This window comes from Helicobacter sp. 219-2 (genome assembly GCF_030053225.1).
GTDB classification, from domain to species: Bacteria; Campylobacterota; Campylobacteria; order Campylobacterales; family Helicobacteraceae; genus Helicobacter; species Helicobacter pylori_C.
In genome coordinates this window covers 805080-862750 of sequence record NZ_JASGBS010000001.1, presented here as the reverse complement: position 1 = coordinate 862750, position 57671 = coordinate 805080, and the positions used below count along the sequence as shown (strand labels likewise).

The window sequence follows — 57671 nt, the reverse complement described above, 5'->3', positions numbered from 1 at the left end:
TGAGAAATTACTCACCCCTGAAGCGAGAAAACTCTTAGAGCAAGAAGTTAAGAAGAGTGTTAAGGCCTATTTGGACTGCGTATCAAAAGCTAGGAATGAAAAAGAGAAACAAGAATGCGAGAAATTACTCACCCCTGAAGCGAGAAAATTTTTAGCGAAAGAACTCCAACAAAAAGATAAAGCGATCAAAGATTGCTTGAAAAACGCCGATCCTAACGACAGAGCGGCTATTATGAAGTGTTTGGATGGTTTGAGCGATGAAGAGAAGCTCAAATACCTGCAAGAAGCTAGAGAAAAGGCTGTCTTGGATTGTTTGAAAACGGCCAGGACCGATGAAGAAAAAAGGAAATGCCAAAACCTTTATAGCGATTTGATCCAAGAAATCCAAAATAAAAGGACACAAAGCAAACAAAATCAATTGAGTAAAACAGAAAGATTGCATCAAGCAAGCGAGTGCTTGGATAACTTAGATGACCCTACTGATCAAGAAGCCATAGAGCAATGTTTAGAAGGCTTGAGCGATAGTGAAAGGGCGCTAATTCTAGGAATTAAACGACAAGCTGATGAAGTGGATCTGATTTATAGCGATCTAAGAAACCGCAAAACCTTTGATAACATGGCGGCTAAAGGTTATCCATTGTTGCCAATGGATTTCAAAAATGGCGGCGATATTGCCACTATTAACGCCACTAATGTTGATGCGGATAAAATAGCTAGCGATAATCCTATTTATGCTTCCATAGAGCCTGACATTACCAAGCAATACGAAACAGAAAAAACCATTAAGGATAAGAATTTAGAAGCTAAATTAGCTAAGGCTTTAGGTGGCAATAAAAAAGATGACGATAAAGAAAAAAGTAAAAAATCCACAGCAGAAGCTAGAGTAGAAAGCAATAAGATAGACAAAGATGTCGCAGAAACTGCCAAAAATATCAGTGAAATCGCTCTTAAGAACAAAAAAGAAAAGAGTGGGGAATTTGTAGATGAAAATGGTAATCCCATTGATGACAAAAAGAAAACAGAAAAACAAGATGAAACAAGCCCTGTCAAACAGGCCTTTATAGGCAAGAGTGATCCCACATTTGTTTTAGCGCAATACACCCCTATTGAAATCACTCTGACTTCTAAAGTAGATGCCACTCTCACAGGTATAGTGAGTGGGGTTGTAGCCAAAGATGTATGGAACATGAACGGCACTATGATCTTACTAGACAAAGGCACTAAGGTGTATGGGAATTATCAAAGCGTGAAAGGTGGCACACCCATTATGACACGCTTAATGATAGTCTTTACTAAAGCCATTACGCCTGATGGTGTGATAATACCTCTAGCAAACGCTCAAGCAGCAGGCATGCTGGGTGAAGCAGGGGTAGATGGCTATGTGAATAACCACTTCATGAAGCGCATAGGCTTTGCTGTGATAGCAAGCGTGGTTAATAGCTTCTTGCAAACTGCGCCTATCATAGCTCTAGATAAACTCATAGGCCTTGGCAAAGGTAGAAGTGAAAGGATACCTGAATTTAATTACGCTTTGGGTCAAGCGATCAATGGTAGTATGCAAAGTTCAGCTCAGATGTCTAATCAAATTCTAGGGCAACTGATGAATATCCCCCCAAGTTTTTACAAAAACGAGGGTGATAGTATTAAGATTCTCACAATGGACGATATTGATTTTAGTGGCGTGTATGATGTTAAAATTACCAACAAATCTGTGGTAGATGAAATTATCAAACAAAGCACCAAAACTTTGTCTAGAGAACATGAAGAGATCACCACAAGCCCCAAAGGTGGCAATTAATTCAAGAGAAAGGATAAAATATATTTATGTTACCAAACTCGGTTCTTTACAAAATAAAAGACAAAACCAACAATTAGGCTCTTCTAGAGAATATAGTGGCGGAAAAAACCAAGCAAAAACAATGAAAGGAAACAGCAATGGAACTCGGTTTCAATGAAGCAGAAAGACAAAAGATCTTAGACAGCAACAAATCTCTTATGGGAAATGCAAATGAAGTAAGGGATAAGTTTATTCAAAATTACGCCTCTTCTTTAAAAGATAGCAACGATCCGCAAGATTTTTTGAGAAGAGTTCAAGAGTTAAGAATCAATATGCAAAAGAATTTTATTAGTTTTGATGCTTATTACAACTATTTGAACAACCTTGTGTTAGCCAGTTACAATCGTTGCAAACAAGAAAAGACTTTTGCAGAAAGCACGATCAAAAATGAACTAACGCTTGGGGAGTTTGTTGCAGAAATTTCTGACAACTTCAATAATTTCATGTGTGATGAAGTGGCAAGAATTTCAGACCTAGTGGCTTCTTATCTGCCAAGAGAGTATTTACCGCCATTCATAGATGGCAATATGATGGGCGTGGCGTTTCAGATTCTAGGGATAGATGATTTTGGGAGGAAGCTCAATGAGATTGTCCAAGATATAGGGACTAAATATATTATTTTGAGCAAAAATAAGACTTATCTCACTTCTTTAGAAAGAGCTAAATTGATAACCCAATTAAAATTAAATTTGGAATAAGAACATGACTGAAGACAGATTGAGCGCAGAAGATAAAAAATTTCTAGAAGTGGAAAGAGCTTTAAAAGAAGCGGCATTAAATCCTCTAAGGCATGCTACTGAAGAACTTTTTGGTGATTTTTTGAAAATGGAAAATATCACTGAGATTTGTTACAATGGGAACAAGGTTGTGTGGGTTTTAAAAAATAATGGCGAATGGCAACCATTTGATGTGAGAGACAGGAAAGCCTTTAGCCTGTCTCGTTTAATGCATTTTGCTCGGTGTTGTGCAAGTTTTAAGAAAAAAACAATAGACAACTATGAAAATCCTATTTTGAGCAGCAATTTAGCGAATGGTGAAAGGGTGCAGATTGTCCTTTCCCCTGTTACAGTTAATGATGAAACCATTTCCATATCCATAAGGATACCTAGCAAAACAACCTATTCTCATAGTTTCTTTGAAGAGCAGGGTTTTTATAATCTGCTAGATAACAAAGAACAAGCGATCAGCGCGATTAAAGATGGTATTGCTATTGGTAAGAATGTGATTGTTTGTGGTGGCACAGGAAGCGGTAAAACGACTTATATCAAAAGCATCATGGAGTTTATCCCCAAAGAAGAAAGGATCATATCCATTGAAGACACCGAAGAGATTGTATTCAAACACCACAAGAATTACACACAGCTTTTTTTTGGTGGGAATATCACCTCTGCTGATTGCTTAAAGTCATGTTTGAGAATGCGGCCTGATAGAATCATTTTAGGAGAACTCAGAAGCAGTGAGGCATACGATTTTTATAATGTGCTTTGTAGCGGTCATAAAGGCACACTAACCACTCTGCATGCAGGGAGCAGTGAAGAGGCGTTTATCCGTTTAGCCAACATGAGTTCATCTAATAGTGCAGCAAGGAATATCAAGTTTGAAAGCCTCATTGAGGGCTTTAAAGATTTAATTGATATGATTGTCCATATCAACCACCACAAACAGTGTGATGAATTTTATATCAAACATAGGTAGTAGGTACAATGGAAGACTTGTTGTATAACACCTTATATTTCATAGAGAATTATAAGTTGGTTGTTATTTTTAGTTTCATAGGGGTAATAGCGTTATTTTTTCTCTACAAATTCATAAAAGCTCAAAAAAAAGCTTTTAAAGATAAAGCTAACCAACCTCAAAAGAAAAAAAACTTTAAAGAAATCATTATAGAGGGGCTGAAAGAAAGAGTTAAAACCTTTGGCTTTTGGTTACAAGCGACACTATTACTATCCTATTCTTTTATCACATCAGGGTTATTTTTCTTGATTCTATTAGGTAATTTTTATGATGATAATAAATTGCCTGAGAGTGATGATGATCTTTTTGACATATGGATCTATGCGATACAAGATTTTCCTGCATACTATTTTAAGGCGCTTTGTTTTAGTTCACTCAAGATTTATGGGTTCAATATATCCTTAGTCGTATATAGTTCTATTTTATGCTCTTATATATTCATTACCTTTTTTGTGTGGTTCTTAAAATACTTAACTCGGACTAGAGACATAGGAGCGAATAAAAAAGTTGATGATCTCTTTGGTAGCGCGAGTTGGGAGAGCGAAGAAAAAATGATCAAAGCTAAACTTATCACACCCAACAATAAAAAACGCACCTTTGACAAACGAGAGGTTATTGTGGGCAGGCGTGGTTTGGGGGATTTTATCGCTTACGCAGGACAGGCGTTCATTGGCTTGATTGCTCCCACTAGAAGCGGTAAGGGAGTGGGTTTCATCATGCCCAATATGATCAATTATCCTCAAAATATCGTTGTGTTTGACCCTAAGGCTGACACTATGGAAACTTGCGGAAAAATCAGAGAAAAACGCTTCAACCAAAAAGTGTTCATCTATGAACCTTTCTCCTTAAAAACACACCGATTTAATCCTTTCGCTTATGTGGATTTTGGTAATGATGTGGTTTTGACTGAAGACATACTCTCTCAAATTGACACACGCCTAAAAGGGCATGGCATGGTGGCTAGTGGGGGGGATTTTTCCACTCAAATCTTTGGATTGGCAAAGCTCGTGTTCCCTGAAAGACCTAATGAAAAAGATCCTTTTTTTAGCAATCAAGCGCGAAACCTTTTTGTCATCAATTGCAATATTTATAGGGATCTCATGTGGACTAAAAAGGGGCTTGAGTTTGTCAAAAGAAAAAAAATCATCATGCCTGAAACTCCCACGATGTTTTTCATAGGTTCTATGGCAAGCGGTATCAACTTGATTGATGAAGACACAAACATGGAAAAAGTCGTGTCTCTGATGGAATTTTTTGGAGGTGAAGAAGATAAGAGTGGCGATAATATAAGAGTGCTTAGTCCTGCCACTAGAAACATGTGGAATAATTTCAAGACAATGGGCGGCGCTAAAGAAACTTACAGCTCTGTTCAAGGGGTCTATACTTCAGCGTTTGCGCCTTACAATAACGCCATGATCAGAAATTTCACGAGCGCTAATGATTTTGATTTCAGGCGTTTAAGGATTGATGAAGTGAGTATTGGTGTGATCGCTAATCCTAAAGAAAGCACTATTGTTGGACCGATATTAGAGCTGTTTTTCAATGTGATGATTTATAGCAACCTTATTCTGCCAATCCATGATCCACAATGCAAAAGAAGTTGTTTAATGCTCATGGACGAATTTACGCTTTGTGGCTATTTAGAGACCTTTGTTAAAGCGGTAGGGATCATGGCAGAATACAACATGCGCCCTGCGTTTGTGTTTCAAAGTAAGGCGCAACTAGAGAATGACCCCCCACTTGGTTATGGTAGAAATGGTGCTAAGACTATTTTAGACAACCTTTCTTTGAATATGTATTATGGGATTAACAACGATAACTACTATGAACATTTTGAGAAACTTTCTAAGGTGTTAGGGAAATACACAAGGCAAGATGTGAGCCGGAGCATTGATGATAATACCGGTAAGACCAATACTTCTATCAGCAACAAGGAGCGGTTTTTGATGACCCCTGATGAATTGATGACTATGGGCGATGAGCTTATCATTCTAGAAAACACGCTCAAACCCATCAAGTGCCACAAGGCGCTTTACTATGATGATCCATTCTTCACTGATGAGCTTATTAAGGTAAGTCCAAGCTTGAGCAAGAAATACAAATTGGGGAAAGTGCCTAATCAAGCAACATTCTATGATGATTTGCAAGCCGCTAAAACTAGAGGCGAATTGAGCTATGATAAATCTTTAGTGCCTGTGGGTTCAAGCGAACTGTGATTTGTGTATTCTTTGATTTGCCAACCATCGCTCTAGTGGATTGTTTGCATGCGCTAGGTTAAAATTCATCAATCCATTTTTACAGCACCTATGTCAAAATCGTATGAATTGGAAAAATTCTTACGCTATATGTCCTTATAAGGAAGGCAAAAAGCCTATTCCAAAAAATAAAAAGACAAAATATCTTGACAAAAAGAAGCAAAATATATTTTAGAAAAATTAAAAGATAATAAAGATAATGATGTAAATGATATTATTATAAATTCATAAGATCGTAGAAGTGTATCACCAAGATTGTTTGTAAAATTAGTATGCCCTACTCGTTGTAGTGCACCTGAGAATAGACACAGCGGAACTTTTTCACATAAGCGCCATTAGGGTTGTGTTTCATTCCCCCATTGTAAGCACCTACTGCCATTTCTACTAATTGATACACGCTTTTATTAGGGTGTTTTTGTTTGTAATAATCAAAATTTTCTTTCAAAATTCTTTTAGCCAATGAAATCGCAAAATCCACATCATTGAGCAATTTGTATTTGAGAAGCGTTTTAGAATAGGTGGGGTAGAATTTTTTAGCGGTGTTTAAGGTGATGTGAAACATGGAATAGGAAGTGTCTTTTAGGGAAATTTCGCGCTTGTTGTTCAACCCTAAAGAACTTTCCAATAAAGCGATAGAGATGAGCGTTCTGCACACCACTTCATTGTCGCAACCTTTTTGGTGAATATGGATAAGATTCTCATACTGCTTGAAGCTGATCGTTACTTTTTGGCATGGATAGGCTAAGGAATTAAGAAGTAAAAAGAGACCAATCCATTTTTCAAACAAAACTTTAACTTACTTTGAATCTTTCAGTAATGCTTTTTGTAACTTTTGCTTGTCGTACTTGAGCTTGTCCTTTAGAGGTGAGAGCAGATTTTGAATACTCTCATAGCCACACAGCATTCCCTCTTTATAGGGGTCGTTTTTGATTTTGACATAGAGACTAATGCCATTAGCATAACACAAGCCATTAGACTTAATATAGTAGCTCTTAATTTCTTCTTCTAAGCTTCTCAAGTCATTAGGGTTGAGAGGTGTTTTTTTGCTGTAAGAATTTTCACTAATCAAAGTCCCTTGATAGCTTCGTGTGATCGTGGTTTCTTTATCCACTAACAATCCATTATAATTTTCTTTTTCCTTGACAACTCTCATTGTTTCATCAGGATTACTTGTTCTAGGAGAAATAGGCACTTCCACTACTCTAGGTTTCTTAGCATTTTTCTTTTTCAACTCTGCTTCTAAAGCTTTTAGTTTCTTTTGATTTTCTAAGTCTTTGAGCTTGTATTTAGCCAATTCAGCCTCTTGTTTTTCTTTTTCTGCTAAGAGTTTCTTTTCCCTCTCTTCTTCATTGGCTATGAGTTGGGAGTTAGCGATTAGCTCTTCTATGAGCTTCTCTTTGCTGTTTTCAGGAGCGGTTTGAGTGGCATAAGGTGATGGCTGAGCCTCATTGGCGTTATTTGTCTCTTTTAGTCTATACAAGCTATAAGGAGCAATGATATTAGGTTTTTGAGTAGTGCTATCGCTAGTGGGCATAGCTACCATTTCATCTCTTAGAGGCGAACACACTTCATCATTGGGTCTGCAGATCACATCGTTGGCGTAGTTGAAATACGCGCGTTTTTGTTGTTCAAAAAGCTTATTCTCATCAATTGACGCTCCCTTATCAAGCGTATGGGCATTGGGATCGCTTCTTTTTGGCACTCTTAAAAAAGTCGCTTGGGCGTAAGGCAGGTTTTCATTGATTTTTAAGACAAACTTAGCGTTTCGTTTGTTGAGCGCTTTTAGAATGTTGTAATACCCATTGACTTGTTCTAGTGAGCCTGTGATGATGATGAGATCCGCATAGGTTCCCATCGCTCTTGTTTTGATAATGGGGTTTTCTATGGATAGATAGTTGTTGTAATCCAACAGATCCATAGCGTAGAGATAGGTTTTGTCTTTCAAAGCGCTATTACCAAACCAATCCCCAAAGCTTTTGTCATTCACATTCAAGGTGTCGTAAATATCAAAAAGCGCTTGAGTTTTTGTGTCATCAACAGAAACATATTGAGGTTTCTTATGATCAGGGATCTGTTGGCGCTGTCTGGCTTCTTTTTTGAGTCGTTTAGCTTCTTTCTTGGTTTCTTTAGTTTCTTTAGTGGCCTTAATGACCTTATCAGCTTCACTTATTTCTTTAGCATAAAGAGTGTTAGAGGTTAGTAAGCCTATGAGCGATACAGCGGTTGCTAGTTTTCTAAACATTAGTTTCCTTTTTTTCAGTTGGTTTCCATTTTTAAAGCCTTGCCAATGGATTTAATCAACCCCACCAACTCGTAGCTAGACTCATATTGCAAATAATTATCCTTAAATCTAAAAAAAGAATTTATAGACCGCTTGTGTGAGTCATGCAGTGAGTAATAAACCACTAGAACACCTAAACTTTTGAAATTTTCTCTTATTCTTTCTTTAGTCAAAATCGTTGTTTTGCCTCAATCTTTCGTCTCTTTAGCTTCAGTTGGTTCATTGGTAACGCTTGTTGCTTGAGATCTTTGGGTTTCGTTATTGACAGTTGTTGCCACTTTAGATTGCTTTTTGGACAATTTTTCAACTAATTTCACTAGATTGATATTAGAAAAAGACAAAAAGATTCCTATTGCGACAAAGATTATCCCAACAATCCCCATAGCACCGCTCAAGACACAACATAAAACCCCTGCTCCAATAAGACCTAATGAATCATAACGCTTATCAGCCAAATTGTTTTTGAAAAAATTTACAAAAGCGTTTGGCTTTTTTGTTTCATGGGTTGCTTCAGTTGTATTGATTGTGTCAGCCATAGTGTTACCTCCATAGATGGTATATTCTCAATTTGTTACTATGAAACAAATTCATTTTATTATAGCAAAAAATATAAAACCATATCCATGTTACTATTATGCTATAAAGAATGGCTCAAATTGTAAAAGGATCTGACATGTTTAAAGATTTTTATCGCACCACTTTTTCTCTTTTAAAGCCTTTATTGCTTTTATTAGGTTTATTATTGCCGTTTTCACTTTGTATAGCTGGTGAATATATTAGCATAAGTGATGATTGGGATGAAAGGGCGCGAAATCAGTGGGATGAAATTGCACGAAATCATAAGACATATTATTTTGAAAATGGTTTGGATAATTTTAATAAAGGCCAATACCAGCAAGCCTTTAAAAATTTTAGAAAGGTGCAAGAATACGGCATTGGGCTTGGCAGTGTTTATTTAGCCAAAATGTATTTGGAGGGAAAGGGCGTGAAAGTGGATTACAAAAAAGCGCAACTCTATGCACAAAACGCTATCAAAGGGTATGGGAGCGGGTTGTTAGGGGGCGCTTTAATTTTAGGATACATGCAAGCAGAAGGCTTAGGGACAAAAAAGGATTTGAAACAAGCGCTCAAGACTTACAGGTATGTGGTTCGCATATTTTCTAATAAAAGCACAAATTTTGTTAACAAATTTGGATCAAACCTTGCGGAATTTACTAGTATGCTTATTGGATCGCGATTTATTGATCTTTCAGGTTTGAGCGCGAATCCTATAAAATTTGGAAAGAAGTTTGGAATACTTGTTAAGAAATCCCTTCAAATCAAAGATAAGACACTTCTTTGGGAAGATATTGCTGAAATTTCAAGCAATATTATTTTACTCAAACAACAAATGGGGGAAATCCTTTACAGAATTGGGATCGCTTATAAAGAAGGGCTTGGCACCAGAAAACAAAAAAGTAGGGCTAAAAAATTCTTGCAAAAATCTGCAGAATTTGGCTATGAAAAAGCAAGCTCTGTAAGTTTTTAATCAAACTTGTATCAAGCTTGACTGAATGGGTTAAAAAATCCGCTTAAATCGCTCTCATTAAAACAAAGCCCTATTTTTCCATTATAATAGACACTTGATTGTTTTCAATCTCCACATAGAGTTCTTTTTGAGAATGAGAGCTATAAGAGAGCTTGTTTTGCTGGTAGGCTTTGTAATCTTGGTCAAACACCACATAAAACAAGCGTTTGTTCTGGGAATTGGGGTAAGGGATCACGCTGATAGAAGAAAAAGCGATATTCTTTTTTTCGTTTTTCGCAAACACCCTTTTTTTATACTCTTTAAAAGCGTTGAATTTCATGCCGTCATAGCGAGTGAAGTTGGGGTTATAAAAACGCATGTAGCGTTCAAAATCGCCCCTAGCCCAAGCTTCTTTCCATTGAAAAAGGGAGCTTAAAACCATGCTCAATTCTTCTTTAGTGCTAGGGAAAAACTTGTCTTCATAGGTGATGAGGAACGCTTTTTCGCCTTTTAACACTTTATCATAAGAGCTTAAAAGCGGGTTCTCAATCGCAATGCAGCCCTTGGTGTTCAATTCATTCCGATCGCCATTTAAAGGCATTCCATGCACCCAAATGCCATGCCCGGTGCGTTTTTTCAAGGTGTCATACAAATTAGGGTAATTCGTTACAAAAGCCAAAACGCCATAATATTGATCCAAGCGTTCTAATTTCTGCGTGATACGATACACTCCAATAGGCGTGGCCAAATCGCCCTCTAAAGTTTTATCGCCCTTTTTAGAGCCTACAAGGGCTTTAGAGCTGTTGATTTTTTTAAGCATGTTGTTGTCTATTTCATAAAACTCTAAACTAGGCTTGGATTTATCCGCCACAAATAAAAACTGCTTGTTTTGATAATAGCCAAAATCCGTGTCCTTATTTTGAAGCTCTTCTGCCCAAAAAGATTTATCCGCTAAATAAGAATCCAGCTTTTGACCCACCACTTCCAAGCCTTGTTTTTGATAAAGGCGCATAATTTCTAACAGACGCTCATCAGCATTCAAGCCCACAAACCCCATTAACAGAGCCGGTAATATTTTTTTCAATCCCTATTCCTTTGATAGATATAACCCAGTTTTTGCAAGCTCTTTTCTTCCTTGCTCCATGATTTTTGAGCGATCACTTGCAAGTTTAAAAAAACCTTTTTTTCGCCCACTTCTTGCATTTTCAATCGCGCGCTAGTCCCGATGCGTTTGATATTTACCCCGTTTTTGCCTATCACGATTTTTTTTTGGCTTTCTTTTTCTACGATAATATGCGCATACACCTTGTCTATGCGTTCTTCTTCTATAAATTTATCAATTACCACATCGCTTTCATAAGGGATCTCATCGCTCAAAAAATCAAACAAACTCTCCCTAATGATTTCCTTATAAATATCGCGCATTTTTTCATCGCTCATCAAATCCTTTTCAAAAAGCCATGTGCTAGGGCTTAAATGCTTGCTGATGCATTCTAAAAGCGCGTTTAAATTTTGAGATTTTTTCGCGCTCAAAGGCACTAGAGCTAAAAATTGCGAAGCGTATTGTTGATACTCTTGCAATTTTTGCAAAACCTGCTTATGCGTGGCGGTGTCAATCTTACTCACAGCCAAGATATGGGGTTTTTGGCACAAACTCAAAAACTCTTCATAGCCTTTTAAATCATCATGCACAGAAGCCAAAAAAACGCACAACTCAGCATCGCCCATCGCTTTTAAAGCCTGTGAGAGCATGCATTGGTTGAGTAATTTTTCTTGATAATGAAGCCCTGGTGTGTCTAAAAAAATGATTTGGCTCTCATAGCCTTCTTTATCTTTAAAAGGCACAATGCATTTCATTAATTTTCTTGTCGCATTAGCCTTATGCGAAACGAGGACTAAATGAGCGTTTAATAAAGTGTTTAAAAGAGTGCTTTTTCCAGCGTTTGGTTTGCCTATAAGAGCTACAAAGCCCGCCTTAGTTTTCATTATAAAATATACTTCACTAAATTTTCATCAGCCACTAAATCCTCTAGTTTTGATTGAACCAACTCTTTAGTGATAGTAACATTTTGCCCAGAATAATCCTCCGCTTCAAAACTAATGTCTTCTAGCACTTTTTCAATGGTGGTGTGCAACCTTCTAGCGCCTATATCTTCGCTTTTTTGATTGGCGTTATAAGAGAGTTTGGCTAACTCTTTGATCGCGTTATCTTCAAACGCAATTTCTACGCCTTCCACTTTTAAAAGGGCTTGGTATTGCTTGATGATAGAGGTTTTAGTTTGGGTTAAAATCATATACATGATTTCTTCGGTTAAACTCTCTAACTCCACCCTTAAAGGGAAACGGCCTTGCAATTCAGGGATGAGATCGCTTGGCTTAGAAAGATGAAAAGCCCCTGCTGCAATGAATAAAATATGCTCTGTTTTAATAGAACCATACTTCGTATTCACCACACTCCCCTCTACAATCGGCAACAAATCCCTTTGAACCCCCTCTTTACTAGGATCTTGACGGCCTCCTTCTTTAGAGCTTACAGCGATCTTATCAATTTCATCAATAAAAATCACCCCTGAACTTTCCGCACGCTTCAAGCCTTCCATTTTAATGGATTCGCTGTCTAAAAGCGTGTCGCTAATTTCTGCCTTTAGGGCTTCTTTAGCCTCTTTAACGCTTAGAGTTTTTTTGACTTTGTCATGTTCTTTATGGAAAACCTTAATCAAGTTTTCTTGAACCCTTAAAATTTCAGGCGGCACATTAGAATCAATCTCTATGCTTTTTTTACGCACTTCAATTTCAATTTCTCGGCTATCCAACTCGCCTTGCACGATTCTTTGTTGCATTTTTAAAAGGCTGTTGGCGTATTCTTGTTTTTTTTCTTCGCTCACCCCATTAGGCAAGGGGGGTAGGAGTTTTTTAGCGATTTTTTCTATAACCGCTTCTTCAATCTTGTCTTTTAACTTTTCTTTATGCTCATTTTCCACTAAAAGCACGCTGTTATTGACCAAATCCCTTACCATAGACTCCACATCGCGCCCCACAAAACCCACTTCTGTGTATTTGCTCGCTTCCACTTTCACAAAGGGGAGTTTCATGATTTTTGCTATTCTTCTGGCGATTTCAGTTTTACCCACGCCAGTAGATCCAATCATTAAAATGTTTTTAGGCGTGATTTCTTCTTGTAAGGATTTTTCCAGTTGCAAACGCCTGTAACGATTCCTAAAAGCGATAGCGATAGACTTTTTAGCTTCCTTTTGCCCAATGATGTATTCATCTAAATAAGCGACAATTTCTCTTGGGGTCATATTCAATTCAGACATTAAAGCTCCAAAATTTTAATATTCGTGTTGGTGTAAATGCAAAGATCCCCTGCGATTTTTAAGGACTCTTCTACAAGTTTTCTAGGCTCTAAATGAGCGAAATTATCTAAAGCCCTAGCCGCGCTCAAAGCAAAATTCCCCCCACTCCCAATAGCAGCGATCTTATTGTCTTCGGCTTCTAAAACATCGCCCGTTCCGCTCAAAATGAAAATGTGATCCAAATTTAAAACAATCATCATCGCTTCCAGTCGGCGTAAATACTTGTCTTTGCGCCATTCTTTGCTGAAATCCACCACGCTTTTAAACAAATCCCCTTTTTTGCTCTCTAAAATGCGTTCAAACATATCAAACAAGCTAAAAGCGTCCGCAGTGCTCCCGGCAAACCCGCTTAAAACCTGGTTGTGATACAAGCTTCTGATTTTTGTCGCATTGGCTTTGACTACGCAATTGCCCAAAGTTACCTGCCCATCGCCTCCAATGAGTGCGAACTTCTTACCCCCCATTTCCCCTCTATAGCCTAGAATCGTCGTCGCTTCAAACATTTTCTACTCAGCCACCACATCAATTTTAAACGCACCCACAACCCCAAATCCAAGCTTGACTTCAATCTCATAAATCCCTGTGCTTTTAATCGGGTGTTTGAGTTCAATGTCTTTTTTATCCAAATCCAAACTCGCATGCTGTTCTTTCAAACGCTCCGTGATCTCTTCTTTAGTGATCGCTCCAAATAAAGAGCCATTCGCGCCGACTTTTTTATGGATGGTCAGCGTGATGGTTTGTAAGGTTTCTACCATTTGCAATTTTTGCACCTTTTCTAGGGCTTCTTTTTCAGCTTTCTTTTTAACTTCGGCTTTGTATTTGTTGATCACTTCGTTAGTGGCGAGTTTAGCTTTTTTGTTAGCGATTAAAAAGTTATTCCCATAGCCATCTTTAACCTCACACACTTCACCCGCTTTGCCTAAATTTTTCACATCTTCTAGTAATAGAACCTTCATTATATCCCCTTTAAGTTTTAAGTAGTTTGTAATTATACTCTTTATTTTAATAAGTTGGGTTTTTATTGCCTGTTCCTACCACCCATCTGTTTTTCTAAAGCCTGTTTGATCAACCCCAAACAATAAGGGATATTCTCTTTTGTTTCTAGCTTGACTTCTATGTCCCCATTCCCCAAATGACCTTTATTAGTCATATCCCTTGCCAGATTTTTTTCATCTTGCAATTCATTGAATTTCATATTTAAATACAATTTTAAGTCTTTTGTTTGCACAACAATATCCACAAAATTTTTGCTAAACTTATAAGAGATATAATCTTGATTAAAATTTTCGGTTATCCTTTCATCAAGAGCTTTAATCTCTTTGCTTAAAATATCAAATAATTCCCTTGAATGAGAGCCAAACTTATAAGAGTTTAAATCATAAACCTCTTTTTCTTTCTTGTCTTTCTTGGGTTTATATTTCTCTAGCGTTTCTGCATCGAGATTTGGATAAGTCCAAATCTTTAAAGCCAAATCCGCTAAATCATTAGCTCTTTTTTTAATCTCTTCTTCGCCAAAAAATTTTAAATCCCTCAAACCTTGATTAAGTCTCAATGGGCTATCTTTGAAGCCTTTTTCCATGTCTCGTTTTTCTTGAAAAGATCTGTTGCTGTATGTAGAGTTATAGCCTGTCAGAGTGAGATTGCCTATTGTGTGGAGGTATTTATTGTGTATCTCTTGAAAATTTTCACCCAAATCCCTTTCCCATTCTTCCGTGAGTTTTTGAGGCATGATGTGCTCATTGGTTAGTCCTTTGGTATTGACCGGCTCTTTTGTGTCAAAATTTTCTAGCCTTTCAAAAAAGTATTCCTTTTTTTGAAAACTACAAAAATCTATCGTAATAAAACAATCTTTAAACTCGTCATTGTTTGGAAATCTTTGTTTTTCTGTCAGAGAGCCAAAATGTGCCTTTAGGCTTTTAAAATATTCATCTTTTTGGATGTGCTTTGTAAAAGAGGGAAAGACTTTATTGAGACTATTTGTGCCAAGCCCGCACACCGCCCTTCTGCAAATATAGCTCTCTATCAAAGCGATAATAGGGATAAAATCAGCCTTGGATAAAACCCCATCGTTATAATCGCTATAAAGTTCTAGTAATAGCGGATAAATCACATCCATCTCTAAATCCACCAAAAAACCTAAAGCCTTGTTTAAATCCTTATCGGCTTCTTTTTTGAATACGATTTGGCAAAAATACCCGCAATATTTTTGTAAATCTTTCAATAAATCCTCTATTCCTATCCCCTCTTTTTGCCGGTAATCCTTGAGAGCTGCATAAACTTTATTGGTATTAGGAGGGTCTTTTCTTGTTTTGATCGTGAGGTAATGCCGGACAAACCGATCAAACAATTTTTTATTTTGTTTAAATTTCTCCTCCATAGCTCTCCAATATTTATTATAAAAGCCTTCCTGTTTTTCAATCTCTGTTTCCATTACGATATAGTTTCTGATCAAATCCGTTTGCGTGAGTTCGATACCTTTTGAGTTCATGCTCTCAAAGATAAGTTGAGGATCATCTTTTCCTTTTTTTAAAGCAATATAAACTATCATAAGCTTTTCTAATCCTTTAAAAATCGTTTCTAGTTTGTCGGTGTTTTTACTAATCCATTCTCCAAATAATTTAAAATTTTCCACTATTTTTAATGAAGGCTCGCTCGGTTTTCTTTTGTCTTTATCAATCAAATAGAGCAAGGTATCTTTATCAGAGTCTGAGAGGATGAGCCTGAATTTCTTATCGCCGTCCTTATCGCTGTTGATAAGATAGTGGTTCTCTATTTCTTTACGCTTATCGCTCCAATGATCTCTCAAAGCGGTGAGTAAAAGCGTGATAGTGGTGAGCCTTTGTTGGCCGTCAATAATGAGTAATGCATTGTCAGAGTGCGTAATGCCATCTAGCACATACAAAATAGAACCGATAAAATGCCCATCCATCTTATCATCTCCACCAACTTTTATAATATCATCCCATAATTCTTTGCATTGTTCCTTTTCCCAACTATACACCCTCTGATAGATGGGAATGACCAATTGATTCTTTTGATTGTCTTTAATAAATTCTAATAGTTTGATTGCCTTTGCTTCCATTGGCTCTGCTTTCATAAATAACACTCCTTGATTTAGCGGATTTTACCGCATGCATCTTAATAAAACTTGATGCAGATTTTACTTTTTTTACCCCATAAATGCTATAATCACCCCTATCAATCAAACTCAATTCATAACAATTAAAGGTGGTTAATGGTAGTAAGAACTCAAAATGGTGAAAGCAAGATCAAAGAATTTTTTGAATTTTGCAAAGAAAATGAAGTGGAATTTGTGGATTTTAGATTCAGCGATATTAAAGGCACTTGGAATCACATCGCTTATTCTTTTGGGGCTTTAACGCATGAAATGTTTAAAGAGGGGATTCCTTTTGATGCGAGTTGTTTTAAAGGCTGGCAAGGCATTGAACACTCCGATATGATTTTAACCCCCGATTTGGTGCGTTATTTCATAGACCCTTTTAGTGCGGATGTGAGCGTGGTCGTGTTTTGCGATGTGTATGATGTGTATAAAAACCAGCCTTATGAGAAATGCCCCAGAAGTATCGCTAAAAAAGCCTTACAACATTTAAAAGATTCAGGTTTGGGCGATGTGGCTTATTTTGGCGCGGAGAGCGAATTTTTCATCTTTGATTCCATTAAAATTAAAGACGCTTCCAATTCCCAATACTACGAAGTGGATAGCGAAGAGGGCGAATGGAATAGGGATAGAAGTTTTGAAAATGGCGTGAATTTTGGGCATAGACCGGGCAAGCAAGGGGGTTATATGCCTGTGCCACCAACGGATACGATGATGGATATTCGCACAGAAATTGTGAAAGTCTTAAACCAAGTGGGGTTAGAAACTTTTGTCGTCCATCATGAAGTCGCGCAAGCGCAAGGCGAAGTGGGCGTGAAATTTGGGGATTTAGTGGAAGCCGCTGACAATGTCCAAAAACTCAAATATGTGGTTAAAATGGTCGCTCATTTAAACGGCAAAACCGCCACTTTTATGCCAAAACCTTTATACGGGGATAACGGGAGTGGGATGCACACCCATGTGAGTGTTTGGAAAAACAACGAAAACCTTTTTAGCGGTGAAACTTACAAGGGCTTGAGCGAGTTGGCGTTGCATTTTTTAGGGGGCGTGTTGCACCACGCTAGAGGGTTAGCCGCTTTCACTAACGCTTCCACTAATTCTTACAAACGCCTAATTCCTGGCTATGAAGCCCCATCTATTTTAACCTATTCGGCTAATAACAGGAGCGCGAGCGTGCGTATCCCTTATGGGATTTCTAAAAACAGCGCAAGGTTTGAATTCAGGTTTCCTGATAGCTCATCAAACCCCTACTTGGCTTTTGCAGCGATTTTAATGGCGGGTATGGATGGCGTAAAAAATAAGATTGATCCCGGCGAAGCGATGGATATTAACCTTTTCAAATTGACTTTAGATGAAATCAGAGAAAAGGGTATCAAGCAAATGCCCCACACTTTAAGGAGATCGTTAGAAGAAATGCTAGCCGATAAGCAGTATTTAAAAGAGGGTCATGTCTTTAGCGAAGAATTTATTCAAGCCTATCAGTCTCTTAAATTCAACGCTGAAGTGTTCCCATGGGAGAGCAAACCCCATCCTTTTGAATTTATCACCACTTATTCATGCTAAAACAATGAGCGGGTTAATAAATCCCATTTTAAAAATTTAGAATAAGGCAAAAATGCCTTGTTCTTAAAAATGGGGTTTTTAACTTTATTTTTATGTAAAAATCATTTTTTTAAGGGGATAGAGAGCGTTTGGAATAACACCCCCTAAAAGTCGGTTTAGTCAGTGCGATAAGGGCTATCAAAGTCTTTGGGAGTGTAGCGCACTTCTTTCTCTATAAACAAGCGTCTTTAACGCTAGCAACACGCAAAGCGTCAAAATAAGTCTCAACGCTAGCGCAACCGCCGAGTAAAGACACTCCAATGAACACGCTATTTCTAATGGTTTTCATTTTATATCCTTTTATTTTAGAATTTTTTAATAACTCAAATACTTTAATCATGCGTTTATGATAGTTAAGATTTATTATTAAATAAAAAGTAAATGGAACTCAAAACAATCAAAATAACGCTCCAAATCCAAACCAGAAACGCTACCCTTTGTAATCCTTGATAATTTTTGCTATAATAAAGCCCTAACTGAAATTTATCATTTCAGTTAGGCTCCTTGAATTGAATTATAGTAGGTTTTACCACACTAGCCTTGTGTTGCTAATCACACAAGGCAAGATTAATCCTTGCAAAATAAACCCTTCCAATACAAAAAAGAATTAAAACATTCAGCCAAACATCTCGTTGATTTCATATTTTTTAGCGGCTTTATCTTTAAGCCATAGAGCCACTTCTAAAGCCCCTTTAGCAAAAATAGATCGGTTAGTCGCTGTATGGCTAAGCTCTATGTATTCGCCCTCTAAATAAAACCCTATCGTGTGCTTCCCGGCAACATCGCCACCCCTTAAAGCGGCTATGCCAATGCTTTCTTTAGAGCGCAAACCTTCTCTGTGAGTGGTAAGAGCGTTTTTTTCATCATACCCCCTAGCCTTAGCGCAAGTTTCATACAAACTCAACGCAGTGCCGCTCGGGGCGTCTTTTTTGAGATTGTGGTGCGTTTCTACAATTTCAATATCCGCATCTTTTAATTTCAAAGAAGCCAAAAAAGCTAATTGATTGAGCATCATAATCCCTAAAGACATGTTGTGCGCATGCAAAAGCGGCGCTTTTAAGGCTAATTGTTGCATTTTTTCTAGCATTTCTTTTTCTAAACCGGTCGTGCCAGAAACTAAAATTTTAGGGCATTCTAAAAGAGCCTCTAGCAAATTATCCACGCCTTTAGGCAAAGAAAAATCAATCACGCATTCGCAAGCTCTCACAAACGCTTTTAAATCATTGGTTACTAAAGGGGCGTGCGAAAAAGAGCTGAAATCTGTTTCGCATTTTTGCCTGACAAACACGCTAGATAGCTCTAATCCCTTATACCCCCCTTTTAATTCTTCTAAAAGCAGTTTCCCTATACGACCGCTCGCTCCATAAACACCGATTTTCATGCACTTTCCTTGCTTTTCAATCTTACAACCCCATTTTAAAAGGGTTTAAAATATTATTGGGATCAAGGGCTTTTTTAATATTCCTAAAAAGCTCCATTTCACTATGATTAAACGCTAAAGGCATGAATTTGGCTTTAGACAAGCCTATGCCATGCTCCCCGCTTAAAGTCCCCTCCAAACTGATAGCGGCCTGAAAAATCTCTTCCATAGCCTTATGGCCTTTTTCTAAATCCCTATTAGGATCTTCTAGCATGATATTCACATGCACATTGCCATCGCCCGTATGCCCAAAGCAAGGGATTTTAAAGCCGTATTTTTGGCTTATTTTAGCGACTTCTTGCAACAAACTCGGCAAACTCGCCCTAGGAACGGTTACATCTTCATTCAATTTCTTTTTACCATAAACGCTAATACTTTGAGAAGCGTTGCGCCTTGAAAACCATAAATCCTGCTCTTCTTGTTCGTTTTGAGCGATCTTAAAACCCACGCACCCATTGGCTTTAAAATGCTTTTCTATCTCATTGAGTTGCCATGCGATCTGCTCTTTTACCACGCCATCCACTTGAGTGATAAGTATCGCTCCAGCGTCTTTGGGTAAGCCTTTAGAAAATCGTTCTTCAACCGCTTTGACACTCAAATTATCCAAAAATTCCATCGCCACAGGCGTAACGCCGCTGCTCATTGTCTTATAAACGGCGTTCATGGCGTCTTCAATATGGTTAAAAACCCCCATCGCGCTTTGTTTTAGAGGCGGTTTGGCTAAAAGCTTTAAAGTGATTTCAGAAATCACGCCCAAGCACCCCTCACTAGCGATCATCAGCCCTACAACATTAAAACCGGCGACATCTTTGATCGTTTTTTTACCTGCCCTTATGATTTCACCATTCGCTAAAACCACTCTCATCGCCATGACATAATCTTTAGTGATGCCGTATTTAGCCGCGCGCATGCCACCAGCGTTTTCAGCGACATTCCCCCCTAAAGTGCTTTGATTTTCACTCGCTGGATCTGGGGGGTAGAATAGATTCAATTTTTCCACTTCGTTTTGGAAATGCTTGTTGATCACGCCCGGCTCGACTCTAGCGATTAAATTTTTAGTGTCAATCTCTAAAATCTTATCCAAATGCTTTTCCACGCTTAAAACTAACCCTCCGCTCACGCTCAACGCCCCCCCGGTAAAACCGCTCCCAGCCCCCCTAGGCACAACGATGATGCGATGCTCGTTGCAATATTTTAAAATCTGGCTGATTTCTTGCTCGTTTTTAGGGAAAATCACACCGCTAGGCAAATGCCTTTCTTTGGTAGCGTCATAGCAATAAGCGTTCAAATGCGCTAAATCAGTGAAAAAATCCTCTCCCCCCACTAGGTTTTTAAAATATTGGATATGTTGTTTCTCTAACATGTTATTTTTTACCCGCTTCTAGCGCCTTTCTTCGCTCTTCAAGCTCTTTTTCATCTCTTTCTTGATGCTCTTTCGCTCTTTGTTCAAATTCTCTCGCTCTTTGTTCGGCTTTGGCTTTTTTCTTTTCTTCTTTCAAGCGGCGTTTTTCTTCTTTAGAATTTGGTTTGTTTTCGCCTTGTTGGGTAGCGTTATTTTCATTACCTGGCTCTTTAATGGCTTCTTGCTTGATTTCTTGTTCATTTTCTTTAGCATTGACTTTTTCATTGCCTTGATCCATGCCTAGAGCCTTCCTTCTCTCTTCAGTTTCTCTCTCATCTCTTTCATCATGTGCTTTTTCTTTTTCTTCAAATTCCATAGCCTTTTTGGTGGCATTGGCTTTTTTCTTTTCATCTCTTAAACGACGCCTTTCTTCTTTAACATCAAGTTTTCGCTCTGCTTTTTGGTAGTTTTTCTCTTCTAAAGTAGGAGCGTTTTCTGTGCCTTGATTGGCTTTTTTAGGCTCTTTAATGGCCTCTTGCTTGATTTCTCGTTTAATTTCTCCAGCATCAATCTTTTCTTCTTGCTTTTTAATCCTTACTTCTTTGCGTTTTTCTTTTTTCACTAAAGCGTCATAGTAAGCAAAGTAATTTTTAGATTGACTGCCTGAAAAAAGTTTCCCTAGCGTGCCTGCATCAATGCCCTCAACCCTAGAAAAAAACGGCGTAGAAGTTTTAGTAACACCGCTTGTATCCAGCTCTCTTTTTTCTAAAATTTCAAAACTCTCACAGCTTAAAATATTGAGCGTGTTCGTGGTTACAATATAAATCACCCCCACGCTATAAACGTTGCACGCTTTTCTTAAATTAGCGATTTTTGGGTCAAACCCGTTCAAAAAAGTCACCAGCAAATCAGAACTAATAAAATTAATATCGGTGTTAGTCGCTCTGATTTGCTCATAGATTTCATCATTAGGAGCGATTAAAAACGCTTGGTTATTGAATTGCCTAAAATAAACCAAATCACCCTTTCTGGCAACCATTCTTGGAGTGGGTAAATGGCTTTGTTTCATGGACTCAAACGCTCTGAATTTAGCCGTTGCAACACCATTTTCAACGGCAATAATGACCACTTCAGAATTAACGATTTCATAATCTGAAAGTTTAGTAACGACAAAACCAAACTCCCCCACTTGCAAATCATGAGCAGGAAAACGAATGATTTTTTTAGGCAAATCCACAAATTCTATACTCACTCTTAAGGGTTCTTGCCAAGAGGCTGATTGCAAGCTTATAAAACTCATTAAAAGAAGTCCTATCAAAAGCCTTAACATACAATTCCTTTTAAACATTTTTAAACTTTTTTAAATGCCATAAAATGGCTAAAGACAATCCGGTGGTTTTAGGGTATTGAAAATCCGTTATAAAATCAAGAGCTTTTGATCGCTTCAAAAACAGCACTTCAATCTTTTCTGTATCAATCCCCCCACCCTTTGAAACTTTCAAATGTGCGCACACTTCGGCGTAATAGAGCGTTTGCAAACTCCCACTCAACCCAGTCGCGCTATAAAATTGGCCTATTGTTTCTAAATTTTTAGGGCTGATCTGATAACCGCATTCTTCTAGCGCTTCTTCGCAAGCGATTTCTTCTAAACTCTTATTAGCTTTATCCACAAGCCCCGCGCACAATTCATAAGTGTATCCGTCAATATTTTGATCTTGATCGCGCTTAAAATGAAAATGGCGCGCATAAATGGCTGGGCGGAATTGTTTCACAATCACAAAACAATCGGATTCTTTTTCATAGAGTAAAACCGCCACGCTGTCTAAAGACTTAATAATATCCCATGTTTTCTTATTATTCTCTTCATTATAATGCATGCGTTTTAATTCTATGAAATTAGAGCTAGAACAAGGCTCTAAATACACACTAGAATCGTCTATTAAAGATTTTTGATTGAAAGCATTCTTAAAATAAGACATTAAAAACCCTCTAAAAGATAAAATGAATTTTTTTCAAAAGAATGGGTTTTAAGAAGTTCTTCTAATTTTTGCTTAGAATGCTGAGCTTTTTCTAAAAAAACCTCTCTTTGCTTGCCGTGTAATTTGCTTTTAGCGGTGCGGATATAGCCTAAAGGATTAATGGGGCGGGAGTTTTTATACACGCCAAAATGCAAATGCGGCCCGGTGCTTAAACCGGTGCTTCCCACTCTTCCTATGATTTGCCCTTTTTTAACGAATGATCCTTTTTTTAACCCCTTAGCAAACGCGCTCATGTGAGCATACACCAAGCGCAATTCGTTCAAATGGATTTCAACCACATTCCCATACCCCACCTTAACCCCCATAAAACCCACACGCCCGTCTGAAGCAGAATGAATCAAACTGCCATGTTTAGCCGCATAATCCACGCCGTAATGAGGCCGTCTGACTTTTAAGACAGGATGGAACCTCCCATACGAAAAAGGCGAAGAAATGCGGGTGTATTTCACTGGGGTTTCTAGTAAAAACCCTGCCACTTCTTGCGCCTTTGAGTCATAATAACGCCCGTTTGAATGGGAAAAAAGATAGTATTGGTTAGAGCGAGAGCTAATCATGGCTATTTTAATAGTCGGCTGGCCAAACGCTTGCCCCACACGATAATCCCTTGTATAAACGATAGCGATTCTATCGTTTTTTGCTAGGCGTTTAAAAGGCACGCTTTTTTTATACGCGTTCATCAATTGGTTGGCTAAAAGAGGGTCATTGGTGGCTTTAACAATATCTTGATAGGGCGAAGTTTGCAAAGAAAGAAGGAGGGTTTTTTCTTTACGAGTGAAGATAATGGGGATAAAGTCTAAAAAATAATCCTCTCCTTTTTTATAAATATGGATTTGCAAATCCTGACTTATAGGGATAAGGGCTTGAATGAGCGTGTTGTTGGTATCTCTTAAGGTGTAGTAGGTAACATTGCTTTGAATTTCAGCGCTCAATTCTTTATCTTGAGAGCTTAGGTTGTAGTAGAGTTTTTGAGGGATATGGTTTTTTTCTAAAAACCCTAACAGCGTGAGCTTATCCCACACAAGCCTTTCACCCACTAAAAGAGTTTGCTTTTTCACCTCATCGGCTTTTAAAAACACCCCATGGGATAAAAAAGCAACCATTAAAAAATAGATAAAATTTAAAATAATTTTCTTATGAAAAAATACCATGCAGTTGTTTAATGCCTTCAATTGAATCTGTATTTTATTAGTATAACATAAGCCGTTAAAGAAAAACGATACAAGTTTGAAGCCTGGCCTTGTTTTTATAGCTTTATGAAGTGCGTTTTATTGATGCATGGTTATTTCTCATAAATGGTTTTATTTCGTCTTATAGCGTTGGGTATTTTCTTTTTAATCAATCCGTATCATTATTAATTTTGAAGTATTTTTTCTAAAATCTTTAACACATCGTCATGGTGCACTTGGCTTAAAAGTCCAAAAATTTTAAGCATTTTTAAAGGTTAAAAAATGCTTTTTACAATCCAATAACCAAAGAGCTTGTGTGGGCAAGCGATAATTTTATTCAATCAAAAAGCCTTTTTTGATCAAACCCCTTGACTTCTCTCTCTCGCTCTCGTATAGTGTAACAGATACTAAAAGGAGGCATGATGGCTACGACTATCAACTTGAAAAAAGATAATCTCATTAAAAAGGGGTTTGTTGGGTTTTCTTGGACAACTTTATTTTTTAACTTTTGGGTGCCCGTTATTAGAGGCGATGCAAGATGGGCGATAGTCATTGTTCATCTTCCTTTTCTGTTATTCTTTTGTGGTGGTTGCCACCATTGGTGGAATGTTTGCAGATACAGATATTGATAAAATTCCAGATGATGAACTTATAGGGATATTTTTAATAGTTTCTTTAGGTAGTATAATTATTAATACAATATTTGCATTTACCTACAACAAACAATACACGACCGGACTTTTAGAAAGCGGCTATGAACCCACTGATGAATACTCTAGGGGTATCTTGCGATCAAAAGGTATAATCGCCTAGTGCTTTCCCCACGCTCAATAACAGGGCGTGTAATAAGCCCCTAAATTCACGCTCTCTCGCTTATTTAAATATTTAGGGGTTCTAATCAAAATCTCTTACACATCTAGCTGCTTCACATCTTTAGCATGCGCTTGGATAAAGGCTCTTCTAGGCTCTACCTCATCGCCCATGCAAAGCGAAAAGACTGCATCGGTTTTTTCTAAATCTTCAATCTTGAGTTTGATTAAACTGCGGTTTTCTTTATGCATGGTCGTTTCCCACAAATCATTGGGGTTCATCTCGCCTAGCCCCTTATAACGCTGGATATTCGCTCCCTTTTTAGCGTGATTTTCCACTTCTTCTAAAAACGCCAAAATATCCTTATTTTCTAAGAAGTCTAAATTATACTCCATAAGCTTTTGGTAAGTGTAATTCGCTTCTTCAAACAACACTTCTTTAAAGAGGTTGTCATCTAGGTTAAATTCCACCAAGCCTTTAGGGGTTTGCGCATGCAAATGCAAGCTTTCTTCAGTAGCAAAAGAGCGTAAGATCTGGTAATTCAAGCCCTCTAATTTTTCCAAAATGCTTTTTTCTAAAATTTTCATATCAAAGCTTAAGGCGTCCTTAGTTTCAATCAAAAAGCGTAAAATTTCTAGAAAATTGTAGCGTTTTTCTAATTCCAAAAGCGCGTAGCGGTAATGGCGCGCCACTTTTAACAAATTCATCAAATCGTTCTTGCCAATCCCTTCAATATCCACCGAATTGATGCCATGCTCAATTAAGAAATGATCCAAAGCGACGCTGTCTTTAAGATAGATTTCTGTCTTGCCTTTCTTGTATTTGTAAAGAGGGGCTTGAGCGATATAAACATGCCCTTGTTCAATCAGCGGGCGTAAATAACGATAGAAAAAAGTCATCAGCAAGGTTTGGATATGGCTCCCATCCACATCAGCATCGGTCATGATAATGATTTTATGATAGCGCAATCTTTCTATATCAAAACTCTCTTGAATGCCGCACCCAAAAGCCGTGATCATGTTTTTAATCTCTTCTGATTTTAGGATTTTTGACAAATGGCTTTTTTCCACATTTAAAATCTTACCTTTTAAGGGCAAAATCGCTTGGAAAACTCTATCGCGCCCTTGTTTAGCGCTCCCGCCCGCGCTATCGCCCTCCACTAAAAAGATTTCGCTCTCTAAGGGGTCTTTACTCTGGCAATCGGCTAATTTTCCAGGCAAAGTGCCGACACTCAAATTATCTTTTTTCCTTGTAAGCTCTCTGGCTTTTTTACTGGCTTCTCTGGCTTTTGCGGCTAAAAGGGCTTTATTGGCAATGATTTTGGCTTCGTTAGGGTTTTCTTCTAAAAATTGATGGATTTTATCATAGACTAATTTTGAAACCAACGTGCGCGCATACGAACTGCCGAGTTTGGATTTAGTCTGCCCTTCAAATAAAGGATCGCTCATTTTCAAGCTCACAACAGCGATCAACCCCTCTTTAATGTCTTCAGAGATGGGGCGCGATTCTCTTGTCTTAATGTTTTCATCAATATATTGTAAAATCGCCTTAGACAAGCCCATTTTAAAGCCCGCTTCATGCGTGCCGCCCTCAGAAGTTTTAATGTTATTCACAAAGCTTAAAGTGTTTTCATTGTAATCATCAGCATACGCTAGAGCGACTTCTATAGAAGTGCGCGTTTCTTCATCCATGCTTTTAAACGAAATAATGGGGGTGAGTAATTCTTTTTTAGCGCTGTCTTTAACGAATTGTTTCAAGCCGTCTTCATAGAAATAAGTCTCTTGCAGTTGGGTTTTTTCTTCTTTGAAAGAAATTTTTAAGCCGTCATTAAGATACGCCATTTCTTTGAAGCGCTTTTGCAAAATACCCGCTTGAAATTCAACGACTTCCATCACGCTTTCATCAGGGAAAAATTCAATAGTTGTGCCACTTTCTTTAGCGCTTTTGGTTTTGCCAATGATTTCAAGCTCGCTAATGGGGATACCCTTTTCAAACTCCTGGCGATAGATTTGACCCTCTTTTTTAATGGTCATAATCAAGCGTTTGCTTAAAGCGTTCACAACCGAAACGCCCACGCCATGCAAACCGCCTGAAACTTTATAAGTATCGTTATCAAACTTGCCCCCCGCATGCAAAATCGTTAAAACCACGGTGCAAGCGGGGATTTTTTCCGTGGGGTGAATATCTATAGGAATGCCTCGCCCGTTATCTTCTACAATGCATGAACCCTCATCAGTCAAAGTGATATTAATCGTATCGCAAAAACCCGCCATGCTCTCATCTACAGCGTTATCCACGACTTCATACACCATGTGGTGCAACCCACCCACATTGGTATCGCCAATATACATTCCAGGGCGTTTCCTAACCCCCTCTAAGCCTTTTAAAACCTTGATACTATGGCTCTGGTAATTTTGCATTCAATCAGCCTTTATAATGTGATTGGCATCATCAAAGTGGAAATTTTAGCGCTCAAGTGGTTTTGCTTTTCATCAAGAGGCTCTTGGATCAAAAAAGGCGAAGAAGGCTCATTGCACTTTAAAACAAATTGCGTTGTCCCTAAAGCGTTTAAGGCTTCAAGGAAAAATTTCGCGTTCACGCCCAAATAAAAGGCTTTTTCAATATCCAAACCTTTTTCAATCTCAACAGAGGTTTTAGCCGTTTCGCTATGCTCAGAATCCAAAGATTCAAACAAAGCGTTGTTTTTTTCCAAAGTGAGTTTAATAGTGGAGCTTAAAGAACTGCACAATTTAATGCTCTCTTTAAATTCTTCCTTGCCTAAAGTGAAAGAAGAAAGATATTCTTTAGGGAGGATTTTTTGATAATCAGGGTAATTCCCATCAATGAGCTTGGTGAAAAAAGTGTGCGTTTCGTTTTCAACCACCGCTAACATGCCATCGCTTTTAAAACTGAAATTTTCATAAAAAAGCTTAAGGATTTCCAATAAAGCTCTTTTAGGTAAAATACAAGAGATGTCTTCTTCAGTGGAATGGATAGAGACTTTTTCTAACTGCGTGTAAGAGAGCCGTTTGGTATCCGTGCCTACTACTGAAAGGGTTTGATATTTTTGATCAAATTGCATTAAAATACCGGCTAATTCCCTTTTATGGCTGGTTTGCTCAATCACAGGAGCGATCTTTTTAAACGCATCTGTTAAAAAGGGGGCATTGACTTCTAAACTCACTTTTGGCTCAATAACAGGGAATTCAGGGAACTCATCAGCGTCAAACATGGGGAGTTTGAAAGAGCTTTTATTTTGTTTGATCACCAAGCTGTCATCTTTAGTCTCTAAAATAATATTAGAGTCTTTTAAGCATGAGATAATATCCAAAAACTTTTTCCCATTGATCGTGCCAACGCCCTCTTTATCGCTAGATTGCGTAAAAATATAGCTTTTTAGCCCAATATCTGAATCGCTAGCTTTCAAAAAAAGCTTATCTTTAATGACTTCTAAATGGATGTGTGAAGCGATAGAAGAAGCGTCCTTTTTATCCAAAAAAGCTTGCAAGTAGCGCAAAGCATTTTCTAAATCGTTTTTACTAACACTGATTTTCATAGCTGAATAATCCCCTTGAATTTTTGGTCTTAATTATAGCATAAAAGAACGCTTTTTAAGGGTTTAAGCGTATTCCTACCCTTATACGATTGGAAAAAACATCGTATTCATACAAGCCATCGCCATAGCCGTTAAACCACTGCGCATAAATCCCCACAAAAGGGTTAATGCGGTAGGTATAGCCTAAGCGGAAAGCTCCATGCCAGCGATCATAACGCCAGTATTGCGTGAAAATATCATAAAGTTGCAATTCAAAATGGTGGCGCCCTCTCCTGTAATCAACTTTAGCGTTACCATACCCCATGTAATCAATCAAATTAGGGTTGGATTGATCATAAGGGATATAGGGCCAATAAGCGACCATGATTTTCAAGCCTCCCTTTTCCCACACCAAACGAAACACAGGGCGTTGCCCCGCGCTCACCGAACGGCACCCCCCCCAGCGCACATTTTTTTGCCCGTTATAATCTTTAACGATTACAGGTTGTCCTGGAAACTGGTTTTCGGGATTGCCTTCTTTATTAAAAGGCTGATAACATTGCGCGCCCCCCACGCCATTAGAAATGTGTTGCCAACCTATCCAAATCTCAGAAAATTTCCCTATTTTACCCCCAAAAGGTTCAAAATTGATAGGATAAACATAAATGAGTTCAGGCATGAAATTGATCATTCGCATGGGAGCGGATTGGGGGTTATTGTAAATTTGAAACCAGTTAGTTTGAGTATAAGCCAGATAAAGCGTGCCTTTAGTCCAAAGAATATGCCTAAATACAGGCACTCTAAAACTAATTTGGAACTTAAACTCATTGCGTTGGTACGGGTTGATATTGGGGTGGTACCATTGAAAAATGGGGGTAAAACTATGATAAAAAGGCAAAAAATAAGTGCCTAGATAATCCATCATGTTTAAATATTTTTTAGCAAAATCCACCCAAGAATGTTCTTTGGGGGCTTTTTGTGGAGGGAGATACCAGGCATTGGACAAATCGTTTTGCGTTTTAATGATGTGCAAATCCTGTTTGCGCAAATAGTAGTTATAATCCACCTTAAAATTATCTTGTGAAAATTTTTTGCCTTCTAACTGACAAACTACAAAAATCATAAAGAGCAAAATGCTTTTCATCAAGCATCCTTATTTCACTTAAATTGCAAGATGAAAATCGCTAAAATCACTACAGGCGCGATAAAACGAACGCTAAAATGCCACGCTTTAAAAGCGTTTGCGTTAAAGAAATGCTTCGTGGCTAAAAAAGAGCGCTTTTTATTTAAAATCCATCCTATAAACAAGACTGAAAACAAGCCTCCCAAAGGCATTAAAAATGAAGAAGTGATGAAATCCAACCATCCAAACACGCTCTTATGAGCAAAACTCAAAAACTTAGCGTATCGTTCATTCATAGAAAGAATGACTAAAACGCCTAAAACATACACAACAATCCCTATCCATAGCGACGCTTGAATGCGCGAAAAGTTAAAACGATTGATGAGATAAAGTGCTAAAGGCTCTATCAAAGAAACCGTGGAAGTGATCCCGGCAAAAACAAGCGCCATAAAGAAAAAAAGCGAGACAATCTGCCCGCTCATGCCCATTTTAGCGAAAGTCAAAGGCAAGGAAATAAAAACAAGCCCTGGCCCTTGAGACACATCTGCATGGTATTCAAACACAAAGGTAAAAATCATCACCCCGGCAATCAAAGAGATTAAAATACCGGGCAAGACAATAAATAAAGAGCTTTTGAATAGATTTTCTTTTTTGGGCGTGAAAGCTGAATAAGTAATAATCGTGCCTACCCCCAAACTCAAAGAAAAGAACATCTGCCCTAAAGCGTCCATAACAACCTTAAAATCAATCTTTTGAATCTCAAAATTAAATAAAAAGTGCAAAGCTTTAGGCATGCTTTCTAAAGTCATCGCATAGATTAAAAGCCCTATGAAAATCACAAACAATAACGGCATAAGCACTACATTTAATTTTTCAATCCCCTCTTCAATCCCCCTAGAAACAAACCATATTGTCGGCAATAAGCATGCGCTAAAGCCAATAACAGGCCAGATTAAACTGCCATTTTGGAGCATGCTAAATTGCATTTTAGCTTGCTCTAAATCTTTAGGCAAATCAAAAGTTACCACAAAAAGATAGTAAAGCACCCAGCCTAACACCACCGCATAAAAGGATAAAATGAGAGGGCCGCCTAAAATAAAAAAAGAAGTGAAAGGGTAATATTTTTCCCTTTTAGGATCTAGTATTTGATAATTAGAAACAACATCTTTTTTACCCATATTTCCAATCAGCATTTCCACTAAAAGCATAGCAATGCCTAAACTCAAGGTTAGCGCTAGATATAAAAGCACAAACGCACTCCCCCCATTATGACCTACCATATAAGGAAAGCGCCAGATATGCCCTAAACCGATAGAGCTACCTAAAGTGGCTAAAATAAAGCCTAATTTAGAAAATTTTCCCATGCCAAATATTTTTTAATAAATCTTGCTCAACCAGATGGAAAACACAATTAAAGGGGTGATATATTTAAGCAAGAAATACCAAGTTGCAAACAATTTAGGGCCTAAAAAGTGTGCGCTCAAAAGACGCAATTTTTCTTTTTTCAAAACCCAGCCCATAAAAATAAAGGTTGCCATCCCGCCTAAAGGCATGATGATGGTGCTTGAGGCAAAATCCAACCAATCAAAAAGACTTTTTTCAAAAAAAGTGAGTGAGTCTTTATAATCGTTATGAAGCGAAAAAATCAACACCACGCCTACGATAAAAATTAGCGCTACAAGACCCCAAGTAACCTTAAAACGAGAGTATTGATACCTTTCGGTAAGATACATCACGCTTGGCTCTAATAAAGCCACCGTAGAAGTGATGCCAGCAAAAGCGAGCGCGAGCAAGAAAAGAACTGAAACAAGAATACCTATCGCTCCCATTTGGCCAAAAAAACCACCGGTAAAGAAGTGAAGATTAACCCTGTGCCTTGTGAGACATTCGCCCCATATTCAAACACAAAAGTGAAAATCATAAGCCCTGCCACAAGAGAAATCAAAATCCCTGATAAAACCACCCAAATAGTGCTTTTAAGCAAATTCTGCGTTTTATCAGTAACCGCAGCATAAGTAACATTGATCCCTAAACCTATGCTTAAAGAAAAGAAAACCTGCCCCAAGGAATAAGTGAACACTTGAGAAGTCAAATCTTTTGGTTTGAAATCAAACATGAAATGAAAAGCTTTAGAAAAAGAATCCATGCTCATCGCATAGAAAAGCAAACCAAAAAAAGTAGCAAAGAGTAAGGGCATTAAAACCAAATTGAGTTTTTCAATGCCTTCTTTAATCCCCCTAGAAACGATCCATCCGGTTATTAATAAAACACTAAGAAGTCCAATGGATTGTAATCTAATGGATTGTAAGGTATCATTAAAGATTTGTTCAGATGCTTGGATGCTGTTAGGCAAATTAAAACTAATATCCACTAAATAATAAAGCACCCAACCTAAAATCGTGCCATAAAAAGTCAGTATTAAAGGCCCAGAAATAAGCAAAAGCCCTGCGTATTTCCAGTGTTTTTTAGGGTTAGTGTCAAGCTCTTTAAAAGCTTCTGTTACATTTTTTTGCGTGCTTTGTCCTAATAGCATTTCAGCGATAAACATCGCCGCACCAACGCTTAAAGATAAAAATAAAAACAATAAAACAAAAGCACCCCCACCGCTCACCCCAGTCATATAGGGGAAACGCCAAATATGCCCTAAACCAATCGCACTCCCTAAGGCCGCTAAAACAAATCCTAATTTGGAAAAATGATTACCCATTTTTAAACTATCAACCTCCTTGTAAATGATTAAAATTAAAGAGCAATGTCTTTAATCGTCCAACTATTGCTGTATTAGTTTTCTAAAATCTTTAAAGATCTTAAGATTTAAGAAAAAACCACTTTAAAAATACCTAAAAAAAATATAAAGCAATGCCCCTGGATTATACTATTATACTATAGTTAAGTTACATATTGTATAATTTTAAGAAAATTTCATTATTTAAGTAAGGGGAATCAATGCGCTGTAGGGTATATTACGAAGATACCGACTCTGAAGGCGTGGTCTATCATGCGAATTATTTGAAATATTGCGAAAGGGCTAGGAGCGAGTTTTTTTTTAAACAAAATGTCTTGCCAGAAAATGAAGAAGGCGTGTTTGTTATCCGCTCTATCAAAGCGGATTTTTTCACCCCCGCAAGCCTTGGGCAGGTCTTAGAAATAAGAACGCAAATTAAAGAATTAAGAAAGGTTTTTGTGGTGCTTTTTCAAGAAATTTATTGTATCCAAAACGCTTCTTTAGAGCCTATGAAGCCTTTTAAAGTCTTTGCTTCAGAAATCAAGTTTGGCTTTGTCAATCGCTCTACATACAGCCCTATTGCCATTCCTAAATTGTTTAAGGAGCTGTTCAATGCCATCTGATTCAGGAAAACCCACCATTATTTACCCTTGTCTTTGGGATTATAGGGTGATTATGACTACTAAAGATGAAAGCGTGTTAAAAGAGCTTTTAGAAACCTACCAACGCCCCTTTAAATTGGAATTAAAAAACACTTCTAAAAACGCTAAATTTTATAGTTTTAATGTTTCTATGGAAGTTTTAAATGAAGCAGAACGGAACGAAATTTTTCAAAAAATTTCACAATTAGACAAAGTGGTTCAAACGCTTTAATCTTTTAAAACAAACGCTTTAAATTTTTCACCCCTTTCTTTATACGAAGAAAATTGATCCAAACTGGCCGCACTGGGGGAAAGCAAAGCGATTTCATTTTGCGATAAAACGCTTTTAATTTCTTGAACCGCTTTTTCTAACTCCAAACAAACCCGACAAGAAACATTAAATTCTAACGCTAAGGCTTGAATGATAAAAGCGCTTGATCCTATCGCATAAAGGCTTACTTCATGATTTTTAAATTCTTCAAAAAGGGGGGTTAAATTGACCCCTTTAATATCGCCCCCTAAAATCAAATGGATTTTTTGGTTTTTAAAGGTTTTTAGAGCTTGTAAGGTGGCATCAATGTTTGTGGCTTTGCTGTCATCTACCCACAAACGCCCTTGTTTATCCCTAAATTCTTCCATTTTATGCGAGCCGATTTTAAAAGCGTTCAGTCTTTTAAGGGCGTTTTCTCTATAATCTTGCCATTTTAAATTCTTTATTTTTAAAAATTGCTCATAAACTAAAAGGGCTAATACAGCGTCTAATAAAAACGCTCCCTTAAAAAAAAGGGCGTTAGAAGGGATTTTTAAACACTCTAAAACCTCTTCGCTTTTGTCAAAAAAGATTTTTTGTGCTTGCGAGTTTTGAACGCTTGAATGTTCTTTGAATTTTAAAGGGAGGATAGCGAGTGAAGTTTTAGGCATCAATGTTAAAACCTTGAGTTTAGCGTTCAAATAATTTTCAAAATTGCAATGCCAGGTCAAATGATCAGCTTCCACATTGATGAGCAAGTAGATTAAAGGGTAAGCCTTATTAGTGTAATGCAAAGAAAAGGAGCTTGTTTCTAACACCCACAAGGGCGATTGTTTTTCAAACAATTCAATCAAGGGCGTGCCGATATTCCCCCCACTCACAGCCTTAAAATCTTCTAAAAGCATGGTGAGCATTTCTGTCGTGGTGGTTTTACCATTAGTGCCGCTAACACTTATTATAGTAGGCGTGAAAACCAAATCAAACAAGCTATCAATATAATCGTATTCGCTCACTAAATGCTTGGCTTTTATGACTAAAGGGTGCGTGAAGCTAATGCCAGGGCTGACTATCTCTAGTTGGGAATCATTAGGGTTGAAATCCTTACTGGGATAGCAAACAAAACCCTCGCTATCTTTAAAAGATGCAGTGAATTGGTCATCAAAAAATTTGACTTCGTTATGGTTTTTTCTAAAAAAACGCCCTAGGGCTAGAGTGGTTTTGCCATGCCCCAATAAAGAGATTTTCATTTTAACGCACCTTCAAGCTTAAAAGAGCGACTAAATTACTCAGCATGGAAATGATCCAAAAACGCACGATCACCTTATTTTCTGCCCAACCCTTTTGCTCAAAATGATGGTGGATAGGCGCCATTAAAAAAAGGCGTTTTTTACGGGTTTTATAACTCCCTACTTGCAAGATCACAGACAAAGTTTCTACCACAAAAATCGATCCCATTAAAACCAATAAAATTTCATTATGCGAAACAATAGCGTTATAAGCGATAAACCCTCCTAAGGCCAAACTCCCGCTATCGCCCATAAACACGCTTGCCGGGTTGCAGTTATACCACAAAAAGCCAAAGAGCGATCCCACTAACGCCAGCGATACAACAAACAATTCCCCCACATCTATGACTTTAGGATAGAGCAAATATTTAGAAAATTCCGCATTCCCTGCCACATACACAAAGATAGAAAGGCTTAAGAGGGTGAAAATGCTAGGCACGCTCGCTAAGCCGTCTAACCCATCGGTTAAATTCACCGCATTGCTCGTGGATAAAAAAACCAACACCCAAAAACCAACTGCTAAAATCGTGGGCATTTCAAACAAGGGGTTTTTCAAAAAAGGCGCGTATAAAAAAGTGTCCAATCCCTTAAGGCTCAACAAAACAGACACCACAAGCGAAAGGACAAAAAGCATGCCAAATTTCATTTTTGCGCTCATTCCAGCGTTATTTTGTTGGTTGATTTTAGTGTAATCGTCTCTAAAACCCACAAAACTAAAGCCCACTAACACGATTAGCCCTAACAACACATAAAGATTACTCAAAGACGCGCACAACACGCTCGCAACAATGGTTGCAAAAACAAAAACAATCCCCCCCATCGTAGGGGTATCCTTTTTATTCTGGTGGCTTGGCACGAAGCTAGAAATGGGCTGGTTAGCCTTTTTAGCCTTGGCCCATAAAATGAATTTAGGCATTAAAAAAAGCGTGAGGAAAAAAGCTATGAAAAACCCTAACCCTGCTCTAAAGGTCAAATACTGGAAAAGATTGATATTAAAATAGCCATATAATAAAGAATAGAGCATAAAATCCCCTAAAATCGCCATGCTTGAAATTTAGAAAAAAGAAAATTGTAGCGCAAATTGACTCGCTTAAAATCAGCATGAGTTAAAGTATAATCACGCTATAACTTAATTTTTGGGAGTGTTTCATGAATTGTTTCTTTTTTAAGCGTTTATTTTTTTCTCAAAGACTTTGTTTTAAAACGCTAATTTCTTTGGGGCTTTCAAGCGTGTTGATTGGCTGCGCGATTAAACCAGTTGCTGAAGTAAAACCCCAAAACCAACAAGAAAAACCCATTCAAATTAATGAAAAAATCCAAACCACTCAAAAAGTAACGCCATTCAATTTTAACTACTCTTTGCATGTCGCCCAAGCCCCACAAAATTATCGTTTGATCGGTATTTTAGCGCCGCGCATTCAAGTGAGCGATAATCTAAAACCCTATATTGATAAGTTTCAAGACGCTTTAATCAATCAAATCCAAACTATTTTTGAAAAAAGAGGCTATCAAACGCTCTTTTTTAAAGATGAAAGCACTTTAACTTTACAGGATAAAAGAAAGCTTTTTGCTGTTTTAGATGTGAAAGGGTGGGTGGGCGTTTTAGAAGATTTGAAAATGAATTTAAAATATCCCAATAATCCTAATTTAGGCACACTAGTGGATCAAAGCTCAGGCTCTGTGTGGTTTAGTTTTTATGAGCCAGAAAGCAATCGTGTAGTCCATGATTTTGCTGTGGAAGTGGGAACTTTTCAGGCAATAACCTATACTTACAAACAGAGTAATTCTGGAGGGTTTAATTCTTCAAACAGCATTATCCATGAAGATTTAGAAAAGAATAAAGAAGATGCGATCCATCAGATTTTAAACAAAATATACGCTTTAATCATGAAAAAAGCCGTAACGGAATTGACAGAAAAAAATATTTCTCAATACAAAGAGGCGATTGATAGAATGAAAGGCTTTAAAAGTTCTATGCCTCAAAAAAAGTAGTTCTTAAACGAACCATTTAAAAATTAGCCTTAAAATCAGTCTTTTTAAAGGCTATTTTAAGTATAATGCAAAGTTTATTTCAATATTTAAGGATACACAATGGCAAAAAGATGTGCTTTAACTTTTAAAGGGCCTATGGTAGGCAATCATGTCAGTCATGCGAACAACAAAAACAAACGCCGCTTACTCCCTAACTTGCGATCCATTAAGATCCAATTGGACGACGGCACGACTAAACGCATTAAGGTGGCTGCTTCCACTTTAAGAACCATGCGTAAAGGGGCTTAGCCGTTTAGGGTTTTTATAACATCTTTAAAAACCCTTAAAACTAAACTTCTTTATTAAGCATCAATTCTAGTGCGATTGGGCTTGATATTTTAAGGGAGTTTAAAAATGAAACGCTTTCAAAAGAATTTATTTTGATCTAGGAATTGGTTTTGTTTGAAAAGTTGAAATTTTTTAAAATCAAAAAAGACGATGAAAATCAGCCAGAAGTCAATTTAAATTCTGAAATCTATGAGCAATTTAAGGTCTTTAGACTCCCGCTTATTTTAATCCAATTACTCGTGCTTTTAGGCACTCTAGGATATTTCGCCCTAGAAAATTATAGCCTTATGCAAGCTTTCTTTCAAACGACTTACACCATGACAGCTACAGGGTTTGGTGCTTTAAATGAAAGCCAGTTTGGGCCTATAAGTATTTTTTTAACTTCCATTTTAATGTTTTTTGGGGCAGGAATTATTGCCTTTAGCGTGGCTATTTTAGTTAGCGTGGTCAATAAAGGCACGCTTACCAGATTGATTAAGGAGAAAGGTATGATTTATAAAATCGCGCGCCTTAAGGATCATTATGTGATTTGTTACCACAACGAATACACCATTGAATTGAGCAAGCAATTCCGCTCCGCTCAGATCCCTTTTGTGGTCGTGGATAATGACCCTAGTTTTGAAGAAGAAGCCATTAAGCACAAATACCCCTACTATATCATAGGAGATCCGCACACCAATTTAGCCATGCTCAAAACCCACTTAAGCAGCGCTAGGGGCGTTGTGGCTTTGTCTAAGATTTTACCGGTGAATGTGGCGTTGATGGTGAGCGTGCGCTTGTTTGAAAAGGAATTAAAGCGCAAACCTTACTACATCATTGCGAGTGCGCATAGCGATGAAGGCTTAGAAAAATTAAAAAAATTAGGGGCTGATATGGTGGTTTCCCCTACAAAACTCATGGCTCAGAGAGTGAGTGCGATGGCGGTGCGTCCGGATATGGAAAATATCTTAGAGCGTTTTATCAATAAAAAAGACACGCTTTTAGACTTAGAAGAAGTGATTGTCCCTAAAACCAGCTGGCTTGTGTTAAGGAAATTAAAAGAAGCCCATTTTAGAGAGATCGCTAAAGCGTTTGTGATTGGTATCACTCAAAAAGATGGCAAATACATCCCCATGCCTGATGGAGAAACGATCATCGCAAGCGAATCCAAGCTATTAATGGTTGGCACTTCAGAAGGTGTTGCGACTTGTAAGCAACTCATTGCTAACCATCAAAGACCCAAAGAAGTGGATTACATTTCCTTGTGATTGATACAGCCTTTTTTAAATAAAAATGTTTTTATGCGTTAGCGTTTAAGGTGTTGGTTACTTCTTGCTCGTTAGCACGCATGCTCGTATTGAAATCGCTAAAAAAGCTTTCGTATTCTTTCATTTTAATTTTCAAGCTTTCGCCGGCGTTACTAAGCCATTCAATGGAGTTTCTCAAACTGCTATCAATCTCGTTGGCGTTTTTGAAAAAATCCAAACTTAAAAGCACTTCTAAAATCCTAACAATGCCTTTAAGGCTTAGTTCCACTTGTTCGCTAAAATGAGTATTAGAATTTAAAGCGTTTTGCAATTGCTTTAAAAGCTCGTTAGTGGTTTCTTTAACCTGTGGTTGTTCGCTTATCTCTAAAGCGCTATTAGGTAGATTAGGGTAGTTCATGTTATTCCTTATACTTAATTTTTTGTGGTATGATTAGGTTCTACAGAGTTTAAAGAATTAAATGCCTTTTCTTTAGTGATTGCTTGCGGAGTAGACCGTAACGCTTGCTTCTCTGTATCATACAATTCATAACTGCTTATCACCCAATGATTTTCTAATTTTTCATTTTTCCACTCATTATTTAAACCTACTCTCTTATTCCCATAATCTACAAACACACGCCCTAAACTATCCGTCCCTTTAGTGCCTTTCTCTAACACTTCAGGGATTGATTTAACGATATTTAAGGCGTATTCTTTAGCTTCTGCTTCACTTAAGCCTTTCTTCATCTCGTTAGATATTCTACGCTCTAATATATGCGCTAATCCATAACCGTCGCTATCTTTAGTCTTTGGCGTTCCCCAAACTAAATCAATATCCCCTAAACCTTCCTTATGAAACGCTCCCGCTACAAAACCTTTTTTAGTTTCTAAAAGCTTGTTGATCGCTCCTAAACCATCATTTTTAAACTCGCTATAATTATGTCCCCATTCGCTAGGCGTTTCAAGTTTTGGTTTAATCGTTTTCTCGTTTTCTTTTTGCCTGTCCTTAACGGCTTGTATTAAGCGCTTTAAGGTAGGGTTATTTTCATTAGGCTCTCTATTGGCCATTAAAAGGTAATGCGTGAAATCGTAAATATCAATGTCTTTAAATTCCTTACTATTAGGATCGAACATGTCTTTTGTAACATCTGCGATCTTGAATTCTTTCAAACCTTTTTTAATGTTATCGCTTCTTAAGGCTTCAAATAACGCTTTGCTCGGATCATCAAACCTCGCAAATCGTGCTACGCTTGCTCCTAAAATCTCGCTTATATCGCTCACGCTTTGATCGCTCTTTTCAAACATGTCTAACGAACTCGTTTTATAGAATTTTTCGCTCAAATCTTTCAGGCTTTCGCTTGTGCTTTGATAATTCTTTAAATTCGCAAAACTGCGATCCATAATATTGCTTAGATAAGCGTTTAAGCTCACATTAGGAAAACTCATATCATGGATTAAATTGTGAAAACTGCCCGCATTATCTACAAACATTTTTTTCACTTTTTCATAGCTTTTAATATCGTTTGTAAATTCTTTCTGCCAGCGGTTTAATAACTCTATCCCTTGCGTTTTAGTGCGTGGCATGTTAAACATTAAAAGGGCTAGGTTGCTATCGGTTACATTAGGATGAGTAGCCTTATCAAAATTAAGATTTTTAGCAACGATATTTTTTAATGAGTAAATGCTATCAGCGTTTAATTGGGTTTCTAATTCTTTTAATTTAGGCTCGTAGTGGATTAAAACCGCTATCGCATGATCGCTCTCGCTATTGAAGCGGCCTTGATTAGATGAAGCCGCTAAATTGTTGATCTCGGTGTTGTTTAAGCGTTTAGAAGGCAAGCGCACTAATAGCTCGTCCGGCTTTAAATCTATGTGATAATATTCCTTGATCGCTCTTTCGTAAGCAAAACGGCTTTTAGGCGTGAAATTTAGCATGCCTTGGACTCGGTGGTTCCCTGCGATCACTTGGCCGTCGTGTAAAACGATCGGTAAATCTTCAAAACCTCCACTCCCAAATATCTTTTTAGGATCAAAATTCTCAGCAATGCTTTTAATCTGTTCTTCGTTCATGTCCGTGCGTTTTTGCGTCCCGCCTGTGGTAAAGCTTGGTTTTAAATCTTTTGCTTTCACGATCGCATAATCTAGATCGTAAATCTCTCTTTCATTCAACCGAACTCGGCTTTTAGGGATTTGCGTTTGTGTGTGTGTGGGTATATCCTCTCCTACTTCTATTTTAGTCTGACTTTCAATGTTTCCTGCATTGCCTCGCTCGTGTTCTAATTTCTTTTTTAAAGCTTCTTTGCGTTTTATCTCTTGCTCTTTTAAGCGTGTAAATTCTTTTTCGCTTTCTAGCTTCTCGCTTTCTAACTTGGCAAGCTTTTCGGCGTTAGCTTGTTCTAATGGGCTTAAATTTTGCGTTTTTAGCGGGTTTGTGGTAGGATTAGTTTTAAGGTTTGAGGTGCTATAGTTGATGCCATCTCTGTAATCGTTAGATAGTGTCGCAATGGTATCTAACTCCCTTAAAACCTTTTCATCTCTTTCAAAACTTGTAATCATATAATGATTTTTTAGTTCGTTATCTCCCTTAAACTTACTTAAAATTACTTTTGAATTGTTTAGAGTAATAACCGCATAACCTGGCCTGTCTTCTTCTTTAGTTCCTTTTTGTAGAATGTTAGGGATTTCATTAAGTAGTTCGTTAGTCCTTTCTTCGGCTTGTTCTTTTGTTAATCCTAACTTTTTGTATTGTTTTTCTCGCTTTTCTAATATGTGCGCTAACCCATAACCTACGCTGTCTTTAGTCTTTGGCGTTCCCCAAACAAAATCAATCCCTCCTAAATCATCCCTAAACGCTGTGCCTGCGACTTTTCCGTTTTTCTCTTGTAATAATTTCTCTAACGCTTCCTTAGGCTTTAGGGCAAACTCGGGGTAATTCTTGCCAAATTCTTTGAGGGGTGTTATAGTAAATATTGAATAATAAAGTTAAATAAGGCTTTTTGAGTATTAATATTTGATTGGAGCAGAGCCTTTCCATATTTTAAAAAGGCTAATCAAAAATATCCATTAAGGATAAAATGCTAGTAAATCCTAAAACCATAAGTGATATTAAACATTATATGGCTCCTGTCAGAATACACATTGTGCGTTAAAGGCTGTGTCCCAGGCCCGTTAGGATCGACTGGAACATACATGCCACAATACCCAATACAATAGCCTTTTTTGGTGATATTGCCATAATATTCTAGTTTTAAATCCATTCTAATATTATACCTATTAGAAAAATAACTCAAAAAGAGTGCAAGACTCCTTTCATCAGCCCTTGGGCTATCCGTCCAACGGCCTAAAATTTTCCAACTAAACCCTCTATATTGTGAGCCTACATACAAAAACCCGTTGATAACATCAGCGCCAACAATATTGTTAATTTCTGCGTCGTAAATACTATTCGTCCAGATATTATACCCCAAAGGATCCCCATAAATACCTATATCACCGTTAGCGTTACCGATATTTTTATAGACACTGCCCCCAAATTGCCACTTGTTATAGTAAAAACGGGTGCGGAAGAAATAAGTTTGCCCGCTTTTTCCTAACGGCACTTGTTGGAAGAGGATAATATCATTCTGATTGGCTGGAGTGGCAAAAATGGGGAAAAACCCCACGAAAGTGCCTACAAAACGAAAGCCTTTATTGTTGAAATTAGGGTTGGTGTCATAAGTGATATTAATGCCTGGCGCATACATTCTTTGAAAGATCGCATAAAAATAAGGGTTGATTTTTAGGTTGTCTTTTTCATATTTCAAATCCGCAATCATTAGAGCCTTACCGCTTGTATAGTAGCGCCCAAAATACCAAAACCAGTCGCTTGACGCTGAAGCCCTAGCGTCTGAATACATCACCCTTAACCTGGTGTCTTTATATTTGACGAAGCCTTCAACCCCTTGAGTGTAAGAAGTGAACCAATCATACTCTTCAGCATCATAGCGCCCCCCTTTCACGCCAAAACTGAATTTGTCTTTTTTGTAGTTGTAGCTCAAAAAAGCGTTATGCACCATGGCTAAACGAGGTTTTTGCACTTGCAAACCACTATGCCCTGCATACCAACCAATATATTGCCAAAAGATACCCGCTCCAAAAGGATCGGTCCTAGAGCCGGGCTGGCCATTAGGGATATTGTTGCCTTGATAGGCGGTAGAGTCATAGGGAAGCGCTGCCATCATAGCCCCCACTTCCGCTCTCAAACCCTTGTATAACCCCATGCTCAAATTCAATTCGCCGAGTAAAGAAGTGTAGCTACCTGTAGGATAAATGTCTTTAGAAGGCTGGTATCTTTGGTTGTTAAAACCAAACTTGGTATAGCTGCTCACCTTTCCAACAATGCTCATGTTGAATTTATAAGCTTGAAGTTTGGACAAAAAAAGACTAGAAAAAAGCAAAAAAAATAGAGAGTAAGAAAAATATTTCTTAACTTCCAAAACCCTAACTCCCAAAGATATTAAAATAAAAATACAAAAAAGGCATATCTAAGAGATATAGGGAAACTCTCTTAGAAACTATAACTAATGTGTGTCATCAAATGGCTTCTATCTTGAGTGATGCTTTTTGCGATACCGCCCATGTTTTGAGGACCTTGCGCGAACGCAGAAGATTCAAACAAACCATTATTCAAGTTAAGCGGTTGCCCGTTTGGCCCAAGGAAACCAGTTCCAGGGTTGTAACCCGCACGGATTTGGAACTCTAACCATACGAGTTTGAGACCCGCTTTAACATGCTTGCTGAACTGATAGTCTAAATACATACCGATACCATATTCCAAAGCCCTTGGTGCAGTGGTGAAGCGCTGATAAACGCTCCAACTGAACTTACCATGCTTACCTCCACCTTTAACATACTCGGTGAACGCATCAGCATCGGTAATGTTGTCAATCCCCGCAAACCCTAAGCTGTAGATACTGCCAACCCATTGTTCGATACCATCCACAGCGATGATGTTACCCCAAGTACCTAAGTTCATGTTAGGGTTACCAATGTTGAGATAAGCACCACCAACCACAAAGTAGTTGTTAATATCTATATGGTGGCGTAAAAAGAGCGTCGCACCACCAGGACCTTGCAAGCCACGCCACTTACCATTATCCAAGAACGGATCCCAAGTGTTATAACGAGCGGGTGCGTAACGACCGTATTCAGCGTTATTCCAACGATAGTCATACAACGCATAGAAAGTCGTTCTGTTTCTCATGCCTATCCCTCTAAACTCAGGATTGGTATCATACTCTACTTTAAAACCGGGCAATGTGCCTACTTCTGGGATAAGATACACATAAGGGTGGATCATTAAATTCTTTGTAGGGCGATAAATAATACCGGCTTTATGAATACCCCAAGGCTTTTCACGATAGATAGGGAACAACCATTGACCATCAGCGATACCACGACCCCAAGAGCTAAAAAGCAAGAACTTCATCTTATTCGTGAGCTTGAAAGTCCCATAAAAACCTTGGAACAATTGGTAAACCCAATCCATTTGCTCCTGCTCCGTAACATCAAAGCGACCCATTACCATATGAACCCTGTCGCTATCATAGGTGAGATTCGCTTTATAAACTTCATAGCGTCTTGAACCCCCAGGCAAGTAGGCGTTAGCCGGATAGTAGTTAGGGAACAAGCCGTTCCACTCACCCATATATTCCCAACCAATACCTCTAGGGTTAATGACTCCACCTGGCCCTGATTGCTGCCACATTTTAGTGGCATTCATACAAAGGCTCAAAGAATCAGTGCCGCAAGAAGTTTTATCCCAATAGCTTGGGGGGGTAAAATCCTTTGCCCACCTATCATACCTAGTGCTATCATAAACTTGTCCGCCCAAAACACCGCCTAAATTCACGGTCCATCCCCTACCTAAATGCACAGACCCCTCTAGTTTACCCGTAAGGTTAACAAAAGTTTCCGTGGGATAGATACCTTTAACAGGGTTAATAGGCGAATGGTTAAAACCCACTTTGGAGAAGTTGATAAAATCCCCATGCACTTCATAAGTAACCGCCCCTAATGAACCCGTAGTGAACAATAATGGCAAGGTAAAACGCTTTAGCAATGTAGCTACAACTTTTCGTTTCTTTAATTTCATTCCTCTTCCTTACTTTACCTGAGAATAGATAAATTACTCTGTAGAAGTAATTGTAGCATAAAAGAATATAGAATTAGTTTAAAATCAAGCTAATTTTTCTTAAAAATTACAAAATTTAAAACGCAAGTTTATCCTTAAAAGCTTGCTCATCGCATGCAAATGGATAGGATAATCTTTTAATATCCTAATAAGATATTTAAAAAGGCTTTTTTAAGGCCAAATAGGGAATTTACTGATACAATAAAGCATTGTTTTATATTAATAATAAGGATCAAGAATGAAAAAAATTGGTTTGAGCTTGTGTTTGGTTTTTAGCTTGGGTTTTTTAAAAGCCCATGAAGTGAGCGCTGAAGAGATTGCGGATATTTTCTACAAACTCAACGCCAAAGAGCCTAAAATGAAAATCAACCACACTAAGGGGTTTTGCGCTAAAGGCGTGTTCCTCCCTAACCCGCAAGCAAGAGAGGATTTAGATGTGCCATTACTCAATGAAAAAGAAATCCCTGCGTCTGTAAGGTATTCTTTAGGAGGCGTGGCGATGGACGATAAAAGCAAAGTTAGGGGAATGGCGTTAAAATTAGAAAATCAAAACGCTAGCTGGACAATGGTGATGCTCAATACAGAAATCAATTTTGCCAAAAACCCTAACGAATTCGCCCAATTTTTTGAAATGAGAATCCCTAAAAATGGCAAGGTGGATGAAGCAAGAATCAAAAAGCTTTATGAAGAAGTCCCCTCTTATAAGAATTTTGTCGCTTACACAAAAACGATAGGGATTAGCTCAAGCGTGGCTAACACGCCTTATTATAGCGTGCATGCGTTCAAGTTTAAAGATAAGAAAGAAAAATTATTGCCTGCGAGATGGAAATTTGTGCCTAAAGACGGCATCAAGTATCTTAACCCCCAAGAATTAAAGCAAAAAGATTCAAATTATCTGCTTTCTTCATTCCAACAACACCTTAAAACTAAACCCGTAGAATACCAAATGTATCTGGTGTTTGCGAATAAAAATGATGCCACCAACGACACGACTGCGCTTTGGAAAGGCAAACACAAGGAATTACTGGTAGGGACATTGAAAGTTGAAAAATACGAAGGAATGGGTTGCAATAAAGATGTGTATTTCCCAGCCGATCTCCCTAAAGGCGTGGAAGCCCCTACTGATCCCTTATTCCAAATCAGGAATGAAGTTTATGGGATCACTTTTAGCAGAAGGCAATAAAAAGGCTAAGGCAAATCAAAATATAAGTTGATTGAAGAAATGCGTTTTTATGGGTTTGGGGGAGTAGAATTTTTGTTTAAAGCTTTTGAGCGCGCCCACTAAAAACACTTCTTCTCTTTTTTGAGCCGCACACACTCACGCTGAATGTTGGGCAAAAAATAACGAACATTCAATCCATCTACCACATTTTAATGCTATTATTCAAAAACACACCCATGAGAATCTCCTTATTTTATATTACTTAGGTTTGTCAATCGCTTTTCTATGGACGGCCTTTTCTCTGTTTTGAGCTTTTTGAGTGATATTGGCATGCTCATCTTTAATATCATTTGGCCAATCTTTGCCTTGCTCTTGCACATTCCATTTGGGTAATGCGTCATTGCTATTGTTTCTATAATCCGTCAGGCAAGCTTGCTCTAAAAGTTTATAGCTTATGCTTGCATCTTTGATTGCACAAAAACCAAACAAGCCTTTCACTTGAGTTTCAAAATTAGGCTGATAAATCATATAAAATTCTATTTTAGCCCCTGTGAGTATTGTGTGATAAAGAAAATACCACACGCCAAAACTTCTAATATTAGGCCTCCCTTTGACTCCCCCATCTTTATAAATATTGAGCGTGCTTTTAATCCCACCATCTGCTTGAGAGCCACCAATTTTTTTAATCTCACCATTCACTACAATTAAATACACTCTAGCCACATTTTGAGTTAAAATATTTTGAGATAAAGATTGATTATTTTCATCTTTTAAATCCTTAAGATAGTTAAAATTTAACTTTGTGCTGTCTTTCACGTATTCTACATCAGCGATTTTAAAGGCAGTTTTGACTTCGCTAATATGCATTTTTACTCCTTGATAATCAATAACTCATGAGATTGTTTGACATGGTTACTATCGCCTCTTTCTAAGCGATTTTTACCCATTCTGATCTCGCCTTGTCCCATAGTGTATTGCCGAGATGGCTCTAAAATTTTAAAATCTTTATAAGCATTCCTTACAAATTCGCAGTCATTATAACTTAAAATAAATGGCCCTTTATGCCTTTTTAGCATGTGAGCAATATTTCATGTTTAAAACCATTATGGTGGATAGGAAAATTACGCATAGGATAAATCCCCTTAAACATTTTAGAATTTTCTAACACATAAGGAGGGTCAAGATAGAAAAAATCATTAGGATAAGCGAGCAACACTTCTTCAAAACTAGAGCATTCCACCTTTAAACTAGGGGCATTAAAATCTTTAATTTTTAAAAGGGTGTTTAGATAGCGTTGTTTGTCAGTGTAAATTTTACTCATCTACCCTAAAAATCCTGGCCCATAGCTTAAATTAAAGTTAAAGTAATAATCTCTAGCCAAAATTAAAGGGTCTAAAACGCATTCTTTTTTATAATGGGCTTTTAACTCTTGTTTGATAATGTTGTAAGTTTCTTGCGTAGGTTCTAAAGAGAGCAAATTATTATAAAGAGCTTGTTTGTCTTTGAGCAACACTTGATAAAAATTCACTAAAATGTCAAAAATATCAAAGCCCAACACTTCTAAACCCAACTCTGTCGCGCATGCAATTTCCACGCTCCCCCCACCTATAAAAGGGCTAATAATCCTACGCACACCATTAGGTATATACTCCACTATTAACCCTACAGCTAAAGACTTGCCCCCCATATCTTAAAGGGGCTTTTATGTAGCGTTTGTAACGCCCATTATTGGAGTGTAGATTGTGCAAAAAAACACCTTTTTTACTAGCGCTTTGGTTGAATAAATTGGCATGCATTCCAAAAAATTCTATTTATTTTTTCGCCCTTTTCCTCATGTTGGGGTCTAAAATCTTTTTCCTGATCCTTAAATTCAAGGGGGTAACTTCTAAAATCTCATCTTCTTCAATCCATTCTAGCGCTCTTTCTAACACCATAGCCCTAGGCGGGGTGAGTTTGATCGCGTCATCGCTCCCGCTCGCTCTCATGTTGGTTAAATGCTTGGATTTAATGGGATTGACATCTAAATCATTATCCCTGCTGTGCTCGCCAATGACCATGCCCACATAAACCTTAGTTTGGGGGTTGATAAAAAGCGTGCCTCTTTCTTGGATATTGAAAAGGGAAAAAGCGGTCGCTTCGCCATTCTCCATGCTGATTAGCGCCCCATTTTTGCGCGATTCCACGCTCCCGCTAAAAGGGCGGAATTCCAAAAAGCTGTGATTCATCACGCCTTCGCCCTTAGTGTCGGTTAAAAACTCGCTCCTATAACCGATAAGCCCTCTTGCAGGGATTTCAAATTCTAATCTTGTATAGCCGTCGCTCATGGGATTCATCGCTTTCATCTCGGCTTTTCTTTTGCCTAATCTCTCAATGATAGCCCCGCTAAAATCTTGAGGCGTGTCAATCACTAAATGCTCAAAAGGCTCGCATTTAACGCCATTTTCTTCTTTAATGATGACTTCAGGGCGTGAAATGCTAAACTCAAACCCTTCACGGCGTAAATTTTCAGCTAAAATAGTGATTTGCAATTCCCCACGCCCGCTCACTTTAAACTTGCCCTCGCCCATTTCTTCGCATTTCATAGCGATATTGGTTTGCATTTCTTTTAAGAGCCTGTCTTTCAATTTATTAGCAGTAACATGCTTTCCTTCTAACCCGGCTAAGGGCGAATCATTGACAGCGAAATACACGCTCATCGTGGGCTCTTCTAAATGCATGGGATCTAAAGGCATGGGATTAGTAGGATCAACGACGCTATCGCCCACATCCATTGCACTAAAGCCGGCAATCGCTACAATATCGCCCACATAAGCGTTTTCAATCTCAGTCCTAGCCAGCCCTAAAAAGCCTATAAGCTTAGTGATACGGCCATTTTCTTTACTCCCATCGCTTTTCATCAATAGCACGCTTTCATTCTTTTTAACCGAGCCGTTAAACACTCTAGCGATACCGATTTTGCCTACATAATTGTCATAATCAAGCGTAAAAATTTGCATTTGTAAAGGCTCATCAACGCTCCCGCTAGGGCTTGGCACATGCTCTAAAATCGTTTCAAACAAAGGCTCTAAATTTTTCTTTTCATCGTCTAAACTTTTCATCGCATAGCCATCTCGTGCGGCGGCATACACCACAGGGAAATCCAATTGTTTATCGCTAGCCCCCATCGCTACGAACAAGTCAAAAACTTCATCCACCACTCTATCCGGCTCAGCGGCAGGCTTATCAATTTTATTCACCACCACAATAGGGCAAATCCCAAAACTCAAAGCCTTTTTAACCACGAATTTAGTTTGAGGCATGACCCCTTCTTGCGCATCCACTAAAAGCAGCACCCCATCCACCATTTTTAAAACGCGCTCCACTTCGCCCCCAAAATCAGCATGCCCGGGAGTGTCAATGATATTGATTTTAGTGTCTTTGTAATAAATAGCGGTGTTTTTAGACAGGATAGTAATCCCTCTTTCTCTTTCTAAATCATTGCTATCCATCACCCTTTCATCCACTTTTTCCCTCTCACTAAATGTGCCAGATTGAGAAAGTAAGCCATCTACTAAAGTGGTTTTCCCATGATCAACATGCGCGATTACAGCGATATTTCTAATATTTTTCATAAATGTCCTAACAAGCAAAATTGAAATTAGAAGTATAACACAATATTATAACAGCCCCAAATGGCGGAATTTTTTGGCTAAATCCTGTTCTATAGAATGGCTTTTGTGGGCTTTTAGAAAATTTTCATTCTTACCATTAGGTGGCATGAAATCGTCATTATCCCTATAAAAAAAGATAAAATAATTTTTCTTTAAATAGTAAGCCAAATGGATCAAAAACGAATCCCCCCCTATATACAAATCGCTTTCTAAAATCAGGTTTTTAACTTCTTCTAAACTGGTTTTAGCGCGATAATGAGTAACTCCATCTTTTAAAAAAGCGTATCGTTCTTCAAAATCTAAAAGCGTAACGCAAAAGGGTTTTAAGAGTTTTAAAACGATTTGCAAATGCTCTAAAGGGATACTTCGCTCTATTGATCTTGTGAAAGGGTTGATTAAAATCTTTTTGGGGTTTTTTAAATTCATAAGATATGAAGAATGATCAAAAACATGCCCATAAATTTGAGAAAACAACTCCTGGCGGTTTTGATAAACATTTTTAATTTCTTTATTAGGAGCGGTTATGGGAATGAATGTGGCTAAAGAAGCGCTTCTAAAATCCTGTTTTTCCAAAATCAAATGTTTGATTTGATGCTTTTTAATGGCTTTTAACAACAATAAAAAATCCTTCATCGCCCAAAAAACGCCTTGTTTTTTAAGATCATAAAAAGCAGGGACATTTTCAAAAAGAGGAATGATTTCAAAATATTTTTCGCATTCTAAAAGCCTGGCGATTTTTAAAGTCAAATGAGTGCCTAGGATTTTAAGGGGTTGTTGCTGTTTGGAAGCGATTTCTTTTAAAAGGCTGAGCGTGATGAGGTTATCCCCTAAAGCCAAAAGACAAGCGATGTGCATGGTTTTTCCTGATTGTAAAATGTTTAGGGTCTTTTTTTTCTATCCCTAAATTTTTCAAATAAAATTTTTCATCAAAACTATTGTTGATAAATTGCGCAAATAGGGGCAAGCATTCCAAATCTTTTCTTAAAATTTTATGCGTTTTAAAAAGCGATTCAAAAATAAATTGCATTAAATCGCTGTTTAATAATTCCTTTAGAGCATTAGCATTGATAGGAAAATTTTCTTTTAAAACAAACATGTTCGCGCTATTTAAAAAAAGGCGTTGCTTATTATCATAAAAAAAGACAAGTTTTGAAGAAATGAATTTATACACGATTTTTTCTCTAGACTGATAAAGGCTTAAGGGAGCGACTTGCTGGCAGTCTTTTAAATCAGCGTTAATGAATTGGCTAGGGGCTTTTAATCTGTCTTTTAAAATATCTGAACCTCTAAAAATAGGAATGGTATTTTTTTCTTGTTTGGAGTGTAATTTTTCTTTATTGTTGCCTGTAACAATCCCTAAAGCAAAATGAGCGTTATTTTTTAAAGTTATATAAGGAAGGGAAAAAAGGTGGTCTAAAATTTTATTTTCTTTGCTAGAGCAATGGATATTAAAAATCTTTTTAGGGTTGTTTAAAAAAGAAGAGGGCGAGCGTTTGAACTCCCTATTTTGATAAAAGCATGAGATTTTTTGATCCTTGTTAGGGGTTTTTTTAAGCGCCAAACCCACAGCCTTAGTCATTAGGGTTTTAAAGGGTTTGTTAAAATCAATAAGGCTTCTAATTTGAAACTTCAGAGCCATTTCTCGCATTTTGCTAAACGCATCAATATTCAAACAACTTTCGGGTAATAATAGCCCCAAATGAGCGTTTTCTTTTAAGCAATTCAAACTCGCTATAAAAAAGAGCGACGCGCTATCTAGGCTTTGAGAGAGGTTGAATCGCTGTTTGAAATTTTCTTTTTGGTTTTGGTTGTATTTCTTGCCCCATGGCGGGTTAGTGAAAATGCAATCAAATTGTGGGGTGTGTTTTAAATTTAAAAAATCTTTTTGCACAATATTAGGGCAATCTAAATGATAACGATCTTTAATACGCTTTTTAGTCAAAGCGATAGCAAAAGCGTCCGTATCATAGCCATAAATATTTTCAACCTTAAACCCCAATTTTAAAGCATGCATGATAAAATTCCCGCTCCCCACAGCCGGATCGCAAAAAATCGCTTGAGAGGTGTCAAAATCTTTAGGGAGAGTGAAAAGTTGTTCTACTATTTTATTAGGAGTGTAGTAAATGCCTTCTAAATTTCTGGTGGTGTTAGAAAGCTCTTCTTCATAATAAGAACCCAACCTTTCTAAATCAGAGCTATTTTCTAATATTTTTAGGTATTTTAAAATCAATTCTTGATGGTTATGCGCACCTTTTAAGGATTTGTTAGCGTATTTGTTAAGCTTGTTTTTCCCTAAATGGTTGCGGCAAAAATCTAAAAAAGAGCTTGTTTTCACATAAATTTTATGATCAATCTCTAGTTTCTCTAAAAGATTGGTTTTGATCCAGTTATGCACGCTGCTATGAGAAACATTGACTAGGCGAGCGATTTCTTCAACAGAAAGAGCGTTTGAAGGCATTTAACCCCTAAAAACTATAAACATAACTCACATTAAACACCACAAGGCGTTTGAAAAAGAGGGAAGTGTTTAACCCTTTGCCATGCGTTTCATAAAAGGAATTTACCGCTAAAGGGATTTTTAAGCCCATTTCAAAGCCATTATGCCTATTTACATTCACACGAACCCCAAAATTCAAAGGGATTTGGAAAAAACTCGTGTGCATTTTAGCTTGATAGCCCGTCAAGTAATGGTTGATAAAATCCGTTTCACTCACCCACATGCTCAAACCACTCCCCACCCACGAACTCCCCGCTAAAGCAAAGCCCGCATAAAAACCCACGCTAGAATGTTTTTGTGAATTATCAATGAAATTATACAGATAGTCTATTCCAAGCCCATAGAGGTGGTTATTCATTTTGCCCAAACCATCAAAGCCATTACCCACAAAACCAAAATTAGTATAACCATAGTCATAGAACAAGTAATAGCGAAACCCTTGATTTTTTTTCTTGGTAAAGAAATGCTTATAACCCACATTCAAAGTTACCCCATACATGTTTGAAATGTTTTTAGAATAAGAGTTAGGATCAAGCGCGTTTAGGGAATTTGAAATTTGAGCGGTTTGAGAAGATAAAGAAGAAAGCATGCGGTTTTGGGATTGATTGAATTGCAATTCTAAATTTTTTAAGTTTTCTTCAAATTCCAAAGGGTTAGTGGTGGGTTCTCGTATTTTTTCTAACGCTTGGACTAATTGGGGGTTAGATGCAGCGCCACCACTAAGCATCACGATTTTTTCAATATTTTCAAAGCTGGATTGGAGGTAGTATTTCTCAGCTTGCATTTCAGTAGGGGTTAATTGAGAATGGTTTTTCAAATTGTTGTTGATGTATGCAAAGGTGTTAGGCATGTTGGTGATTTCATTTTTGACTTGATTGAGTTTAGAAATTTTATTTTGAGCGTTAGAAATGGTTTGGATGCGTTCTTGATTCAAAAAAGGGTTATTGTGTTGGATGGCATGACTGATAGAATATTCAAACCCCACGCTCGCATACGCTCCATTTTCTTCAGCGATGCAAAAAGATAAAAATAAAGGCAAAGATAAAAAAGAAAATAAGGTTTTTTGCATGGGTTAGTCCTAATCAAAAATAATCTCAATCATACACTAATTTTAATAGAAAAAAGTGAAACCATTTTTAAGCCATTTTTGAATACAATAAGAGTATTTTATTTTTAAGGTTAGAATAATGAGTTTGATCGTTACGCGCTTCGCTCCATCGCCCACTGGCTATCTCCACATAGGAGGCTTAAGAACAGCCATTTTCAATTATCTTTTTGCACGAGCCAATCAAGGAAAATTTTTTTTACGCATTGAAGACACGGATTTGAGCCGTAACTCTATAGAAGCGGCTAACGCCATTATAGAGGCTTTCAAATGGGTAGGGCTAGAACACGATGGAGAAATCCTCTACCAATCCAAACGCTTTGAAATCTATAAAGAATATATCCAAAAACTCTTAGATGAAGACAAAGCCTATTACTGCTACATGAGTAAAGATGAGTTGGATGCTTTGAGAGAAGAACAAAAGGCCAGGAAAGAAACCCCACGCTATGACAATCGTTATCGTGATTTTAAAGGCACGCCCCCTAAAGGCATAGAGCCTGTGGTAAGGATTAAAGTCCCGCAAAATGAAATCATTGGTTTTAATGACGGGGTTAAAGGCGAAGTGGAAGTGAATACTAACGAATTAGACGATTTTATTATCGCCAGGAGCGATGGAGTGCCCACTTATAACTTTGTGGTTACCATTGATGACGCTTTAATGGGGATTACTGATGTGATTAGAGGCGATGATCACCTTTCTAACACCCCTAAACAAATCGTTCTCTATAAGGCTTTAAATTTTAAAATCCCTAATTTTTTCCATGTGCCGATGATTTTGAATGAAGAAGGGCAAAAATTAAGCAAACGCCATGGGGCCACTAATGTGATGGACTATCAAGAAATGGGCTATCTTAAGGAAGCTTTGGTGAATTTTTTAGCGCGTTTGGGGTGGAGCTATCACGATAAAGAGGTTTTTAGCATGCAAGAATTACTGGAATGGTTTGACCCCAAAGATTTAAATTCTTCGCCCAGTTGCTTTAGCTGGCACAAGCTTAATTGGCTCAACGCTCATTATTTAAAAAACCAAAGCACGCAAAGATTATTAGAACTTTTAAAGCCTTTTAGTTTTAGCGATCTCTCGCATTTAAACCCCACCCAGTTAGATCGCTTATTGGACGCTCTCAAAGAAAGATCTCAAACTTTAAAAGAATTAGCCCTTAAAATAGATGAGGTTTTAATCGCTCCTGTGGAATATGAAGAAAAGGTTTTTAAAAAGATCAATCAAGCGCTCGTTATGCCCTTGTTAGAAAAGTTTAAACTGGAATTGAATAAAACCAATTTCAACGATGAAAGCGCGCTAGAAAACGCCATGCATAAAATCATTGAAGAAGAAAAGATTAAAGCGGGTAGTTTTATGCAGCCTTTAAGATTAGCCCTTTTGGGTAAGGGGGGCGGGATAGGCCTTAAAGAAGCGCTTTTTATTTTAGGCAAAACAGAGAGCGTTAAAAGAATAGAGAATTTTTTGAAAAACTAAAAGATTGGCTCTCTAAAATGGGGGCATAAAGTTTGCGTTTTTTGAAAAATAAGAGGGTTTTAAGAGAAAAATAAAAATATTTCTAAAATTTTTTGCCCTAACTGAAATCAAGCTTAAAAGTTGGATTCAGACAATCTTTTGGCAAACTAATCGTTTGAGGAATGACCTCATAATGGCAATAATTTTCATCTTCAAAGAGAGGTTTTATCAATAAGCGGTTTAAAAAAGGCAGATTTTCTTGATTAGGATCAATAACGCCATTGTTTAAAAAGAGAAAAGTTCGCGCGAGTTTGGTTATTTCATTGGGGTTATGGCTTACCAATAACACGCTTAAATTTTCACGCTTGATAAAATCAAGCAAACCTTGTTGCACTTCGTTTCTTAAGGCGTTATCTAGGGCGTTTAAAGGCTCATCTAAAAGCAATAAATTCTTGGCTGCGATTAAAGCTCTTGCTAAAGCGACTCGTTGGGCTTGTCCGCCAGAGAGTTTGAGGATTTTTTGCTGGCTTAGATTTTCTAAACGCATTAAGCGTAACACTTCGTGGATTTTATTTTTATCTCTAGGGTGAGCAAAGGCGATGTTTTGATACACATTTAAATGAGAAAATAGGGCGTAATCTTGAAACACAAAGCCGATTTTTCGTTGCTGTGGCTTTAAAAAAATCTTTTTTTGAGTGTCTAGCCATACTGAATGATTGACTTCAATATAGCCACTATCCACTGCTTCAAGCCTTGCTAAAATGCGTAAAATTGTGCTTTTACCCGCTCCAGATTCTCCTAATAAAGCCACAACTTCTGCTTCTTTAATTTTTAAGTCTATATTCAAATCAAACGCGCCCCTAGATCCTAAAAGGCGTTTTTTAAATCGCACTTTTATCATAAAAATGAGCTTTGTTTTTTATTCAAAAATATGGTAACAAATAAGAGGCTAAAACTGATAAGCGTGAGCGTTAAGGCGTATTGGTGGGCTTTAGGGAAATTGAGCGCTTCAGTTTCGTTAAAAATCGCAATACTAGCCACTCTTGTTTCCCCTAATATATCACCCCCCCAAGCATCATCACCACGCCAAATTCACCTATAGTGTGCATAAAAGTTGTAATGATAGCCATCAATAAACTAGGTTTAATGTTAGGGAGTAGGACAAAAAAAGGGTGTAATATTCCCTTTTACCCAAGCTATAACTGGCTTCTTTTAAAGAAGTAGGCAAGGAAATTAACGCGCTTTTAATAGGGCTTACCATAAAGGGTAAAGAAAAAATCACACTCCCCAAAATAAGCCCTTGAAAACTAAAAACAAGTTTCACATTTAACGCATCTTGTAAAAACGCTCCCAAAAAAGAAGAAGGCGAAAAAATTAAAAGGAGATAAAACCCTAGCACGCTTGGGGGTAAAACTAAAGGCATATACACAAGCGTTTCTGTCAAGCTCGTTAAAAGATTGCGCTTAAGACTTAAAAAATAGCCTAAAAAAATCCCTATAGGGAGTAAAATAAGGGTGGTAATAAAAGCTAAAGAAAAGCTCAAACGCATGGTAATCAAAAACTCCATTGTTCGCCTTTTTGATGCGTTTTAATCCACAATATAGCCGTATTCTTTAAAAATAGCTCTGGCTTTAGGGCTGAATAAAAAATCTTTAAAGACTTTAGCTAAAGGGTTATTAGCCCCATTTTTAGTGGTAATCAAGGCTTGTTCAATAGGGCTATAAAGGGCTTTCAATGATGAAATAAGAGAGGTTTTTATCTTTTTTATCAATCAAGGATAACACTCCAAAGCCCATTTTAGCGTTTTTAGTAGCGACAAATTGATGGGCTTGAGAAAGAAATAGAAGCGTCATAAACGATTTTAGATTTAAGACTGGGAGTGAGTTTTAAATGATCTAAGACTTCCATACTGGCTTTTCCATAAGGGGCCAGTTTAGGATTAGCCATAGCGATACGCTTAATTTTAGGATCTTTAAGAATTTCTAAAGAATCTATTTTTAGATTTTCGCTCCATAAAACCAACACGCCTTTAGCATAGACTTCTTTTTTAAAGCAACAGCGATTTTTAAATCCTGCGCCAACAGAGTGCTTGAAAAAATACGATTAAAAAGGCAAACGCTTTGAAAGTATTTTTCATAGAACTCCCTTTTATTATGATTGGAGTTGGTGATTATACCTAATTTGTATCTTAAAAATTTGTATTTTAAAAGTTTGAGGTGGTTTTGTAGGCGTATCCCGCTTATCCATGATTTAATCAATATTTTCACTCTAAAACCCTCAATCTTTGATAAAAAATTAAATCTTTTAGAAAAATAACCGATTTTAGGGTGTAACTTTAATTTCAACAAGAAGGATTTATTATGATTAAAAGAATTGCTTGTATTTTAAGCTTGAGCACGAGTTTAGCACTTGCTGGCGAAGTGAATGGGTTTTTTATGGGTGCGGGTTATCAGCAAGGTCGTTATGGCCCTTATAACAGCAATTACTCTGATTGGCGCCATGGCAATGATCTTTATGGTTTGAATTTCAAATTAGGTTTTGTAGGCTTTGCCAATAAATGGTTTGGGGCTAGGGTGTATGGCTTTTTAGATTGGTTTAACACTTCAGGGACCGAACACACAAAAACCAATTTGCTCACCTATGGTGGCGGTGGCGATTTGATTGTCAATCTCATTCCTTTGGATAAATTCGCTCTAGGTCTTATTGGTGGCATTCAGTTAGCCGGAAACACTTGGATGTTCCCCTATGATGTCAATCAAACGAGATTCCAGTTCTTATGGAATTTAGGCGGAAGAATGCGTGTTGGGGATCGCAGCACGTTTGAAGCGGGCGTGAAATTCCCTATGGTTAATCAGGGCAGCAAAGATGTAGGACTTATCCGCTACTATTCTTGGTATGTGGATTATGTCTTCACTTTTTAATCCGTTCTTTCATTCGCTATTCTTCATCAAATTAAACCCTAGCCGACTCTTAAAAGGTTGGGGTTCAAAAATCTTTTTCATAAATAGAAAGTTTGCCTTAGTGCAGTATAATCCTAGCGTTATAATTTTTATTTTACTAAATAGAGCGTTTGGTGTTTGCGTTTGAATATGGGTTTAGTAAGATTTAAATAATAAAATACTTATATATATTTGATAGATATTATTTTATTCAATAGTGTTATTTAATGACTCAATTTAATAGGATAGTTTTGCTTTTATTTCTTTAAAACAAATCGATTCTACTGGGGAAAGGTTTTTATGGAAAACAGCACACTTTATATTGTTATTGCTGGCTTATGGCTTGCTGTGGGCTTTGGAATCTTTTTAAAGAAATTAGACATGCCTGTTATCATTGGTTACATTTGCACAGGAACGGTCTTAGCGGCTTTTTTTAAAATTAATGATTTTAATTTGTTGTCTGATATTGGTGAATTTGGTATCGTCTTTTTAATGTTTATGATAGGCATTGAGTTTAATTTTGACAAGCTCAAATCCATCAAACAAGAAGTGCTCGTTTTTGGGCTTTTACAAGTAGTTTTATGCGCTTTAATCGCTTTTTTACTGGGGTATTTTGTTTTGGGTCTTTCACCCATTTTTTCCCTTGTTTTAGGCATGGGGCTTTCGCTCTCTTCAACCGCTATTGTGCTGAAATTCTTTGAAGATTCCAAACAGCTTAGCACGCCCATGGGAAAGAGTGCGGTGGGGATTTTGATTTTCCAAGATATTGCAGCCATTCCCATGCTTTTAATTTTAACGATTCTAGGCAGTAAAGATTCTAATGTTAATTTACTCATTCTTAAAACCTTTATTTCAGCAGGGATTATTCTAGTTCTTTTGTTATTGCCTGGAAAAAAAGGGGCTAATCTCATCTTAGAGCAAGCAAAAGACACGCGCTTGCCTGAAATTTTTATAGGCACGATTTTAGTGATTGTTTGCAGCGCGGCGGGGTTGAGCCATTTTTTTGGGTTTTCTATGTCTTTAGGAGCGTTCATTGCGGGCATGGCCATTTCTAAATCGCGCTATAAAATCAATGTCCAAGAAGAATTCGCGCAATTAAAAAACCTCTTTTTAGCCCTTTT

General features: G+C 37.5%; 49 protein-coding genes and 7 pseudogenes (2 of these 56 cut by a window edge). 18 read left to right on the top strand and 38 right to left on the bottom strand.

Annotation, left to right across the window (positions count from 1 at the left end; translation table 11 throughout):
- The 4 genes from P6280_RS04290 to cag5 all read left to right on the top strand — a co-directional run.
- Window positions 1-1798, top strand: partial view of a CagY family CD-EC repeat-containing protein gene (locus P6280_RS04290; RefSeq protein ID WP_283237091.1) — the 3' portion only. 3479 nt of this gene lie to the left of the window's left edge; 1798 of the gene's 5277 nt are visible here — the last part of the coding sequence; its start codon lies beyond the left edge, outside the window; it ends in the stop codon at window positions 1796-1798.
- 137 nt (window positions 1799-1935) lie between these two features.
- On the top strand, window positions 1936-2535 hold the full coding sequence (cagZ, locus tag P6280_RS04285) for a cag pathogenicity island translocation protein CagZ (RefSeq protein WP_089482495.1): 600 nt from the start codon (window positions 1936-1938) through the stop codon (window positions 2533-2535).
- A gap of 4 nt (window positions 2536-2539) precedes the next feature.
- On the top strand, window positions 2540-3532 hold the full coding sequence (gene virB11, locus P6280_RS04280; protein ID WP_033588669.1) for a cag pathogenicity island type IV secretion system ATPase VirB11: 993 nt from the start codon (window positions 2540-2542) through the stop codon (window positions 3530-3532).
- A gap of 8 nt (window positions 3533-3540) precedes the next feature.
- Window positions 3541-5787: a VirD4 family type IV secretion system ATPase Cag5 gene (gene cag5, locus P6280_RS04275; protein WP_283237090.1), complete on the top strand. Its 2247-nt coding sequence runs from the start codon at window positions 3541-3543 to the stop codon at window positions 5785-5787.
- Window positions 5788-6103: 316 nt separating this feature from the next.
- Here the strand turns inward: cag5 and cag4 are convergent, their stop codons facing one another.
- Genes cag4 through cag1 form a run of 4 tightly spaced genes read right to left on the bottom strand, consistent with a single transcriptional unit; the run spans window position 6104 to window position 8643 of the window.
- Complete coding sequence (gene cag4 / locus P6280_RS04270) at window positions 6104-6613, bottom strand: transglycosylase SLT domain-containing protein (RefSeq protein ID WP_064431055.1); 510 nt, start codon at window positions 6611-6613, stop codon at window positions 6104-6106.
- Between the two features lie 9 nt (window positions 6614-6622).
- A complete protein-coding gene (gene cag3 / locus P6280_RS04265; RefSeq protein ID WP_283237089.1) occupies window positions 6623-8068 on the bottom strand; it encodes a type IV secretion system outer membrane cap subunit Cag3 in 1446 nt (481 codons plus the stop codon).
- A gap of 14 nt (window positions 8069-8082) precedes the next feature.
- Complete coding sequence (locus P6280_RS07625; protein WP_308442184.1) at window positions 8083-8280, bottom strand: cag pathogenicity island protein; 198 nt, start codon at window positions 8278-8280, stop codon at window positions 8083-8085.
- Window positions 8281-8295: 15 nt separating this feature from the next.
- Window positions 8296-8643, bottom strand: a complete 348-nt coding sequence (cag1, locus tag P6280_RS04260; protein WP_156585196.1) for a cag pathogenicity island protein Cag1 — start codon at window positions 8641-8643, stop codon at window positions 8296-8298.
- A gap of 137 nt (window positions 8644-8780) precedes the next feature.
- Between cag1 and P6280_RS04255 the strand changes: the two genes are divergently transcribed.
- Window positions 8781-9635 (top strand): SEL1-like repeat protein, encoded by an 855-nt coding sequence (locus P6280_RS04255; protein WP_283237088.1) that lies wholly within the window; start codon window positions 8781-8783, stop codon window positions 9633-9635.
- 70 nt (window positions 9636-9705) lie between these two features.
- Here the strand turns inward: P6280_RS04255 and csd6 are convergent, their stop codons facing one another.
- The 6 genes from csd6 to P6280_RS04225 form a co-directional block, all read right to left on the bottom strand.
- A complete protein-coding gene (csd6, locus tag P6280_RS04250; protein WP_283237087.1) occupies window positions 9706-10698 on the bottom strand; it encodes a cell shape-determining L,D-carboxypeptidase Csd6 in 993 nt (330 codons plus the stop codon).
- A complete protein-coding gene (gene era / locus P6280_RS04245; protein WP_283237086.1) occupies window positions 10695-11600 on the bottom strand; it encodes a GTPase Era in 906 nt (301 codons plus the stop codon). The genes csd6 and era overlap by 4 nt, the downstream gene beginning before the upstream one ends.
- Complete coding sequence (gene hslU / locus P6280_RS04240) at window positions 11600-12931, bottom strand: ATP-dependent protease ATPase subunit HslU (protein ID WP_283237085.1); 1332 nt, start codon at window positions 12929-12931, stop codon at window positions 11600-11602. The genes era and hslU overlap by 1 nt, the downstream gene beginning before the upstream one ends.
- Window positions 12931-13473 carry an ATP-dependent protease subunit HslV gene (gene hslV, locus P6280_RS04235; protein WP_000461049.1) on the bottom strand — a complete coding sequence of 181 codons (543 nt, stop codon included), beginning with the start codon at window positions 13471-13473 and terminating at the stop codon, window positions 12931-12933. Before hslV ends, hslU begins: the two co-directional genes overlap by 1 nt.
- A 3-nt stretch (window positions 13474-13476) precedes the next feature.
- The gene (gene rplI / locus P6280_RS04230; protein ID WP_000866279.1) at window positions 13477-13926 is read right to left on the bottom strand and encodes a 50S ribosomal protein L9; all 450 of its coding nucleotides are present in this window, start codon (window positions 13924-13926) and stop codon (window positions 13477-13479) included.
- A gap of 62 nt (window positions 13927-13988) precedes the next feature.
- Window positions 13989-16052 carry a DUF262 and DUF1524 domain-containing protein gene (locus tag P6280_RS04225; RefSeq protein ID WP_283237459.1) on the bottom strand — a complete coding sequence of 688 codons (2064 nt, stop codon included), beginning with the start codon at window positions 16050-16052 and terminating at the stop codon, window positions 13989-13991.
- 153 nt (window positions 16053-16205) lie between these two features.
- Between P6280_RS04225 and glnA the strand changes: the two genes are divergently transcribed.
- Entirely contained in the window at window positions 16206-17651 is a 1446-nt protein-coding gene (gene glnA, locus P6280_RS04220) for a type I glutamate--ammonia ligase (RefSeq protein WP_283237084.1), read from the top strand.
- A gap of 211 nt (window positions 17652-17862) precedes the next feature.
- On the opposite strand, the gene P6280_RS04215 is transcribed toward glnA, so the two are convergent.
- The 7 genes and pseudogenes from P6280_RS04215 to P6280_RS04185 all read right to left on the bottom strand — a co-directional run.
- On the bottom strand, window positions 17863-17979 hold the full coding sequence (locus P6280_RS04215; RefSeq protein ID WP_096522009.1) for an urease-enhancing factor: 117 nt from the start codon (window positions 17977-17979) through the stop codon (window positions 17863-17865).
- A 327-nt stretch (window positions 17980-18306) separates the two neighbouring features.
- Window positions 18307-19071, bottom strand: coding sequence for a 4-hydroxy-tetrahydrodipicolinate reductase (dapB, locus tag P6280_RS04210; protein ID WP_180592289.1), 765 nt, complete (start codon window positions 19069-19071; stop codon window positions 18307-18309).
- Between the two features lie 22 nt (window positions 19072-19093).
- Window positions 19094-20473 (bottom strand): glycolate oxidase subunit GlcD, encoded by a 1380-nt coding sequence (gene glcD / locus P6280_RS04205; RefSeq protein ID WP_120857176.1) that lies wholly within the window; start codon window positions 20471-20473, stop codon window positions 19094-19096.
- Between the two features lies 1 nt (window position 20474).
- A complete protein-coding gene (pgbA, locus tag P6280_RS04200) occupies window positions 20475-21782 on the bottom strand; it encodes a plasminogen-binding protein PgbA (protein WP_283237083.1) in 1308 nt (435 codons plus the stop codon).
- A 10-nt stretch (window positions 21783-21792) separates the two neighbouring features.
- Window positions 21793-22431 (bottom strand): NUDIX hydrolase, encoded by a 639-nt coding sequence (locus P6280_RS04195; RefSeq protein WP_283237082.1) that lies wholly within the window; start codon window positions 22429-22431, stop codon window positions 21793-21795.
- A complete protein-coding gene (gene csd3, locus P6280_RS04190) occupies window positions 22431-23639 on the bottom strand; it encodes a peptidoglycan DD-metalloendopeptidase Csd3 (RefSeq protein ID WP_283237081.1) in 1209 nt (402 codons plus the stop codon). The genes P6280_RS04195 and csd3 overlap by 1 nt, the downstream gene beginning before the upstream one ends.
- Window positions 23640-23842: 203 nt before the next feature.
- A pseudogene (locus tag P6280_RS04185) lies at window positions 23843-23929 on the bottom strand (R.Pab1 family restriction endonuclease); the annotation flags it as partial.
- 147 nt (window positions 23930-24076) lie between these two features.
- On the opposite strand from P6280_RS04185, the pseudogene P6280_RS04180 reads away from it, so the two are divergent.
- Window positions 24077-24470 (top strand): annotated as a pseudogene (locus P6280_RS04180) (HrgC protein).
- Between the two features lie 95 nt (window positions 24471-24565).
- Here the strand turns inward: P6280_RS04180 and gyrB are convergent.
- From gyrB to P6280_RS04155, 5 genes and pseudogenes are all read right to left on the bottom strand, one after another.
- The gene (gene gyrB, locus P6280_RS04175; protein WP_283237080.1) at window positions 24566-26887 is read right to left on the bottom strand and encodes a DNA topoisomerase (ATP-hydrolyzing) subunit B; all 2322 of its coding nucleotides are present in this window, start codon (window positions 26885-26887) and stop codon (window positions 24566-24568) included.
- Between the two features lie 11 nt (window positions 26888-26898).
- Window positions 26899-28023: a DNA polymerase III subunit beta gene (dnaN, locus tag P6280_RS04170; RefSeq protein WP_283237079.1), complete on the bottom strand. Its 1125-nt coding sequence runs from the start codon at window positions 28021-28023 to the stop codon at window positions 26899-26901.
- A gap of 55 nt (window positions 28024-28078) precedes the next feature.
- Complete coding sequence (locus P6280_RS04165; protein WP_283237078.1) at window positions 28079-29146, bottom strand: phospholipase A; 1068 nt, start codon at window positions 29144-29146, stop codon at window positions 28079-28081.
- Window positions 29147-29160: 14 nt separating this feature from the next.
- Window positions 29161-30489 carry a sodium-dependent transporter gene (locus P6280_RS04160; RefSeq protein WP_283237077.1) on the bottom strand — a complete coding sequence of 443 codons (1329 nt, stop codon included), beginning with the start codon at window positions 30487-30489 and terminating at the stop codon, window positions 29161-29163.
- Window positions 30490-30501: 12 nt separating this feature from the next.
- Window positions 30502-31832: pseudogene (locus P6280_RS04155) on the bottom strand (sodium-dependent transporter).
- A 239-nt stretch (window positions 31833-32071) separates the two neighbouring features.
- Here P6280_RS04155 and ybgC point away from each other — a divergent pair.
- Window positions 32072-32473 carry an acyl-CoA thioesterase YbgC gene (gene ybgC, locus P6280_RS04150; protein ID WP_001203795.1) on the top strand — a complete coding sequence of 134 codons (402 nt, stop codon included), beginning with the start codon at window positions 32072-32074 and terminating at the stop codon, window positions 32471-32473.
- Window positions 32463-32723, top strand: a complete 261-nt coding sequence (locus P6280_RS04145) for an HP0495 family protein (RefSeq protein ID WP_283237076.1) — start codon at window positions 32463-32465, stop codon at window positions 32721-32723. Before ybgC ends, P6280_RS04145 begins: the two co-directional genes overlap by 11 nt.
- Here P6280_RS04145 and murD read toward each other — a convergent pair.
- Together murD and mraY are read right to left on the bottom strand one after the other, a co-directional pair.
- Window positions 32720-33988, bottom strand: coding sequence for a UDP-N-acetylmuramoyl-L-alanine--D-glutamate ligase (gene murD / locus P6280_RS04140; protein WP_283237075.1), 1269 nt, complete (start codon window positions 33986-33988; stop codon window positions 32720-32722). The two genes, P6280_RS04145 and murD, sit on opposite strands and share 4 nt — an antisense overlap.
- Window position 33989: 1 nt before the next feature.
- Complete coding sequence (gene mraY / locus P6280_RS04135) at window positions 33990-35051, bottom strand: phospho-N-acetylmuramoyl-pentapeptide-transferase (protein ID WP_096398420.1); 1062 nt, start codon at window positions 35049-35051, stop codon at window positions 33990-33992.
- 125 nt (window positions 35052-35176) lie between these two features.
- Between mraY and P6280_RS04130 the strand changes: the two genes are divergently transcribed.
- From P6280_RS04130 to P6280_RS04120, 3 genes are all read left to right on the top strand, one after another.
- Window positions 35177-36019 carry an HpaA family protein gene (locus P6280_RS04130; RefSeq protein ID WP_283237074.1) on the top strand — a complete coding sequence of 281 codons (843 nt, stop codon included), beginning with the start codon at window positions 35177-35179 and terminating at the stop codon, window positions 36017-36019.
- 99 nt (window positions 36020-36118) lie between these two features.
- Window positions 36119-36307, top strand: coding sequence for a 50S ribosomal protein L28 (rpmB, locus tag P6280_RS04125; RefSeq protein WP_001119000.1), 189 nt, complete (start codon window positions 36119-36121; stop codon window positions 36305-36307).
- 149 nt (window positions 36308-36456) lie between these two features.
- On the top strand, window positions 36457-37593 hold the full coding sequence (locus P6280_RS04120; protein ID WP_000462009.1) for a potassium channel family protein: 1137 nt from the start codon (window positions 36457-36459) through the stop codon (window positions 37591-37593).
- Window positions 37594-37624: 31 nt separating this feature from the next.
- Here P6280_RS04120 and P6280_RS04115 read toward each other — a convergent pair whose 3' ends face one another.
- From P6280_RS04115 to hofC, 4 genes are all read right to left on the bottom strand, one after another.
- Complete coding sequence (locus tag P6280_RS04115) at window positions 37625-37990, bottom strand: hypothetical protein (RefSeq protein WP_283237073.1); 366 nt, start codon at window positions 37988-37990, stop codon at window positions 37625-37627.
- A gap of 14 nt (window positions 37991-38004) precedes the next feature.
- The gene (locus P6280_RS04110; protein ID WP_283237458.1) at window positions 38005-40542 is read right to left on the bottom strand and encodes a putative barnase/colicin E5 family endoribonuclease; all 2538 of its coding nucleotides are present in this window, start codon (window positions 40540-40542) and stop codon (window positions 38005-38007) included.
- Between the two features lie 107 nt (window positions 40543-40649).
- Entirely contained in the window at window positions 40650-42047 is a 1398-nt protein-coding gene (gene hofD / locus P6280_RS04105) for an outer membrane beta-barrel protein HofD (RefSeq protein WP_000453233.1), read from the bottom strand.
- 71 nt (window positions 42048-42118) lie between these two features.
- On the bottom strand, window positions 42119-43705 hold the full coding sequence (gene hofC / locus P6280_RS04100) for an outer membrane beta-barrel protein HofC (RefSeq protein ID WP_033582579.1): 1587 nt from the start codon (window positions 43703-43705) through the stop codon (window positions 42119-42121).
- 277 nt (window positions 43706-43982) lie between these two features.
- On the opposite strand from hofC, the gene P6280_RS04095 reads away from it, so the two are divergent.
- Window positions 43983-44927 (top strand): catalase family peroxidase, encoded by a 945-nt coding sequence (locus tag P6280_RS04095; RefSeq protein WP_283237072.1) that lies wholly within the window; start codon window positions 43983-43985, stop codon window positions 44925-44927.
- Between the two features lie 107 nt (window positions 44928-45034).
- On the opposite strand, the pseudogene P6280_RS04090 reads toward P6280_RS04095, so the two are convergent.
- From P6280_RS04090 to hopJ, 7 genes and pseudogenes are all read right to left on the bottom strand, one after another.
- Window positions 45035-45144 (bottom strand): annotated as a pseudogene (locus tag P6280_RS04090) (DUF262 domain-containing protein); the annotation flags it as partial.
- A 20-nt stretch (window positions 45145-45164) separates the two neighbouring features.
- Window positions 45165-45773, bottom strand: coding sequence for a GIY-YIG nuclease family protein (locus P6280_RS04085; protein ID WP_283237071.1), 609 nt, complete (start codon window positions 45771-45773; stop codon window positions 45165-45167).
- A 2-nt stretch (window positions 45774-45775) separates the two neighbouring features.
- Window positions 45776-46702 (bottom strand): annotated as a pseudogene (locus P6280_RS04080) (DNA adenine methylase).
- A 15-nt stretch (window positions 46703-46717) separates the two neighbouring features.
- Window positions 46718-48517, bottom strand: a complete 1800-nt coding sequence (typA, locus tag P6280_RS04075) for a translational GTPase TypA (RefSeq protein ID WP_283237070.1) — start codon at window positions 48515-48517, stop codon at window positions 46718-46720.
- 45 nt (window positions 48518-48562) lie between these two features.
- A complete protein-coding gene (locus P6280_RS04070) occupies window positions 48563-49411 on the bottom strand; it encodes a glycosyltransferase family 9 protein (RefSeq protein WP_283237069.1) in 849 nt (282 codons plus the stop codon).
- Window positions 49377-51014, bottom strand: a complete 1638-nt coding sequence (locus tag P6280_RS04065) for a class I SAM-dependent methyltransferase (protein ID WP_283237068.1) — start codon at window positions 51012-51014, stop codon at window positions 49377-49379. The genes P6280_RS04070 and P6280_RS04065 overlap by 35 nt, the downstream gene beginning before the upstream one ends.
- Before the next feature lie 7 nt (window positions 51015-51021).
- Window positions 51022-52122, bottom strand: a complete 1101-nt coding sequence (gene hopJ / locus P6280_RS04060) for a Hop family outer membrane protein HopJ/HopK (RefSeq protein WP_283237067.1) — start codon at window positions 52120-52122, stop codon at window positions 51022-51024.
- Window positions 52123-52240: 118 nt separating this feature from the next.
- Between hopJ and gltX the strand changes: the two genes are divergently transcribed.
- The gene (gene gltX, locus P6280_RS04055) at window positions 52241-53632 is read left to right on the top strand and encodes a glutamate--tRNA ligase (RefSeq protein ID WP_283237066.1); all 1392 of its coding nucleotides are present in this window, start codon (window positions 52241-52243) and stop codon (window positions 53630-53632) included.
- Window positions 53633-53729: 97 nt separating this feature from the next.
- On the opposite strand, the gene P6280_RS04050 is transcribed toward gltX, so the two are convergent.
- From P6280_RS04050 to modA, 3 genes and pseudogenes are all read right to left on the bottom strand, one after another.
- Window positions 53730-54512, bottom strand: coding sequence for an ATP-binding cassette domain-containing protein (locus P6280_RS04050; protein ID WP_283237065.1), 783 nt, complete (start codon window positions 54510-54512; stop codon window positions 53730-53732).
- Window positions 54509-55178: pseudogene (gene modB / locus P6280_RS04045) on the bottom strand (molybdate ABC transporter permease subunit). Before modB ends, P6280_RS04050 begins: the two are co-directional and overlap by 4 nt.
- Window positions 55179-55199: 21 nt before the next feature.
- Window positions 55200-55663: pseudogene (gene modA / locus P6280_RS04040) on the bottom strand (molybdate ABC transporter substrate-binding protein); the annotation flags it as partial.
- A gap of 111 nt (window positions 55664-55774) precedes the next feature.
- On the opposite strand from modA, the gene P6280_RS07620 reads away from it, so the two are divergent.
- From P6280_RS07620 to P6280_RS04025, 4 genes are all read left to right on the top strand, one after another.
- Window positions 55775-55927, top strand: coding sequence for a hypothetical protein (locus P6280_RS07620; RefSeq protein WP_000234764.1), 153 nt, complete (start codon window positions 55775-55777; stop codon window positions 55925-55927).
- Window positions 55928-55971: 44 nt separating this feature from the next.
- Window positions 55972-56532: an outer membrane beta-barrel protein gene (locus tag P6280_RS04035; RefSeq protein WP_058338353.1), complete on the top strand. Its 561-nt coding sequence runs from the start codon at window positions 55972-55974 to the stop codon at window positions 56530-56532.
- Window positions 56516-56698, top strand: coding sequence for a hypothetical protein (locus tag P6280_RS04030; protein WP_283237064.1), 183 nt, complete (start codon window positions 56516-56518; stop codon window positions 56696-56698). Before P6280_RS04035 ends, P6280_RS04030 begins: the two co-directional genes overlap by 17 nt.
- A gap of 152 nt (window positions 56699-56850) precedes the next feature.
- Window positions 56851-57671, top strand: partial view of a cation:proton antiporter domain-containing protein gene (locus P6280_RS04025; protein ID WP_220928318.1) — the 5' portion only. The gene runs 430 nt beyond the window's last position; 821 of the gene's 1251 nt are visible here — the first part of the coding sequence; the start codon lies at window positions 56851-56853; the stop codon falls past the right edge of the window.

Bases quoted from the DNA above. Each gene is read 5' to 3' on its own strand.
- cagZ (WP_089482495.1), top strand. From the start codon at position 1,936: ATGGAACTCGGTTTCAATGAAGCAGAAAGACAAAAGATCTTAGACAGC.
- virB11 (WP_033588669.1), top strand. From the start codon at position 2,540: ATGACTGAAGACAGATTGAGCGCAGAAGATAAAAAATTTCTAGAAGTG.
- cag5 (WP_283237090.1), top strand. From the start codon at position 3,541: ATGGAAGACTTGTTGTATAACACCTTATATTTCATAGAGAATTATAAG.
- cag3 (WP_283237089.1), bottom strand. From the start codon at position 8,068: ATGTTTAGAAAACTAGCAACCGCTGTATCGCTCATAGGCTTACTAACC.
- cag1 (WP_156585196.1), bottom strand. From the start codon at position 8,643: ATGGCTGACACAATCAATACAACTGAAGCAACCCATGAAACAAAAAAG.
- P6280_RS04255 (WP_283237088.1), top strand. From the start codon at position 8,781: ATGTTTAAAGATTTTTATCGCACCACTTTTTCTCTTTTAAAGCCTTTA.
- era (WP_283237086.1), bottom strand. From the start codon at position 11,600: ATGAAAACTAAGGCGGGCTTTGTAGCTCTTATAGGCAAACCAAACGCT.
- hslU (WP_283237085.1), bottom strand. From the start codon at position 12,931: ATGTCTGAATTGAATATGACCCCAAGAGAAATTGTCGCTTATTTAGAT.
- hslV (WP_000461049.1), bottom strand. From the start codon at position 13,473: ATGTTTGAAGCGACGACGATTCTAGGCTATAGAGGGGAAATGGGGGGT.
- rplI (WP_000866279.1), bottom strand. From the start codon at position 13,926: ATGAAGGTTCTATTACTAGAAGATGTGAAAAATTTAGGCAAAGCGGGT.
- P6280_RS04225 (WP_283237459.1), bottom strand. From the start codon at position 16,052: ATGGAAGCAAAGGCAATCAAACTATTAGAATTTATTAAAGACAATCAA.
- glnA (WP_283237084.1), top strand. From the start codon at position 16,206: ATGGTAGTAAGAACTCAAAATGGTGAAAGCAAGATCAAAGAATTTTTT.
- P6280_RS04215 (WP_096522009.1), bottom strand. From the start codon at position 17,979: ATGAAAACCATTAGAAATAGCGTGTTCATTGGAGTGTCTTTACTCGGC.
- dapB (WP_180592289.1), bottom strand. From the start codon at position 19,071: ATGAAAATCGGTGTTTATGGAGCGAGCGGTCGTATAGGGAAACTGCTT.
- glcD (WP_120857176.1), bottom strand. From the start codon at position 20,473: ATGTTAGAGAAACAACATATCCAATATTTTAAAAACCTAGTGGGGGGA.
- pgbA (WP_283237083.1), bottom strand. From the start codon at position 21,782: ATGTTAAGGCTTTTGATAGGACTTCTTTTAATGAGTTTTATAAGCTTG.
- P6280_RS04195 (WP_283237082.1), bottom strand. From the start codon at position 22,431: ATGTCTTATTTTAAGAATGCTTTCAATCAAAAATCTTTAATAGACGAT.
- csd3 (WP_283237081.1), bottom strand. From the start codon at position 23,639: ATGGTATTTTTTCATAAGAAAATTATTTTAAATTTTATCTATTTTTTA.
- gyrB (WP_283237080.1), bottom strand. From the start codon at position 26,887: ATGCAAAATTACCAGAGCCATAGTATCAAGGTTTTAAAAGGCTTAGAG.
- dnaN (WP_283237079.1), bottom strand. From the start codon at position 28,023: ATGAAAATCAGTGTTAGTAAAAACGATTTAGAAAATGCTTTGCGCTAC.
- P6280_RS04165 (WP_283237078.1), bottom strand. From the start codon at position 29,146: ATGAAAAGCATTTTGCTCTTTATGATTTTTGTAGTTTGTCAGTTAGAA.
- P6280_RS04160 (WP_283237077.1), bottom strand. From the start codon at position 30,489: ATGGGAAAATTTTCTAAATTAGGCTTTATTTTAGCCACTTTAGGTAGC.
- ybgC (WP_001203795.1), top strand. From the start codon at position 32,072: ATGCGCTGTAGGGTATATTACGAAGATACCGACTCTGAAGGCGTGGTC.
- P6280_RS04145 (WP_283237076.1), top strand. From the start codon at position 32,463: ATGCCATCTGATTCAGGAAAACCCACCATTATTTACCCTTGTCTTTGG.
- murD (WP_283237075.1), bottom strand. From the start codon at position 33,988: ATGAAAATCTCTTTATTGGGGCATGGCAAAACCACTCTAGCCCTAGGG.
- mraY (WP_096398420.1), bottom strand. From the start codon at position 35,051: ATGCTCTATTCTTTATTATATGGCTATTTTAATATCAATCTTTTCCAG.
- P6280_RS04130 (WP_283237074.1), top strand. From the start codon at position 35,177: ATGAATTGTTTCTTTTTTAAGCGTTTATTTTTTTCTCAAAGACTTTGT.
- rpmB (WP_001119000.1), top strand. From the start codon at position 36,119: ATGGCAAAAAGATGTGCTTTAACTTTTAAAGGGCCTATGGTAGGCAAT.
- P6280_RS04115 (WP_283237073.1), bottom strand. From the start codon at position 37,990: ATGAACTACCCTAATCTACCTAATAGCGCTTTAGAGATAAGCGAACAA.
- hofC (WP_033582579.1), bottom strand. From the start codon at position 43,705: ATGAAATTAAAGAAACGAAAAGTTGTAGCTACATTGCTAAAGCGTTTT.
- P6280_RS04095 (WP_283237072.1), top strand. From the start codon at position 43,983: ATGAAAAAAATTGGTTTGAGCTTGTGTTTGGTTTTTAGCTTGGGTTTT.
- P6280_RS04085 (WP_283237071.1), bottom strand. From the start codon at position 45,773: ATGCATATTAGCGAAGTCAAAACTGCCTTTAAAATCGCTGATGTAGAA.
- typA (WP_283237070.1), bottom strand. From the start codon at position 48,517: ATGAAAAATATTAGAAATATCGCTGTAATCGCGCATGTTGATCATGGG.
- P6280_RS04070 (WP_283237069.1), bottom strand. From the start codon at position 49,411: ATGCACATCGCTTGTCTTTTGGCTTTAGGGGATAACCTCATCACGCTC.
- P6280_RS04065 (WP_283237068.1), bottom strand. From the start codon at position 51,014: ATGCCTTCAAACGCTCTTTCTGTTGAAGAAATCGCTCGCCTAGTCAAT.
- hopJ (WP_283237067.1), bottom strand. From the start codon at position 52,122: ATGCAAAAAACCTTATTTTCTTTTTTATCTTTGCCTTTATTTTTATCT.
- gltX (WP_283237066.1), top strand. From the start codon at position 52,241: ATGAGTTTGATCGTTACGCGCTTCGCTCCATCGCCCACTGGCTATCTC.
- P6280_RS04050 (WP_283237065.1), bottom strand. From the start codon at position 54,512: ATGATAAAAGTGCGATTTAAAAAACGCCTTTTAGGATCTAGGGGCGCG.
- P6280_RS04035 (WP_058338353.1), top strand. From the start codon at position 55,972: ATGATTAAAAGAATTGCTTGTATTTTAAGCTTGAGCACGAGTTTAGCA.
- P6280_RS04030 (WP_283237064.1), top strand. From the start codon at position 56,516: ATGTCTTCACTTTTTAATCCGTTCTTTCATTCGCTATTCTTCATCAAA.